At 62.7% G+C, this 56,878-nt stretch carries 57 protein-coding genes and 2 pseudogenes (2 of these 59 only partly in view); 44 read left to right on the top strand and 15 right to left on the bottom strand.

Annotation, left to right across the window (positions count from 1 at the left end; all coding sequences use genetic code 11):
• Nucleotides 1–838, top strand: partial view of a cardiolipin synthase gene (cls, locus tag INT29_RS15555; RefSeq protein WP_101570651.1) — the 3' portion only. Its footprint begins 635 nt before the window's first position; the window shows 838 of its 1,473 coding nt (coding positions 636–1,473); the start codon falls outside the window, past its left edge; its stop codon occupies nt 836–838.
• A gap of 257 nt (nt 839–1,095) precedes the next feature.
• Here the strand turns inward: cls and INT29_RS15550 are convergent, their stop codons facing one another.
• From INT29_RS15550 to INT29_RS15540, 3 genes are read right to left on the bottom strand one after another with little or no spacing between them, the layout of a single operon-like run.
• Nucleotides 1,096–1,917: an HAD-IIA family hydrolase gene (locus INT29_RS15550; RefSeq protein ID WP_101570649.1), complete on the bottom strand. Its 822-nt coding sequence runs from the start codon at nt 1,915–1,917 to the stop codon at nt 1,096–1,098.
• Between the two features lie 46 nt (nt 1,918–1,963).
• Nucleotides 1,964–3,424 carry a purine-cytosine permease family protein gene (locus INT29_RS15545; protein ID WP_193072265.1) on the bottom strand — a complete coding sequence of 487 codons (1,461 nt, stop codon included), beginning with the start codon at nt 3,422–3,424 and terminating at the stop codon, nt 1,964–1,966.
• The gene (locus INT29_RS15540; RefSeq protein ID WP_180958930.1) at nt 3,421–3,588 is read right to left on the bottom strand and encodes a hypothetical protein; all 168 of its coding nucleotides are present in this window, start codon (nt 3,586–3,588) and stop codon (nt 3,421–3,423) included. The genes INT29_RS15545 and INT29_RS15540 overlap by 4 nt, the downstream gene beginning before the upstream one ends.
• 182 nt (nt 3,589–3,770) lie before the next feature.
• On the opposite strand from INT29_RS15540, the gene INT29_RS15535 reads away from it, so the two are divergent.
• The 13 genes from INT29_RS15535 to INT29_RS15475 all read left to right on the top strand — a co-directional run bounded on the left by INT29_RS15535 (nt 3,771) and on the right by INT29_RS15475 (nt 18,688).
• Complete coding sequence (locus INT29_RS15535) at nt 3,771–4,100, top strand: metalloregulator ArsR/SmtB family transcription factor (RefSeq protein ID WP_319020922.1); 330 nt, start codon at nt 3,771–3,773, stop codon at nt 4,098–4,100.
• Nucleotides 4,101–4,123: 23 nt separating this feature from the next.
• A complete protein-coding gene (locus INT29_RS15530; RefSeq protein ID WP_193072264.1) occupies nt 4,124–4,588 on the top strand; it encodes an SRPBCC family protein in 465 nt (154 codons plus the stop codon).
• 136 nt (nt 4,589–4,724) lie between these two features.
• Nucleotides 4,725–5,264 (top strand): MaoC family dehydratase, encoded by a 540-nt coding sequence (locus tag INT29_RS15525; protein ID WP_219618845.1) that lies wholly within the window; start codon nt 4,725–4,727, stop codon nt 5,262–5,264.
• A gap of 8 nt (nt 5,265–5,272) precedes the next feature.
• Entirely contained in the window at nt 5,273–6,076 is an 804-nt protein-coding gene (locus INT29_RS15520; protein WP_101570927.1) for an HpcH/HpaI aldolase/citrate lyase family protein, read from the top strand.
• Between the two features lie 46 nt (nt 6,077–6,122).
• On the top strand, nt 6,123–6,788 hold the full coding sequence (locus INT29_RS15515; RefSeq protein ID WP_193072263.1) for a peptide deformylase: 666 nt from the start codon (nt 6,123–6,125) through the stop codon (nt 6,786–6,788).
• A gap of 106 nt (nt 6,789–6,894) precedes the next feature.
• Complete coding sequence (locus INT29_RS15510; protein WP_145997410.1) at nt 6,895–7,980, top strand: hypothetical protein; 1,086 nt, start codon at nt 6,895–6,897, stop codon at nt 7,978–7,980.
• Nucleotides 7,981–8,036: 56 nt separating this feature from the next.
• Nucleotides 8,037–8,567, top strand: a complete 531-nt coding sequence (msrA, locus tag INT29_RS15505) for a peptide-methionine (S)-S-oxide reductase MsrA (RefSeq protein ID WP_101570638.1) — start codon at nt 8,037–8,039, stop codon at nt 8,565–8,567.
• Nucleotides 8,568–9,443 carry a nitroreductase gene (locus tag INT29_RS20675; RefSeq protein WP_257930088.1) on the top strand — a complete coding sequence of 292 codons (876 nt, stop codon included), beginning with the start codon at nt 8,568–8,570 and terminating at the stop codon, nt 9,441–9,443.
• A gap of 137 nt (nt 9,444–9,580) precedes the next feature.
• Nucleotides 9,581–10,801 (top strand): MFS transporter, encoded by a 1,221-nt coding sequence (locus INT29_RS15495; protein ID WP_101570923.1) that lies wholly within the window; start codon nt 9,581–9,583, stop codon nt 10,799–10,801.
• Nucleotides 10,802–10,939: 138 nt separating this feature from the next.
• The gene (locus tag INT29_RS15490) at nt 10,940–14,647 is read left to right on the top strand and encodes an efflux RND transporter permease subunit (RefSeq protein ID WP_319020921.1); all 3,708 of its coding nucleotides are present in this window, start codon (nt 10,940–10,942) and stop codon (nt 14,645–14,647) included.
• 24 nt (nt 14,648–14,671) lie between these two features.
• Nucleotides 14,672–15,433, top strand: a complete 762-nt coding sequence (locus INT29_RS15485; protein WP_193072262.1) for a CPBP family intramembrane glutamic endopeptidase — start codon at nt 14,672–14,674, stop codon at nt 15,431–15,433.
• Nucleotides 15,434–15,563: 130 nt separating this feature from the next.
• Nucleotides 15,564–18,038 (top strand): PhoX family protein, encoded by a 2,475-nt coding sequence (locus INT29_RS15480; protein ID WP_193072261.1) that lies wholly within the window; start codon nt 15,564–15,566, stop codon nt 18,036–18,038.
• 164 nt (nt 18,039–18,202) lie between these two features.
• The gene (locus tag INT29_RS15475) at nt 18,203–18,688 is read left to right on the top strand and encodes a GNAT family N-acetyltransferase (protein WP_193072260.1); all 486 of its coding nucleotides are present in this window, start codon (nt 18,203–18,205) and stop codon (nt 18,686–18,688) included.
• Between the two features lie 74 nt (nt 18,689–18,762).
• On the opposite strand, the gene INT29_RS15470 is transcribed toward INT29_RS15475, so the two are convergent.
• On the bottom strand, nt 18,763–19,407 hold the full coding sequence (locus tag INT29_RS15470) for a VOC family protein (RefSeq protein ID WP_101570629.1): 645 nt from the start codon (nt 19,405–19,407) through the stop codon (nt 18,763–18,765).
• Nucleotides 19,408–19,682: 275 nt separating this feature from the next.
• Between INT29_RS15470 and INT29_RS20785 the strand changes: the two are divergent.
• The 4 genes and pseudogenes from INT29_RS20785 to INT29_RS15455 form a co-directional block, all read left to right on the top strand.
• Nucleotides 19,683–19,952 (top strand): annotated as a pseudogene (locus INT29_RS20785) (hypothetical protein); the annotation flags it as partial.
• 161 nt (nt 19,953–20,113) lie between these two features.
• Nucleotides 20,114–20,470 (top strand): annotated as a pseudogene (locus INT29_RS20780) (hypothetical protein); the annotation flags it as partial.
• Nucleotides 20,471–20,621: 151 nt separating this feature from the next.
• Nucleotides 20,622–21,002: a hypothetical protein gene (locus INT29_RS20225; protein ID WP_101570625.1), complete on the top strand. Its 381-nt coding sequence runs from the start codon at nt 20,622–20,624 to the stop codon at nt 21,000–21,002.
• A 32-nt stretch (nt 21,003–21,034) separates the two neighbouring features.
• A complete protein-coding gene (locus tag INT29_RS15455) occupies nt 21,035–21,418 on the top strand; it encodes a hypothetical protein (protein WP_145997408.1) in 384 nt (127 codons plus the stop codon).
• A gap of 6 nt (nt 21,419–21,424) precedes the next feature.
• Here INT29_RS15455 and INT29_RS15450 read toward each other — a convergent pair whose 3' ends face one another.
• Nucleotides 21,425–21,910 carry an inorganic diphosphatase gene (locus tag INT29_RS15450; RefSeq protein ID WP_101570621.1) on the bottom strand — a complete coding sequence of 162 codons (486 nt, stop codon included), beginning with the start codon at nt 21,908–21,910 and terminating at the stop codon, nt 21,425–21,427.
• Nucleotides 21,911–22,023: 113 nt separating this feature from the next.
• Between INT29_RS15450 and dacB the strand changes: the two genes are divergently transcribed.
• From dacB to tilS, 3 genes are read left to right on the top strand one after another with little or no spacing between them, the layout of a single operon-like run.
• Entirely contained in the window at nt 22,024–23,490 is a 1,467-nt protein-coding gene (dacB, locus tag INT29_RS15445) for a D-alanyl-D-alanine carboxypeptidase/D-alanyl-D-alanine-endopeptidase (protein ID WP_193072258.1), read from the top strand.
• Entirely contained in the window at nt 23,487–24,503 is a 1,017-nt protein-coding gene (locus INT29_RS15440) for a zinc-dependent metalloprotease (RefSeq protein WP_193072257.1), read from the top strand. The genes dacB and INT29_RS15440 overlap by 4 nt, the downstream gene beginning before the upstream one ends.
• A complete protein-coding gene (gene tilS / locus INT29_RS15435; RefSeq protein WP_319020920.1) occupies nt 24,490–25,515 on the top strand; it encodes a tRNA lysidine(34) synthetase TilS in 1,026 nt (341 codons plus the stop codon). Before INT29_RS15440 ends, tilS begins: the two co-directional genes overlap by 14 nt.
• A 41-nt stretch (nt 25,516–25,556) precedes the next feature.
• On the opposite strand, the gene INT29_RS15430 is transcribed toward tilS, so the two are convergent.
• Nucleotides 25,557–26,807 (bottom strand): amidohydrolase family protein, encoded by a 1,251-nt coding sequence (locus INT29_RS15430; protein ID WP_193072251.1) that lies wholly within the window; start codon nt 26,805–26,807, stop codon nt 25,557–25,559.
• Nucleotides 26,808–26,918: 111 nt separating this feature from the next.
• Here INT29_RS15430 and INT29_RS15425 point away from each other — a divergent pair, with 111 nt between their 5' ends.
• The 15 genes from INT29_RS15425 to INT29_RS15355 all read left to right on the top strand — a co-directional run bounded on the left by INT29_RS15425 (nt 26,919) and on the right by INT29_RS15355 (nt 43,275).
• Nucleotides 26,919–28,223 (top strand): CynX/NimT family MFS transporter, encoded by a 1,305-nt coding sequence (locus INT29_RS15425; protein WP_193072249.1) that lies wholly within the window; start codon nt 26,919–26,921, stop codon nt 28,221–28,223.
• A gap of 47 nt (nt 28,224–28,270) precedes the next feature.
• A complete protein-coding gene (gene hpt / locus INT29_RS15420; RefSeq protein WP_101570611.1) occupies nt 28,271–28,822 on the top strand; it encodes a hypoxanthine phosphoribosyltransferase in 552 nt (183 codons plus the stop codon).
• A gap of 167 nt (nt 28,823–28,989) precedes the next feature.
• Nucleotides 28,990–31,128 carry an ATP-dependent zinc metalloprotease FtsH gene (ftsH, locus tag INT29_RS15415; protein ID WP_193072248.1) on the top strand — a complete coding sequence of 713 codons (2,139 nt, stop codon included), beginning with the start codon at nt 28,990–28,992 and terminating at the stop codon, nt 31,126–31,128.
• A gap of 2 nt (nt 31,129–31,130) precedes the next feature.
• A complete protein-coding gene (gene folE / locus INT29_RS15410; protein WP_101570607.1) occupies nt 31,131–31,754 on the top strand; it encodes a GTP cyclohydrolase I FolE in 624 nt (207 codons plus the stop codon).
• Between the two features lie 9 nt (nt 31,755–31,763).
• Nucleotides 31,764–32,645, top strand: coding sequence for a dihydropteroate synthase (gene folP, locus INT29_RS15405; protein WP_193072247.1), 882 nt, complete (start codon nt 31,764–31,766; stop codon nt 32,643–32,645).
• Nucleotides 32,642–33,535, top strand: coding sequence for a 2-amino-4-hydroxy-6-hydroxymethyldihydropteridine diphosphokinase (gene folK, locus INT29_RS15400; protein WP_193072246.1), 894 nt, complete (start codon nt 32,642–32,644; stop codon nt 33,533–33,535). The genes folP and folK overlap by 4 nt, the downstream gene beginning before the upstream one ends.
• A 28-nt stretch (nt 33,536–33,563) precedes the next feature.
• Nucleotides 33,564–34,025, top strand: coding sequence for a DUF3180 domain-containing protein (locus INT29_RS15395; protein ID WP_101570601.1), 462 nt, complete (start codon nt 33,564–33,566; stop codon nt 34,023–34,025).
• Nucleotides 34,022–34,522 carry a PH domain-containing protein gene (locus INT29_RS15390; RefSeq protein ID WP_101570599.1) on the top strand — a complete coding sequence of 167 codons (501 nt, stop codon included), beginning with the start codon at nt 34,022–34,024 and terminating at the stop codon, nt 34,520–34,522. Before INT29_RS15395 ends, INT29_RS15390 begins: the two co-directional genes overlap by 4 nt.
• Before the next feature lie 2 nt (nt 34,523–34,524).
• Complete coding sequence (locus tag INT29_RS15385; protein WP_193072245.1) at nt 34,525–36,333, top strand: PH domain-containing protein; 1,809 nt, start codon at nt 34,525–34,527, stop codon at nt 36,331–36,333.
• The gene (locus INT29_RS15380; RefSeq protein ID WP_101570595.1) at nt 36,330–37,235 is read left to right on the top strand and encodes a Rossmann-like and DUF2520 domain-containing protein; all 906 of its coding nucleotides are present in this window, start codon (nt 36,330–36,332) and stop codon (nt 37,233–37,235) included. Before INT29_RS15385 ends, INT29_RS15380 begins: the two co-directional genes overlap by 4 nt.
• Nucleotides 37,236–37,301: 66 nt before the next feature.
• Entirely contained in the window at nt 37,302–38,861 is a 1,560-nt protein-coding gene (gene lysS / locus INT29_RS15375; RefSeq protein WP_193072243.1) for a lysine--tRNA ligase, read from the top strand.
• Between the two features lie 4 nt (nt 38,862–38,865).
• A complete protein-coding gene (locus INT29_RS15370; protein ID WP_101570591.1) occupies nt 38,866–39,111 on the top strand; it encodes a hypothetical protein in 246 nt (81 codons plus the stop codon).
• Complete coding sequence (locus INT29_RS15365; protein WP_101570589.1) at nt 39,077–39,415, top strand: histone-like nucleoid-structuring protein Lsr2; 339 nt, start codon at nt 39,077–39,079, stop codon at nt 39,413–39,415. Before INT29_RS15370 ends, INT29_RS15365 begins: the two co-directional genes overlap by 35 nt.
• A 628-nt stretch (nt 39,416–40,043) precedes the next feature.
• Nucleotides 40,044–42,596 carry an ATP-dependent Clp protease ATP-binding subunit gene (locus INT29_RS15360; protein WP_101570587.1) on the top strand — a complete coding sequence of 851 codons (2,553 nt, stop codon included), beginning with the start codon at nt 40,044–40,046 and terminating at the stop codon, nt 42,594–42,596.
• A 94-nt stretch (nt 42,597–42,690) separates the two neighbouring features.
• Nucleotides 42,691–43,275 carry an amino-acid N-acetyltransferase gene (locus tag INT29_RS15355; protein ID WP_193072241.1) on the top strand — a complete coding sequence of 195 codons (585 nt, stop codon included), beginning with the start codon at nt 42,691–42,693 and terminating at the stop codon, nt 43,273–43,275.
• A gap of 21 nt (nt 43,276–43,296) precedes the next feature.
• Here INT29_RS15355 and INT29_RS15350 read toward each other — a convergent pair whose 3' ends face one another.
• Complete coding sequence (locus INT29_RS15350) at nt 43,297–44,331, bottom strand: A/G-specific adenine glycosylase (RefSeq protein WP_101570917.1); 1,035 nt, start codon at nt 44,329–44,331, stop codon at nt 43,297–43,299.
• Between the two features lie 36 nt (nt 44,332–44,367).
• Here INT29_RS15350 and INT29_RS15345 point away from each other — a divergent pair, with 36 nt between their 5' ends.
• The gene (locus INT29_RS15345) at nt 44,368–45,150 is read left to right on the top strand and encodes a hypothetical protein (protein ID WP_226830868.1); all 783 of its coding nucleotides are present in this window, start codon (nt 44,368–44,370) and stop codon (nt 45,148–45,150) included.
• Between the two features lie 21 nt (nt 45,151–45,171).
• On the opposite strand, the gene INT29_RS15340 is transcribed toward INT29_RS15345, so the two are convergent.
• Together INT29_RS15340 and radA are read right to left on the bottom strand one after the other, a co-directional pair.
• Nucleotides 45,172–45,564, bottom strand: a complete 393-nt coding sequence (locus INT29_RS15340) for a VOC family protein (RefSeq protein WP_226830867.1) — start codon at nt 45,562–45,564, stop codon at nt 45,172–45,174.
• A 42-nt stretch (nt 45,565–45,606) separates the two neighbouring features.
• The gene (gene radA, locus INT29_RS15335; protein ID WP_101570581.1) at nt 45,607–46,959 is read right to left on the bottom strand and encodes a DNA repair protein RadA; all 1,353 of its coding nucleotides are present in this window, start codon (nt 46,957–46,959) and stop codon (nt 45,607–45,609) included.
• 185 nt (nt 46,960–47,144) lie between these two features.
• Here radA and INT29_RS15330 point away from each other — a divergent pair, with 185 nt between their 5' ends.
• Nucleotides 47,145–47,918 carry a DUF981 family protein gene (locus INT29_RS15330; protein WP_193072240.1) on the top strand — a complete coding sequence of 258 codons (774 nt, stop codon included), beginning with the start codon at nt 47,145–47,147 and terminating at the stop codon, nt 47,916–47,918.
• 92 nt (nt 47,919–48,010) lie between these two features.
• Here INT29_RS15330 and map read toward each other — a convergent pair whose 3' ends face one another.
• Complete coding sequence (gene map, locus INT29_RS15325; protein WP_193072239.1) at nt 48,011–48,778, bottom strand: type I methionyl aminopeptidase; 768 nt, start codon at nt 48,776–48,778, stop codon at nt 48,011–48,013.
• A 150-nt stretch (nt 48,779–48,928) separates the two neighbouring features.
• Here map and INT29_RS15320 point away from each other — a divergent pair, with 150 nt between their 5' ends.
• Nucleotides 48,929–49,168, top strand: a complete 240-nt coding sequence (locus tag INT29_RS15320) for a hypothetical protein (RefSeq protein ID WP_193072237.1) — start codon at nt 48,929–48,931, stop codon at nt 49,166–49,168.
• Here INT29_RS15320 and INT29_RS15315 read toward each other — a convergent pair whose 3' ends face one another.
• From INT29_RS15315 to INT29_RS15305, 3 genes are all read right to left on the bottom strand, one after another.
• Nucleotides 49,169–49,411, bottom strand: coding sequence for a PLD nuclease N-terminal domain-containing protein (locus tag INT29_RS15315; protein WP_101570573.1), 243 nt, complete (start codon nt 49,409–49,411; stop codon nt 49,169–49,171). It abuts the gene before it with no gap.
• A 32-nt stretch (nt 49,412–49,443) separates the two neighbouring features.
• Nucleotides 49,444–50,982, bottom strand: coding sequence for an aldehyde dehydrogenase family protein (locus tag INT29_RS15310; protein ID WP_193072235.1), 1,539 nt, complete (start codon nt 50,980–50,982; stop codon nt 49,444–49,446).
• A 93-nt stretch (nt 50,983–51,075) separates the two neighbouring features.
• A complete protein-coding gene (locus INT29_RS15305; RefSeq protein ID WP_096162148.1) occupies nt 51,076–52,272 on the bottom strand; it encodes an NAD(P)/FAD-dependent oxidoreductase in 1,197 nt (398 codons plus the stop codon).
• A gap of 182 nt (nt 52,273–52,454) precedes the next feature.
• Between INT29_RS15305 and INT29_RS15300 the strand changes: the two genes are divergently transcribed.
• The 5 genes from INT29_RS15300 (at nt 52,455) to INT29_RS15280 (ending at nt 55,779) form a co-directional block, all read left to right on the top strand.
• Complete coding sequence (locus INT29_RS15300; RefSeq protein ID WP_101570567.1) at nt 52,455–53,345, top strand: LysR family transcriptional regulator; 891 nt, start codon at nt 52,455–52,457, stop codon at nt 53,343–53,345.
• Complete coding sequence (locus INT29_RS15295; RefSeq protein WP_193072226.1) at nt 53,342–53,944, top strand: class I SAM-dependent methyltransferase; 603 nt, start codon at nt 53,342–53,344, stop codon at nt 53,942–53,944. The genes INT29_RS15300 and INT29_RS15295 overlap by 4 nt, the downstream gene beginning before the upstream one ends.
• Nucleotides 53,945–53,958: 14 nt before the next feature.
• Nucleotides 53,959–54,711: a class I SAM-dependent methyltransferase gene (locus tag INT29_RS15290; protein ID WP_193072224.1), complete on the top strand. Its 753-nt coding sequence runs from the start codon at nt 53,959–53,961 to the stop codon at nt 54,709–54,711.
• A gap of 126 nt (nt 54,712–54,837) precedes the next feature.
• Entirely contained in the window at nt 54,838–55,158 is a 321-nt protein-coding gene (locus INT29_RS15285; RefSeq protein ID WP_193072222.1) for a putative quinol monooxygenase, read from the top strand.
• 75 nt (nt 55,159–55,233) lie between these two features.
• Nucleotides 55,234–55,779, top strand: coding sequence for a hypothetical protein (locus INT29_RS15280; RefSeq protein WP_193072220.1), 546 nt, complete (start codon nt 55,234–55,236; stop codon nt 55,777–55,779).
• Here INT29_RS15280 and INT29_RS15275 read toward each other — a convergent pair.
• Nucleotides 55,776–56,609, bottom strand: coding sequence for an energy-coupling factor transporter transmembrane component T family protein (locus INT29_RS15275; RefSeq protein ID WP_096162142.1), 834 nt, complete (start codon nt 56,607–56,609; stop codon nt 55,776–55,778). The two genes, INT29_RS15280 and INT29_RS15275, sit on opposite strands and share 4 nt — an antisense overlap.
• A protein-coding gene (locus tag INT29_RS15270) for an ABC transporter ATP-binding protein (protein WP_193072218.1) crosses the window boundary here: on the bottom strand, nt 56,606–56,878 show its 3' portion. 1,224 nt of this gene lie beyond the right edge of the window; 273 of the gene's 1,497 nt are visible here — the last part of the coding sequence; its start codon lies off the right edge, out of view — the gene reads right to left on this strand; the stop codon is at nt 56,606–56,608. The genes INT29_RS15275 and INT29_RS15270 overlap by 4 nt, the downstream gene beginning before the upstream one ends.

Below are 56,878 nucleotides of genomic sequence, written 5' to 3'. Positions count from 1 at the left end.
GCGCGGGAAGCTGCGCCGCATCGACCTGCGCAATCACCGCAAACTCCTCGTCGTCGACGGGAAGAAGGCGATGATGGGTTCGCAGAACATGATCGACTCCTCGTACCTGAAGAAGGCGAACGTGAGGATCGGTCGAGCCTGGCACGACATCATGGTCGAACTCTCCGGCCCCATCGTCGCCGCGGTCGAGGCTGTATTCTCCACCGACTGGTACACAGAATGCGGAGAGTCTCTGGGGATCAGAGCCTATGATCGCGACGCCTACGAGCCCGGTGTGGGCGGTCAGACGAGTGCCATGCAGCTCGTGCCCTCTGGTCCCGGGTTCACCACCGAACCCAACCTCAAGGTCTTCACCTCGCTGATGTACCTGGCGCAGAAGCGACTGGTGATCGTCAGCCCGTACTTCGTTCCCGACGAGTCCCTTCTGGCCGCCGTTGTCACCGCCGCCGAGCGCGGAGTCAACGTCGAACTCTATGTCAGCGAACAGGCCGACCAATTCATGGTCGACCTCGCCCAGTCCTCCTACTACCGCTCGCTGCTCGAGGTCGGCGTGCGGATCTTCCGCTACCCGAAGCCCCAGGTCCTGCACACGAAGTGCCTCATCGTCGATGACGAGTACGCGGTCATGGGGTCCTCGAACCTGGACATGCGCTCCTTCGGCCTCAACTACGAGATCAGCCTGCTGGCGACCGGTGGAGACCTGGTCGATGACATCGCCGAGGTGGTCGTAGATTACCAGCGCGAAAGCAGCGAGCTCTCCCTCGGAGAATGGGAGCAGCGGCCGCTGATCCGCCGCTACCTGGAGTCCGTGATGCGTCTGACGTCCTCGCTGCAGTGAGGACGTGACTGAGGACGTGACTGAGGGCGGCGGCTGCGGCGGACTGCTGCGGCGCATTGAGCCGAGGCACATTGAGCCGAGGCACACGGCACCGAAAGTCGCTTTCGACGAAACTCGGGTTGAGCGTCGACAATCATATGCGCACATATGTTTCTCGACGCTCAACCCGATCCGTGCCGGAAGTGGCTTGCTCGCGGCCCATGTTTCGACGCTGAGACCGTTATTCGTCCGGTGTTTGGCTAGGCAGGTAGGTTGCTTCAGGCGGACCCGGTGACGTCGGGGCCCATCTCCTCGAGCTGGTCGAGAGGGACGTCGAGGAGGTCATGAACTCCGTTGACGATCTCATTGGGGCGGAAGGGGAAACGGTGTACATCCTCGGCGGTGGAGATTCCCGAGAGGACGAGCACGGTGTGCATGCCTGCCTCCATCCCGGCAATGATGTCGGTATCCATCCGATCGCCGATCATCGCGGTGCTCATCGAGTGGGCGCCGATCTGGTTGAGCGCTGAACGGAACATCATCGGATTCGGCTTGCCCACGACATAGGGGTCACGGTTAGTGGCCTTCGTGATCAGCGCGGCGATGGCGCCGGTTGCTGGGAGGACACCCTCGGGGCTGGGACCGGTGGCATCGGGGTTGGTCACGATGAAGCGTGAACCACCGTCGATGAGGCGGATCGCCTTGGTGATCGCCTCGAATGAATAGGAGTGAGTCTCGCCGACAACGACGAAGTCCGGATCGTTCTCCGTCATGATGAAACCGGCCTCATGGATTGCGGTGGTCAGTCCCGCCTCACCGACGACGTAGGCGGTACCGTGCTCGACTTGGTTGGACAGGAAGTCTGCGGTGGCCATGGCGGAGGTCCAGATCTTCGATTCGGGAACATCGAGGCCGTTCGACCTGAGTCGGGCTGAAAGGTCCCTGGCGGTGTAGATCGAGTTGTTCGTCAGGACCAGGTACGGAATGTCGGCCTGACGCCACTGTGCGAGGAGCTCGGCCGCGCCGGGCAGGGGATTGTTCTCCCTGACCAGAACACCGTCCATGTCGGTCAACCAGCATTCGATCGAGTCGCGATCCATGTCTCTCCTGAAGATAGTCGTTGAGCCGATGCGGCTGCCTCCTAGCCTAGTCGGGTTTGGCAGCCTGAGTCTTGACCCTAAGGAATCCGCCCTTGCCGCGGGGAATGGTCACGGTCTTCGTCAGCACGTAGTAAAGGGTTCCGGAGACGAGCATCGAGGGGATCGAAGCCGTGAGCCACCGGAACGCCTCGGTCGGAATGTAGTCGATCGGGTCGAGCAGCAAGGTATAGACGAGGGCACCAGCGGCCATGGTGGTGAACGCGACGAGATTGAAACCGCCGGTGAAGTGATACGGCGATCCAGGTCGGTTGTCATACATCGCACGGATGTCGAGATGCTGCCTGCGCAGTATGAAGAAGTCGACGAACTGGATCGCGCACAGAGGACCAAGCACAATCGCACCCCAAGAGACGAAGCGACCGTAGTTGTTGTACGTGATGTCGGGGAAGAATACGAGTACCACTGCCGGGACGAGAATGAGTCCGCCGAGGACAGGCCAAGGGAGCCTGCGTCCCACGTTGCCGGTGCCACCGCGAACAGCGACGAGCGCCGCGTAGCCTTGGGCGACGATGGAGTTGATGTTGGCGAAACCGACGAAGATGAGGGCGAGGCCGCCAAGGACGAACCCACCGAGTGGAATCATCCACTGTGTGGGATCGTCGGAGCCCAGTGCAAGGGCCGAGAACGCACCCACGATCGCAGCGATCACCGAGGCGAGGAAGAGCCCGATCATGTTCGGCCAGTAGGCCGCGCGCGAGCTTCTGGTCAGGCGGGCCAAGTTGCCGACGTTGGGCCACCACGCGAGGCCCCCGGCGACGTTGAGCTCGATGGCGAGCATAAACGCCATGTGCTTGTCGAAATCGGCGGCGAGTGGTTCCAAAGAGACGAGTTCTGACCAGCCGATCTGCGTGAAGATCAGGACGAGCATGAGAAGGGTGACCACGACGAGGCCGGGGGAGACGACCTTGTTGACGGTCTCGATCGACTTCGGGCCGCGCATCAGGATAAGCCACGAGATGATCACGGCGAGGAGTCCAAGCAGCTTGACGATCAGGCTGTCGGGGGCGAGATCGGTGCCGAAGAGCTCGTTGCTGACGTTGGCGAACGCATGCCCGCACATGATCGCCAGAACTGCAGCCCAAGCGGCTGCGAGCAGTGCGGAGAGGGCGAGCATGATGGCTCGACCACCTGCGGTGCCGAACGATGATCTGAGCGAGACGAACTGTTCGATGCCATATCGGACTGCAGGGATGCAGGGGGCCAGGGCGACGAAGATGATGCTGATTCCATAGCCGATCACTATGCTGGCAACCGCCTCTTTGGCGCCGACATAGTAGGCAACTGCGCCGCCTTGGAGGAACGCCCAGGTTGCGATGGCAAGTCCGATGTTCGCCGCAGAGAAGTCCCAGAAGCTCCAGATCCGGTCCTTCTTCAGGAGCGGCAGGTCGCTGGTCGAGCTGGCGTCATGCAGTGCTGTGCGCTGGAATCGTTGACGGTCGCTGCTCACAGAAAGCACCAGCCCACCACGACGAGAGATGTGACAGCGAGGACGACGATCGAGATGACGATGTCTCCGGTCGGCAATGGCGCAAGGACACCCTCCTCGCTTCCTGGGTCCTCGTAGAGGTCGAGGCGGCGGTCGAGTTCGGTGCGGAAATCCTCGTCCATCATGAGCTGTGGTCTCCTTTGACCAAGTGAGAAAGAAAGTCGTAGATAGGTGCGGTTGTCAGTGTGCCGCATGACACTATACCGTCCGGACGGTTCTGTTTGGCAGAAAACCCTTGACAGCCGATCACACCGGAGTATTGTAGTATTTACTTAATTAAGGAAGTGCTGAAATTAATCTCAACTCTGTGTTCGGTGCTCTGGCCGACCCGACCAGGCGGGCGATGATCGATCGTCTGAGGGAAGGCGACCTCAGCGCCGGTGAATTGGCCGAACCGTTTCCCATCAGCAGATCGGCAGTGTCGCAGCATCTCAAAGTACTTGAAGACGCTGGACTGATCACTCGGTCCAAAAATGCACAGAGACGGATCGTGCATCTCAACGTCGAGGGTCTGAGCGCGGGTACAGACTGGCTGCTGGCAGCACACATGGATTGGGAGCAGTGCTTCGACACACTCGACCAGGTGCTGGCCGAGACTTCGCCCCCAGGCGAACAGGCTGAGGGCAGACAGCAATGATCGACTCACAGAGGAGAACCATCATGAATGAGAACGAAAATGAGAATGAGAAGCCCGGTTTCACAATAGTCCGCGACTTCGCAGCACCTCGGGACCGTGTCTGGGAGGCCTGGACCAACACCGATGTCATGGCCCGCTGGCTCCATCCGGAAACGCTGGTCACACCGCGCGAATCCGTCAGCGTGGACCTGCGCGTTGGCGGTCTCTACACCTACTCCATGCGCATCGAGGAGACAGGACAGGAGTTCCCGACGGCGGGCAAGTACCTCGTGATTGAGAGACCGCACCGGCTCGACTTCACCTGGGGGAGTCCCGGCGACGTCGACGAGGCACCTCAGATCAGAATCGAGTTTGAGGAAGTCGATGCAGGCACCACCCGGATGACGTTTGCGCTGACCGGCATTCCCAATGACTCGGGTTCCGATGCCAGCGCCTACGACGGCTGGGATTCCGCCTTCAACGTCTTCGAGTCTGAGATCGCAGGCTGAGATCGCAGGCGGACCCAGGATCCAGTGCGGACCCGGGCCCCACAGCAGGGACCCGGGTTGCCTGCTGTCCGACGCCAGGCGTTAAGCTCAAATCACGACAATCGGGCAGAGACGCAGTGACACAGAGGAGTGACGCATGAGTGAGCAGAAGGTCATCGAACAAAGAGGTCTGTGGCTGGATGAGATGGAAGTCGGTGCGATCTACAAGCACGCTCCCGGCCGCACCATCACCGAGGCGGACAACACCTGGTTCACGGCTGTGACGATGAATACTCAGGCCCTTCACCTCGATGCAGCCTTCGCTGCGACCGAGCCCTTTGGTCAGCGCCTGGTCAACTCTATGTTCACCCTCTCCACCCTTATCGGGCTTTCGGTCACGCAGCTGACGCAGGGCACGATCGTCGGCAACCTCGGCTTCTCCGAAGTCGCCTTCCCCGCCCCGCTCTTCCACGGCGACACCCTCTACGCCGAGACGACGATCCTTGACAAACGCGCCTCGAAGTCTCGTCCCGGGCAGGGCATCGTGACCCTCGAGCACCGCGGCTACAACCAGGACGGAACCCTCGTGGCCAAGGCCGTGCGTCAGACCATGATGTTCGACTCCAGCCACGCCGGTGAAGCAAAGAAGGTCCCCGCGCAGCAGGAGGACACCATCCAGAACGAAACCGGAAAGTGAGCACCACGATGGCATTGGATTTCAAACCCGCCTGGCTCTTCGTCCCCGGTGACCGCCCGGACCGCTACACGAAGGCCGCCGAACGCTCCGACATCGTCATCCTCGACATCGAGGACGCGGTCAACGACGGCGACAAAGCCACTGCCCGCGAAGCGATCATCGACTACCCGCTCGATCCCACCCGCACGGTGGTCCGCATCAATGCGCGAGATTCGGAGCACCTCGGCGAGGACATGGCAATGCTGGCCAAGACCGAGTACACGGCCGTCATGCTGCCGAAGTCCGAGCACGCCTCCGACCTCACAATCCTTAGCGACTACCAGGTCATCGCACTGATCGAGACGGCGCTCGGGGCCGTCAACGTCGCCGAGATCGCCGCCGCACCCAATACCTACGCACTCATGTGGGGATCCGAGGACCTCATCGCCGACCTCGGCGGAGGATCCTCGCGCAATGCCGACGGAGGCTACCGTGACGTGGCCAAACACGTACGCAACTCGACCCTGCTGGCCGCTCGCGCGCACGGAAAGTTCGCCCTCGACTCGATCTGGGCGAATATCCCCGACCTCGACGGTCTGGGGGAGGAAGCCGAGGACGCCGTCCAATCCGGGTTCAGCGGAAAGGTCTCCATCCACCCCAACCATGTTCCCGTCGTCCGCGATGCGTTCCGCCCCAGCGAAGAGCAGTTGACCTGGGCGAAGGCCGTGCTTGGTCTCGCGAAGACCGAGAAGGGTGCCTTTGCCTACGAGGGCAAGATGATCGACGCCCCACTGCTCAAGCACGCCGAACTCATCGTCGCCCGAGACGTCTGAGCCCGGTGATGACCGGGACGATGCCCCGTCCGCGAGGAGTTGGTCAGTGAATGATGCCGATGCGCTCATCGCCACCCAGATCCGAGCCGTCCTCGTAGCGGCCGCGGACAATGGCGGCGTGGCTCCGATCGTCGAGGCCGGCGACCCGATCCTGCGCCAGGTGACCCGTCCCTTCGACGGACAGGTCGACGACGCCGAGCTGGACCAACTCGCCGAGGTGATGCGAGCGACCATGCTCGGCGCGCCCGGCGTAGGACTGGCCGGACCACAGGTGGGCATCGGCCTGTCCATGTTCGTCGCCGAAGACCCCGGCAGTCTCAATCCGGAGGTTGCCGCGGTGCGGCAACGGACCCCGATGCCCCTACGCGTGGTCCTCAACGCCGACTACAACCCGGCCACCTCGGAAAACGTCGCCTTCTATGAGGGCTGCCTGTCGATCCCCGGCTACCAGGCCATCGTCGCTCGTCCTCGCGAGATCGAACTGCGAGGTCAGAACCTCGACGGCACTGCCATCGCCGAGGTCGCCTCCGGTTGGTCGGCGCGCATCGTCGCGCACGAGACCGATCACCTCGAAGGAGTCATGTTCCTTGACAAAGCTGAGATGCGTTCCCTTTCGACCAACACCTCGGTGGCGAAATTCTGGAACCAGCCATCGACTCAGAAGGCAGCCAGCGAGCTCGGGTTCGCCCTGCCGAGTTCAATGCTGCTCTGAGGCCGGAGGACTCGCCCTCTGGGACGATTTCCATAATTGCCACAGGAGACCATGTTTCGATTGAGGCATGCGTTTTCCCGATATCCCTCTACGTCATCGTCGTCTCGTGCGTGCTATCGCCGTTGCCGGAACCAGCGGCCTCGCACTGGTGCGCAGGCGCGACTTCGCGCCCGAACACGACCGTGCGGCCCGCTTGGGCAATGCGATCGCCAATGCAGGACTGACCTGGATCGCCGGAACGCGGGCCTTCGCGGGGCCGGACGAGAGTGAGCTCGACCTCGGCGCAGCGTTCGGAGCCGTCGGCTCGGAAGCGGGACAGCCCGCCCGGTACTCGACAGTGGACCCGATGGAGCAGGAGGAGAGGACCCGGACCTTTCGCAACCTCACCACCGCTTTCGCCTCCGGTGCCCTCAGCTGGGCCCTGTGGCACCCGACGCAGGACTTCGTCGATAGGATCGACGCCAAATTTCCTGCCGGTTTCGGGCGCGGACTGGGCGCAGGCGCCAGCGGAGCGTTCGTCGCAGGCGGTGCAGCCCTGCTCGACAAATTCGCCGAGCTCGACCAGGCCGAATACTGGGAGAACGCTCCGGTCGAGATCGAACTGCCGGAGCATATCCGCGGAGCCGTCGATCAGCTGCTCGCACAGCCGCATCCGGTCTCTGCCGAGTCCGCTGAGGCGGTGCGAGCACAGTTCGACTCGGCACGATTTTTCGTGTGGGTGACCTATTCGCGCACACAGCATCCGGGTGATGATCCCATCACCTTGGACCCGCAGCAGCTCTCCGCGCTGCTGGACGTTGAAGACATCACCACGATCGATGTCTACCCCGAGGCATCGGCTCGACTCGTTGTGCCGAAGAATCAGACCTATCCCGTGACCGGCGTCCAGGACGTTGCGGGCATCCACGACGCTGAGGGGGCGGCCCCGCAGGAACTTCGCCTCGAGATAGCCGATGGCCTCCTCAGCCGGATCGATCTCAACGCCGTCGACGAAGACTCACCCGCACGCAGCTCAGACGACCTTCCAGGTTCAGAGAGGCCGGGGATGCTCTATCCTTTGGGACTCGACGGTGACGTGGACGGCTACTTGAGCCGCTATGAGATGGAGGATGAGGAATTCGACGCAATGCCCCTCACTCTTGACCGGTGGCCCGGTCCGAAGCAGCTGCGGTTCATCTCTGAATGCGGTTAGGCTCACTACACGTGCCCGCTCGGGAATAAGCACACGCTGACATCGTTGTACGAGATATGAGTGAACTTCGTACTTTGACCCTGGGCGCCGGCTGCTTCTGGTGCCTCGATGCCGTCTACCAGCGGACGAAGGGCGTGACCTCGGTGATCTCCGGATACACCGGCGGTCACACTCCGAACCCGCACTACCGCGAAGTCTGCTCTGGGGCTTCCGGTCACGCCGAGGCCCTGCAGGTCACCTTCGATGCCGAGATCGTGCCCGAAAGCGTCATCCTGGGGCTCTTCTTCACCGGTCACGACCCGACGAGCCTCAACGCTCAGGGCTATGACGTGGGAACTCAGTACCGTTCAGCCATGTTCTACTCCGATGAGGAGGAGAAGGCGCGCTTCGCCGCCGCCATTGCTGAAGCGCAGGAGATCTTCGACCGCCCGATCGTCACGACGCTCGAACCGCTGGGGATCTTCCACACCGCCGAGGCTGTTCACCAGGACTTCTACACCGAGAACAGCAACAACGGGTACTGCCGTGTCATCATTGATCCGAAGCTGTCCCACGCGCGGGAGGCATTTGCGGAATGGGTGAGCTGAGTGTCGAAACACAAGGATTCGTCTGATCATCGCAGCTCGAAGAAGCACAGCGGCTCGAAGAAGTCAGACAAGAAGCGTCCGAAGGACGGTAGTGCCTGCGAGGTGACGAAGGGTCGCGTACGCGCGCACTTCCTCGACGGCGAGACCGGACCATGGGCGAAGAGGCTCGCTGATCAGGCCTCGGCGGCAGACGACGTAGTTGCAACCTCAGCCTCAGCGCCAAAGGCTGACAGCGCGAATGCGGCAGCCGAGGTTGCAGCAGCATCGCCTCGGCACCAGGGCCCTGACTACACGGTGCCGTCCTCGATCGACATCGTTGCCGACCCGGTCCTGCATGCCATGTCCACGAGGCGGTCGATCTCGAAGGTCGATGGCGAGACACCGAACGACTCCGATCTGCGCGAGATCATCCGCTCGCTCTCTTCTGTCGCCGACCACAAGGGCCTGCGACCCTGGAGATTCATCATCCTCCGCGGCGAAGACAGGCACCGCCTCGGCGCTGCCCTCGACGAAGCTGCCGCTGTGACACGAAAGCCGGGGGAGAGGAACGAGAAGCCGTTGCGGGCCGAACTGCTTCTCGCTCTCGTCTCCTCCCCGAGCGAGAACCCGAAGGTTCCCGAATGGGAGCAGCACGCCACTGCAGCTGGCGCCGGACACTTACTCGAACTCGCACTCTGGCAGGCAGGGTGGGGCGTAATGTGGCGCAGCGGAACCATGACCAACGAACCAGCCGTCCGCAGACTCCACCGGCTGAGTCCCGGTGAATTGCTCATGGGCTGGTTCTACATCGGGGCAGTACCCGAACGCTACCGAGAGCGCATGGCGCACAGCACCAGGCCATTGCCCGACCCCGACCAATTCCTTGAAACCCTGTGACCGACTGAGACGACGTGACTGACAAAGACGATGTGCCCGAACACTCTGACGCTCCAAGCACCGAGGCGCTGAACGGCGAAGCGGCGAACCCCGACGCGCTCGCGGCCGCGAAGGCCGCCACCGCCGAATCGCGGCGACTGCCGAAGGAGATCTACGTACTCGTCGCCGCGGCCTTCATCGTGGCGTTGGGCTACGGCATCATCGCCCCGGTTCTGCCGCAGTTCGCCGCGAGCTTCAACTTCGGCGTCACCGCGGCCACGATCGTCGTCTCCTCCTTCGCCTTCTTCCGGTTCGTGTTCTCACCGACGTCGGGCCGCCTCGTCGACTCCTTCGGGGAACGCCGGATCTACATCTCCGGCCTCCTCATCGTCGCCGCCTCCACAGCGGCCGTGGCGTTCGCTCAGAACTACTGGCAGCTGCTGGTCTTCCGCGGCCTCGGCGGTATCGGTTCGACGATGTTCAGTGTCTCCGCGATGGCGCTGATCATTCGACTCGCACCCATCGACGCGCGGGCGAAGGCCTCGAGTACCTATGCCACCGCCTTCCTCGTCGGTAACATCGCCGGACCCGTCCTGGGTGGGGCGATGGCAGGCTGGGGCATGCGCATACCCTTCATCATCTACGCCGTCGGTCTGCTCATCGCGGCCATCGTCGTGCGCATCTTCCTCGCCTCCACCGCAGAAGCGGGATCTTCGACGAAGCTCGGGCGCGCTCGCCTCGAAGCGGCCAAAGGTGACCCACAGCAGGAGGTCATGACTTTCCGGCAGGCCTGGAGCGACTCCGCCTACCGCAGTGCGCTGCTGTCCGCGTTCGTCCAGGGCTGGTCGGCGATGGGCATCCGTGTGGCCATCTACCCGCTCTTCGCCATCCAGGCGCTCAAAGCCGACACCGCAGTGGCTGGGCTGGCGCTGACGATGTTCGCAATCGGCAACGCCTCGGCCGTGACAGTCGTCGGCAGGTTCGCCGACACCTACGGACGCAAACCCTTCATCCAATGGGGTCTGCTTGTCCTCGGACTGACCACCGCAGCCCTGGCCTTCACTGATGCGATCTGGCTGTTCTTCGTCTTCTCCATCGTCGCCGGCGTCGGATCAGGACTGGCGAACCCTGCCCAGCAGGCAACCGTGGCTGATGTCATCGGACGCGACCGCAAGGGCGGGCGAGTTCTGTCCCGCTACCAGATGGCTCTCGACGGCGGTGCCATCGTCGGTCCGATCATCGCCGGAGCCATCGTCGATCGCTTCGACTACTCGTGGGCGTTCCTGCTCACCGGACTCCTCGGCGTTCTGGCCGCTGCCTTCTGGTTCACCGGTCGTGAAACCAAGCCGCGCACGGGTCGGGAATCTCGCGAAGTGTAGGCCGCGAAGAACACCGTGGAGCGCCTGCTCAGGGTCCACTCATGTGTTGCTGACAACTTAACTCACTAGTATGGGGCACCGAAGCATTTTTTCTGCAGGCGATCCCTGCGTTTGCACCGCCGAAAAGAAAGTCCCCACGTGAGTTTTCTGACCCGCCTGAGCCTGCGAAACCGCGCACTCATCGCGCTCATCTCCGTCGTCGCCATCATCTTCGGAGTCATCGGAGCCGGTTCCCTCAAACAAGAGCTGTTCCCCTCTCTTGAGAACCCTCAGGCGACGGTCACCGCCTCCTATGAAGGTGCGACGCCTGAAGCCGTCGAGCAGGAGGTCACCGATCCGCTCGAAGGTGCGCTGACAGCGTTGCCGGAAGTCGAGGACATGACGTCGACGTCCTCGGCCGGCAGTTCGTCGATCACCGTGAGCACGAAGTATGGAGAGGACTCCGATGATGTCGTGAAGTCCCTCCAGCGTGCGGTCTCCCAGGTTGAGTCCACTCTGCCCGATGGGGTCGAGCCCACGGTCAACACCATGGGCACCGACGACATCCCGGTGCTGGCACTGTCTGTGACCTCGGACGCCGACGAGGACAAACTCGCGGCCAACCTCGATGACATCGCCGAACCCGAACTGAAGAAGATCGATGGCGTCTCACAGGTCATGATCTCCGGTGCGAAGACAAAACAGGTCGAGATCAGCATCCGCCAGGACGACCTCGAGGACGAGGGCGCGAGCCTCGACGAGATCGCCGGCATCCTCCAGTCCAACGGCGTTCCCACCTCGGCCGGCGAGCTCAAGGGCGACAGCGGAACTGCCCCGGTCGAGGTCGGCACCCGGATCCGCTCGGTCGACGCGATCAAGGACCTTGTCGTCACCGGCAAGGACGGCCCGATCAAGGTCTCCGACGTCGCCGACGTGAAGATCAAGAACGCTCCCGTCGATTCGATCTCCCGCACGAACGGCAAGCCTTCGCTGTCGGTGTCGATCATGAAGGAATCCGACGCGAACACCGTCGACGTCTCGCAGGAGGTTGCCGACAAACTGCCCGGGCTCGAGAAGTCCATGGGCGATGACACGAAGTTCGTCTCGGCCTTCGACCAGGCTCCATTCATCGAGCAGTCCATCCACGACCTGCTCAACGAAGGCGGACTCGGACTGATCTTCGCCGTCCTCGTCATCCTCGTCTTCCTGTTGTCAGTGCGAGCCACGATCATCACTGCGATCTCGATTCCGCTCTCCCTCCTCATCGCTATGGTCGGGCTGTGGATGGGCGGCGAGACCCTGAACATGCTGACTCTGGGTGCGCTGACGATCTCCATCGGCCGCGTCGTCGATGACTCGATCGTCGTGATCGAAGCGATCCGACGACGGCATTCCTCAGGTGGTGAGAAGTTCTCCAACATTCTGGCAGCGGTATCCGAGGTCTCTGGTGCTGTCACGGCCTCGACCCTGACCACTGTCGCGGTCTTCCTGCCCTTGGCATTCGTCAGCGGCCAGACGGGGGAGATGTTCCGTCCCTTCGCACTGACGGCCACCATCGCTCTGCTCTCGAGCCTGTTCGTGGCACTGACCATCGTGCCCGTGCTCGCCTACTGGTTCCTGCGTCAGCGGGAGGCGAAGGTCAAGCTCACGAAGGCGGAGAAGAAGGAGATCCGTCGCAACCGCAAGGGCATGCTCTCGGACTGGCGCAAAGAGACCAAGACCGCCAAGAAGGAGTCGAAGAAGCACAACATCCTCTCCACCGGCCGTCACGACGAGTCCGGCGCCGCGATGGCGGGAGCAGGGACTGCCGACTCACACGAGGGCACTCGCACCGCAACCGCAGGTGCCGCCTCGGCGGGCGCTGCCTCCACCGGCCCACGCTACGGCGAGGTCGAGGAGGAAGCCGGAGAGGTCGACGAGCTGGCGGGCATGCACTCGCCGGTCACGCGACTGCAGAAGACCTACATGCCGGTCATCGGATTCTCGACCAAGCACCCTGTCATCATGATCCTCGCCGCGGTCCTCATCCTCGTGGGCACCGGAGCAATGGTCCCGCAGCTGAAGACTGAGCTCTTCGGAGACACCGGCCAGGACAGTCTGCAGGTCGCCCAGACCTTCGACCCGGGCACCGATCTCGACGAGGCGTCGAAGCAGGCCGAACCGGTCGAGAAGATCCTCGAAGACAACAAGGACGTCGAGTCCTACCAGCTCTCCGTCGGTGGAACGACCTTCGGCTTCACCGATGACTCGTCCATCACCGGCACCTACATCGTCAACTCGAAGTCCGGAGTTTCGGCGCAGTCGATCTCTGACAAGCTGCAGAAGGACTTCGACGATCTCAAGGACGTCGGCCAGGTCGAAGTGCAGAGCCAGAGCTCAATGCCCGGCGCCCAGACCATCGACGTCACACTGTCGGGATCCGATGCCAAAGAACTCGACGACGCCACAAAAGCCGTCACGGACAAACTCGAAGGAGTCTCCGGTGCCCAGTCGGTGACCAGCGACCTAGAAGCGGTTCAGCCGGTCATCGAAGTCAAGGTCGATCACAAGAAGGCCGCGAAGGAGAACCTCACCGAGGCCACGATCGGGCAGTACGTCCAACGGGCGATGCACGGACAGAACATCGGCGAAGTCGTCATCGACAACGTTTCGCACTCGGTTTTGCTCTTCGACCGCAACGCGGACACCGTGGACAAGCTCAAGGATCTCAAGATTCCCGGAAAGCCCAAGGAGACGGCTCCACCCGCAGGCGACGCCGGTGCTGCAGGAGCCGCTGATGCAGGCGACGCGGCTGGCGGCGACGCTGGTGGTGCAGCCGGTGGCGCAGGCGGCGATGCTGGTGGCGCAGGCGGCAATGCTGGTGCAGCCGGTGACCCGGGTGCGCAGGCCGGTGCTCCGGCACCGACGTCGAAGCCGCGCTTCATCAAGCTCGAAGATGTCGCCGAGGTCAAGGAAGTCAAGACCGCTCCGACGATCCGACACACGGATTCGCAGCGTTCGACCACTGTCTCGGTCACGCCCGAGGGCGATGACCTGGGAACTGTTTCAACTGATGTGCAGAGCGCACTCAAGAATGTCGACCTGCCCGACTCCGTATCCGTTGACACCGGCGGTGCCACACAGGAGCAGAACGAAGCGTTCTCCCAGCTGGGCTTGGCCATGCTCGCTGCGATCCTCATCGTGTTCATCATCATGGTCGCCACGTTCAAGTCGCTGCTGCAGCCGTTGATCCTGCTGGTCTCGATCCCGTTCGCGGCCACCGGTTCCATCGCGCTGTCGCTTCTGACCGATACTCCGCTGGGCCTGACGTCGATGATCGGTCTGCTGATGCTCATCGGCATCGTGGTCACAAACGCGATCGTGCTCATCGACCTGATCAACCACTTCAGAGCTCGAGGGGTCGAACTGCGAGCGGCCATCGTCCACGGTGCCCGGTTGCGCTATCGACCGATCCTCATGACCGCCTCGGCGACGATCTTCGCGCTCGTGCCGATGGCCCTGGGGCTGACCGGCGGGGGAGTGTTCATCTCGAAGCCGCTGGCGATCGTGGTCATCGGCGGTTTGGTCAGCTCGACCTTGTTGACGCTGATCCTCGTGCCCGTCCTCTACCTCCTGCTCGAAGGGGCGAAGGAACGCCGGGCTGAGAAGAAGTACGTGAAGAACATGGCCCGTGGCCAGGTCCTCGATGTCGCCGAGGCGAGAGCCACACAAGGTCCGGATGCGACGGACCGTGCCGCCTCAGCAACACCCACCGCCGAGGCGGGTTCGGTGGCCACAGCCGAACGAACCGAGCGCGACGAGTCGACGCAGACGGTTGGTGACTCCGCGGTGGAGGACCCGGACGGGGACGACGCACCGAAGCACTGACCTGCTCCGGTTACAGTAGGATCCATGAGAAACGAGCTCGAACCGCAGGAGAAGAAGCGCCTGTGGTTCGAGCTCGGCCTCGTTGCAGCACTCTCGTTGGGACAATCAGCTGTCTATGCGATCGTGCGTCTGTCCGACATCACCACCCGCGGTCCGATCAGTGAAGCCCAGGCGAAGCTCAACACTTCGATGTCGCCGCGGCCCGGATTCGATCTCATCTACCAGATCCTCGGCATCGGGTTCACTCTTGTGCCCGTGCTCCTGGCCCTGTATCTACTCACTCGCGACACCGATGCCCCGCCCCTGAGTACACGCCTGGGCGTGAGAGGCCAGAGCGGGAAGGACCTCGGTCGCGGAACTCTCTTCTTCCTCATCATCGGCATCGGCACCCTGGGTGTCTACGCGGGCGGCAGGGCACTGGGGATCACGGCCGAGATCCAGCCGGCCAACCTCGGCGATCATTGGTGGACCATTCCCGTGCTCATCCTGGCCGCGGCGAAGAACGGCATCCTCGAAGAGGTCATCATCTTCGGCTTCGGTGCAGAGCGCCTCCAGCGTTTGGGTTACGGCATATGGTCGATCATCATCAGCCTGGCCATCTTCCGTGCCAGCTATCACCTGTACCAGGGCATCGGGCCGTTCATCGGCAACGTCGCCATGGGCATAATCTTCGGGTGGTACTTCATGCGTCGAGGCAGGCTGGTGCCCCTGGTGTGGGCACACTTCATCATCGATGCCGTGGGCTTCCTGGCCCCGGGAATCCTCACCCTCATCGACATCGGCTGAACTGGTTCATGTGCAGTTCACCGAACGGTAGTTCTGGGTCCAACTGACCCTGAAAGTCTCGACTTGGTGAGCCCGACTCCGTTTTGTGAGGCGGGGCCGAGAGACTCGATCCGAGGAGACAAGCGAACCGATGGCACCCCTACGTGAACTTCTGCCCATGGCCGGACACGTCCGTGGCAAGCGCAGCCCCGTCACATGTGCACTCAAATGTGACAACGCGTGCACGAAGGCGATCTGCAACACCTCGTCCAACAGCTACTTCCGCGACATCGTCGGGGCACAGCTGTCTCGCCGGGCAGTGCTGGGGGCGTCGGCGGCAGGTGCACTGGCCATCGCAGTCACGACCGCACCGAGCCCGACCACGCGTGCGGCAGCGGCCGCCGCAGGCACGGGGGGCAGCCTCGACTTCACCGCGATCGACCCGGTCCAGCACGAGGTCGATAAGTTCATCGTCCCCGAGGGGTACTCCTGGCATCCCGTCGTGCGCTGGGGTGACCCTCTGTTCCCGGACGCCCCGCAGTTCGATCCCGAGAACCAGAGCGTCGAGTCACAGCGCCGTCAGTTCGGCTATAACAACGATTTCCTCCAGATCCAGGTCGACGAGGGCGGAGACGGCAACCGGGCTCTCCTGTTCTCGAACCAGGAGTACACGAATGACGCGATTATGTACCCGGACAGCATGGACAAGGCCACCCAGCGTGCCATCAGCCGCGACGCACACGGGCTGACGGTTGCCGAACTGGTCAGGACCAACGAGAAGACCCCGTGGAGGGTCGACGTCAACGGTGCAAACAACCGTCGCTTCCTCATCAACACCGAATACGAGTTCACCGGTCCGGCAGCCGGGTCCGATCTGCTCCGGACCAGGGATTATCCCAAGGGCGACAAGGCTCAGGGAACCCTGGGCAACTGCTCTGGCGGACTGACTCCGTGGGGCACGTTGGTCTCCGGCGAGGAGAACTTCAATTCCTACTTCAAGGCACAGGGCACCTCGGCGGCGGACAAACGCTACGGCCTGAGCAACGAAGCCTCCGCGAACGGCTGGGAAGAAGACCTGCAGCGCTTCGACACGAACAACTCCGGCTACGCCAACGAAGCGAACCGATTCGGCTGGATCGTCGAGGTTGACCCACGTGATCCGGACTCGACCCCGCGCAAGCACACCAACCTGGGGCGTCTCAAGCATGAGGGCGCCAACATCACGATCGCGGACTCGGGCCAGGCCGTCGCCTACATGGGCGATGACGAGAAGTTCGACTACCTCTACAAGTTCGTGTCCAAGGGCAAGTACGTCGAGGGCGACCTGTCCCACAACATGACCCTACTGACCGAGGGCGACCTGTTCGTCGCGAAGTTCACGGGCAACTCCCCGAAGAACGAGATCGACGGCAGCGGCGATGTGCCGGCCGACGGTGAGTTCGACGGCAGCGGGCAGTGGCTGCCGCTGATCAAGAACGGCAGATCACAGGTCTCGGGCATGGCCATCGACGAGGTGCTGGTCAACACCCGGCTGGCGGCCGACAAGGTCGGTCCGACGAAGATGGACCGCTGCGAAGACGTCGAGCCCAACCCGGTCAATGGGAAGATCTATGTCGCGTGTACGAACAACTCCGACCGTGGTGTGGACGGCAAGGCCGCAGCCGACGAGGCGAACCCGCGCACCGAGAACCGAGACGGACACATCGTCGAACTGACCGAACGCGGCGGCGACCACACCGGCACCGAGTTCGACTGGACCCTGCTGCTGGTCTGCGGTGACCCGAAACAGGGTGACACGACCTACTTCTCAGGCTTCCCCGAAGACCAGGTCTCGCCGATCTCCTGCCCCGACAACGTCACCTTCGACTCCGCCGGGAACCTGTGGATCTCCACAGATGGTGCACCAGACGGCATCGGCTACTGCGATGGTCTGTTCAAGGTCACCATCGACGGTGAGCAGCGGGGCCGCGTCGAGCAGTTCCTCTCCGTCCCACGCGAAGCCGAGGTCTGCGGGCCACTCGTCCACGACTCATACAACTCGGCGTTCGTGGCCGTCCAGCACCCCGGTGAGGACGGCGAATGGTCAGATCAGCACTCACGGTTCCCCGACTACGTTGATGAGTCAGATGTCGAGAAAGGTGTTGCGGCAGTTCCGCGCCCGACAGTAGTGCAGGTGATCAAGGGCAGCGGCGAAGAGCCCACTGAGGCTCCGACAGAGGAGCCGAAGGACACCGACGCCGAAGGCAACGAGGACGGTTCGGCCGACAGCGGCGACGGAAGCTCCTCATCCGAAAGTTCGAAGTCCGGCTCGCACGATGGCGCACAGGACGCTGCCGCGGCGGCCGGAGCGGCGGGTGCAAGTGACGCCGGTTCAAACGGCGGCTCAGGATCAGGAGGTTCGGGAACTGGCGGTTCAGGCGCGAACGGCGGATCCGGCTCCGGAGGCTCGGGTTCCGCTGGTGGCGGTGACCTGCCGCGCACAGGCAACGACAGTACCCTGCCATTACTCGGCGGAGGTGCGGGCCTGCTCGCCGCAGGCAGCGCGATGGCCGCTGCCGCGCACATGCGCAAGAAGAAGGCTGGCGAGAGCGTTGAAGACCTTCCCGAGGAGTCGGCGGTGGTCTGATCCGACGGGGCCCACCTGAAAAGTAGTCTCCACGACAAGCTCGGGGCGGTCGAAATGCTTCTCGACAAAGTGTCTGTGCGGCGTGCTCAGCACTCCGTCGTCCCACGTAGTCACGGCACAAGTCTATTCTTGCCCGCGCCGAACGGGCATGTTTAGCTGACAGGATGACTGAGACCCTCGCACTCCGTCCATTGCGTGTCGGCGACGCCGCCGAAATGGCGGTCGTTCTCTCTCATCCTGACCTCTACCGGTACACGGGAGGCGAGCCACCCAGCGAAGCTGACCTCAATCGGCTCTATGGCATCCAGACGCGCGGTGGGCCTGCCGACCAGTCCGAGGTGTGGCTCAACGACATCGTCATCGTGGGGGACGCGCAGCGAGCTGTCGGATTCGTCCAGGCGACGCTTCCGGCCGATCAGCGATCGGCGGAGATCTCCTGGGTGATCGGGCGCCCGTGGCAGCGGCTCGGGTACGCAAGTCGAGCCGCGGCTCTTCTCGCTGAGGGTCTTCGCAGGCGTGGAGTCGGCCAACTCTTCGCGCACATACATCCAGATCATGAGGCATCACAGAAGATCGCCCGACACATCGGAATGAAAGCATCCGACGTGGTCGTCGACGGAGAGACCCGGTGGGTCGGGTTCTTCGGATGATTTGAGGGCAGCACACCGAATCGGTGTGCTGCCCTCAATGCTCGCGGCTGTCAACCAGTATGGTCTGCAGCCACTCAGATGGTGACGAGGCCGTTCTTAGCGGTTTCGAAGCTGATCGACATGATGCCGGGGGTGCCGTGTGGTGACGACCAGTCGATGTGGATCTCCGGGATCGGCTTGGGATCCTGGGTTCCCAACCAGTCGCGGAGTCGGTCACGATCCCCGGCAATCTGAAGGGTGTCGATGGCGACGTCGCCATTGGTCTTGTAGGACGAAGGATGCTGAGACGAGTCGGCAGACCACTTGATGAAGAACGGAAGCTGAGGATCGGCGATGAGCCCCTTGATTCCGATCTGCAGCCACTTGAGTTCCAGACCTGATTCCGGGGTGCGGTTTCCGTCGACGGCCTTGCGTTCGAGACGGGTCTCCACTCCGGCGAGGTCATCGACCGAGACGCACCAGCCCATCCAGCCGCCTCCGAGCTCGGAGCGAGCTCGGACTGCTTGGCCGAAGGGTGTTGACAGCGCGGCCGGGTGCTCCAAGGCTTCGACGACTTCGAGATAATGACCATTCGCGAGAGGGAAGATCAGGTTTCTGGTACCGAATCGAGGATGCACACCACCGTCGTAGGGAACCACACCGAGCTTCTCCGAGATTCTCTCGGCAGTCGCTTTGTACCCGTCTGGTTCGCTGGCGAAGGACACATGATCGAGTTTCATACCTCGACAATCGCATAACCTGGCTCACACTTCTTATTAGGCTCACCTAAACTTTCGGTTCTGCTCGCGGGCGATTTAGGACAGGGGGTTCATCCAGGCGAGTGTGCAAACATCTCTTTCATGCGCACCGCAGCAGTGTCAGCACCCGGCACCCCGGCGTGTTCGTCCGGTGGCTGCCGCGCCTGCTAGTCCTGATCGCGGTGCTCATGCCCCTCCAGATCCTCATTCCCTCCGACAGGTGAGTCGGCACGGGACTGTCCTTCCTGTGGGCCTGGGTGGTCCCGGCGAACCCCGTGGACTTCGTGTCCTCGGTCGTTCTCGTCATCCTCGCCGGTGCCCTGAGCATTCGAAAAAGAGCCGCTTGGTGGGTTCTCCTCCTGCTGCTGGTGTTCACTCTCGCAGCCACTGGAGCGGTGGCTGTGGTGCTGGCGCTCGTCAAACCCTCGTTGCTGACGTGGGATCTGGTCACCAGCATGATCGTTCCGGCCCTTGTCCTCATCTGTCTGCTCGTCCATCGCCGTCGCTACACTGCCAAGACCCAGCCGTGGGGCTTCTTCAAAGCGCTCGCAGTTGTGGTCAGCGAAGTGCTTCTCACAGTCCTTGTAGTCTTGGCGGTCCAATTCCTCGCCGGGGTCTCTCCCTGTCCCAAGCGCGGCAGATCATCGCCGAACTCTTCGGATTCCGGGACTGCACGGACTCGAGTTGGATGCTCTCGCTGTTCGGCTTCGGGTCGGTTACCAGCATCATCCTCGCCTTCTGGACGATGCTGCGCTCCCAACGCTTCGCCGAGCACATCGACCTCGATGAGGAGCGTGCGATCCGCCAGTCTCTGGCAGATCATTCCAATGACTCTCTCGGCTACTTCAGCACCCGCCGTGACCGTTCGGCCCTATTCGCCGGCGACTTCAGCCTCGCTGACCTTCCCGAAGTCCAGCGCGCCGTCGCCAAACTCACGAGGCTCGGCTACACCCTGCGAATCCGTCAGCAGTCTGAGACTCCTGCCGATGAGTTGGCCAGTCTGGCTGCGTTTGCCGATGAGTGGCGCGATGGGGAGACCGAGCGAGGTTTCTCCATGGCGCTCGGTCGCATGGGCGATTCTGCCGATGCCCGCACTCTGCATGTCGAGGCGCTGTTCCCGGTCCACGACGCGAAGCATCCGCCGCCATCCCGGCGCCGAGAACGGGGCACCGAATTCATGATCGCCGGGCTCATGCGTGAAGCTGGTGGCCTCGGAATCGCTGAACTTCGCCGTCTTCCGCACCGCCTTCGAACAGGGCAAGGAACTCGGCGAAGAGGAAGAGATCACGACGCAGACACTGATCGAGTCCATGCAAAACTTCGGCAGGCGCACTGGTGTCGACGTTCGTCCCAGCATGGGTTGGGGCACGCTGCTGCAGGCGATCTACGAGGAGGTCGCGGAATCGTCCACGGTCGCCCCCACCTTCTACACGGACTTCCCCGAGACCTCACCCCTGACCCGACAGCCGACAGCAGAGGAACGATCCGCTTCTGACAGAGAAGTGGGACCTCATCGTCTTCGGATCAGAACTGGCCACGGCCTGCTCCGAGCTCGTCGATCCCGTCTTCCAACGTGAAAGGCTCCTGGCTGCACTCTCTGGATACGTTCTTGTCTGCAGATGAGATCCGCGAATTCATGGCACATGTGTCCCGCCGGGGCATGCTGCGCCAAGTCAGCTCCGCCGATGGGCTCGCTCTCGGAGTCTTCGAAGACCAGTACGCGAACATCGAAACCTTGAAGGCAGCCTGCGCGGAATGGCTGAGCTACCGCAGCCAGGCGGCGGAACTGACGGCGCTGAGAGCCCGCACGGTTCCGGTTCAGACTCCCACCTCGGCGCTCTTCGCCTCCGCTCTTCCGAACCGGAGACGACTGTCGATCCTGGACCGCGGATTCTCATCCTTGGGCGTCACTCAGATCGAAGACACACGGCATCTGATGATGATCGACCGCCCGGAGGCGATCATCCGGGCGGTCGAGAAATGCAGTGTGTGACGTTACTCAGTGGGAGTCTTTGAAGCGCTTTATCGAAGCCTCGACTTCGGCTTCGGCCTCGGCGCGGCCGACCCAGCTGGAGCCCTTGACGTACTTGCCCGGCTCAAGGTCCTTGTAACGGGTGAAGAAGTGCTCGATCGAGTCCAGGGTGAACTGGTCGACGTCGCCGATGTCCTGGTAGCTCTCCCAGCGAGGATCGCCGGCCGTGACGCCGAGGACCTTGTCGTCGCCGCCAGCCTCGTCTTCCATCTTGAACATGCCGATGGGGCGCACATCGATGAGGACGCCGGGGAAGAGCGGTTCGGGCAGCAGCACGAGAACGTCGAGCGGGTCCCCGTCGTTGCCCAGGGTGTCTTCGAAGAAGCCGTAGTCTGCGGGGTACTGCATCGAGGTGTAGAGGTAGCGGTCGAGCTTGACTCGACCGGTCTCATGGTCGACCTCGTATTTATTGCGTGATCCGCGCGGGATCTCGATTGTGGCCAAGAGTTCCATAGTGCTCCTTCAAGCTAGGGTTGCATCACTAGAATAGAGCTTACAAGTCCTCACGAACGAACAACCACAACGGTTACGGTGAGGACGACTGCGATGAGGATGAGAGCCAGCGTTTGAACCAGAGTCCTGAGGCGAAGAGGCGCAAGCCCTCGAAGAAGGCTGTCGCGGGCATCACCGCAGGCAGCCTCGCACTGGTGCTGGCCGGAGTCGCGGCCGTCGACGCCTACGATGTCTTTCCCGAGCTCCCGGGGATCCTGACCACGGAGCCCGCCATCGAGGTCCAATCCGTCCCCGCACCGAAGGCTCAGGGGCAGGAAGTGCCCGCCCCCGCCTCGGCGCTGGAAGACTCTGCACCCGTGCCGACCAAGGTCGCCGACAAGGTGGACAAGGTTCTCTCCGACGCCAAGGTCAAGGGGTTCGGGATCGAAGTCCGTGACGGGCTCAGCGATGACATCCTCTACGCGAAGAACGAGAACAAACCTCGCACACCGGCCTCGGTGACGAAGGTGCTCACCGCCTCGGCGGCGCTGCTGACGATCGGCGGCGAGAAGCGTCTGAGTACGACTACGAACTTCGACCCATCCACGTCGACGGTGACCCTGGTCGGTGGCGGCGACGCCCTGCTGGGCGCGGGGGAGTCCCAGCCAGGTGCCGTGAACGGCCACGCCGGCCTGACGACGCTGGCGCAGCAGACAGCGGAATCACTGAAGAACGAGAACGTCGCCGAGGTGGCCCTGGACTTGGACACGTCCCGGTACTCGGGCGAGGACTTCAGCCCCGGATGGGAACGTGCCGATATCGCCAAGGGCGTCATCACCCCGATCCAGCCGCTGATGATCGACACCGGTTACGTCGGCAGCACTGACAAGGAATGGCGCGGTCGCAGCGAACACCCGGCCAAGGACGCCTTCGCCGTCTTCTCCAAGGAGCTCAAGGCGGCCGGCATCACGGTCACCGACACCCCGAAGCCCGCCGCGAAGTCAGACGAGGACGCTAAATCTGACGAGGACGCGAAGTCCAGCGAGTTGGCGAGCGTGGAGTCGGCCACGATCTCCGAGATCGTGGAATACGCCCTCGTGCACAGTGACAACGTCGTCGCCGAGGTCCTCGGCAATGAGGTCGCCATCGCCTCGGATCAGCCGGGCAGTCTGGAAGCCGGGCCGAAGGCCGTCTTGGAGGCGCTCTCCGACTCCGTAGACCTGGGCAAGACTCACCTCGAAGACACCTCGGGCCTGTCCTATGACAACCAGATCAGCCCGCACGACCTGACGACCATTCTGCAGGCATCGGTCGTCGCTGACGACTCGCTCTCCAGCCTCATCAGCTACATGCCCGTGGGCGGACTCACCGGTACGCTCACGGACAGATTCACCAAAGATAAGAACGCAGCCGGCACGGTGCACGCGAAGACGGGGACGCTGTCGACTGTGACCTCACTGGCCGGCGGGGTGCTCGACGCCGATGGACGCTATCTCGTCTTCACCCTGCAGATCGACGACGTGGACAAGGACAAGATATTGGAAGCCAGGAAGACCGTGGACGACATCGTGGGAGCACTGGCGAATTGCGGCTGCCTATGATCATCGATGAGAAATTCGCCGCCCGCACAGCCAGGGAACTCGTTCCCGCAGCGCGAGTACCCGACACCGATGAACTCGACGCCCTGGTCGCCGGGCTCAAGGACAATGCTCTGACGGCGCAGGAATTGGTCGTCGACTCGTTCCTCCTCGACCCGGCCCACGCCGACGATGTGCGCACCCGCCTGGGCGCCGGCTCCGTACTCGTGCTCGATCAGATCGGCTGGATCAAAGCCAACGCCCAATCACTCAACGGCATGGTCGACGTGGACTCCCTGCCCGCACCTGTCGGGCCGGGTGCGGCGAAGGCGGCCGCCGTGGAACTGGCAGGCGTGCTCTCGCTGCTGTCCACACGAGTCCTGGGCCAATTCGATCCCTTCGCCGTGGCCTCGGGGCGCCTGATGTTCGTCGCACCCGCCGTCCTGCTGGCCGAAGAAGCCATGAACGTGTCCCCGCGCGACTTCCGCATGTGGGTGGCCCTGCATGAGGCGACGCACCAGGTCCAGTTCGCCACCGCCCCCTGGATGCGCGAGCACATGCGCTCTCTCCTGTCCCAGGTCGTCGCGACCCCGCTCAAGGCGCCTGGCATCAGAGGCCTCGCCGACGCCTTCTCCACGGTGGGCCAGATTGTCAAGGGCGATGCGAGCATGGTCGACCTGATCAGGGACGAAGGTATGCGCAGCGCACTCGACGAGGCCACGGCCATCCTCAGCCTGCTCGAGGGCCACGCGGACGTGGTCATGGATGAAGTCGGCATCGAAGTCATCCCGAGCGTAAGGAAGCTGCGCCGCAAGTTCGAAGCCCGCCGGGACGCTGGCCAGGGCGGGTTCCTGTCGAACCTGCTGGGCATGAATCTCAAACTCGCCCAATACCGCGACGGCGCCGCATTCGTCCGCGCCATCCGCAAGGAAGTCGGCCAGACCGGTTTCTCCGCCATCTATGCCAGCTCGGAGAACCTGCCGAGGAGCCAGGAGATCCACACCCCGAGCCTGTGGCTGGACCGTGTCCACGGCTGAGGCGACCCCACCTCGGCGACCGAGCCTTGACCCGGCCAGCGGGACGATCCGCAACTGTGTTCGTGCGGCGTTGGCCCAGGTGGGGGAGCAGCAGCCGGACGTCATCGTCGCGGTCTCCGGGGGAGCGGACTCAATGGCGCTGCTGCACGCCTGCGCCTTCCTGCACCGACGAGGGGAGCTGGAAGCACGTGCCGTGACTGTTGATCACAGCTTGCAGTCCACTTCCGCCGAGGTGGCCCGCCGGGTCGTCTCCATCGCGGAATCCTGGGGTGTGCCCGCCGAAATCTCCACTGTCACCGTCAATGCTGGTGAGGAGGGACTTGAAGCCGCCGCCCGCGATGCCCGCTACGGCGCACTCGAAACCGCGAGAGTGGCTCACGGCGCAGATTGGGTGCTGACCGCCCACACCCGAAGCGACCAGGCGGAGACGGTGCTGCTGGGCCTGATGCGTGGTTCGGGCACGAGATCCCTGGCCGGAATGGCTCTGCAGACAGGGCAGGTGATCCGCCCCCTCCTCGACGTTGACCGGACCACGACCGTCGCCTCCTGTCGGGCTCAGGGCATCGAGGTCTGGAACGACCCGATGAACACCGACGACTCCTTCGCCAGGGTGCGAGCCCGCACCCTGCTGGCGACCTTGGAGACCGAACTGGGCCAACCCCTCACCGCGAACCTCTCACGCACCGCCGAATTGTGCCGTGCCGATGCCGACTGCCTCGATGATTGGGCTGAGACTCCCGTCGCCACTGTGCGTGGACGCGCCGAGGTGCCGTTGACAGAACTGGCGGGACTGGAAGATGCGATCCTCTCCCGAGTCGTGCGCGAATGGTTGATCTCCCTGGATGTGCCGGCACAGAGTTTCGGGGCCGCCCGCGTCAGCGAACTGTGCGCCCTGATCCGCGAACCGGGGACTACGGGTCGCGCACACGCTCGTCTGTCACTGCCCGGCGACACCGAAGTCATCATCACTGCGCAGTCGCTGCGCTTCCGACGCGACGCAAAGACCAGCTGACTTCGGCACCCGGTCGGTCGATTCAGCGCCGGTCAGTGGGCTCAGCGTCCGCTGTCGACCAGGTGACCGGCGGAGGCCACGAGCTCTCCGTTCTTGAAGACATCACGATCGGCAGGACAGTCCATGATCGCCGAGGTGACCGTATCGGCGGCGAGCAACATGAAATCCGCCGGTGCACCGATGCCGAGACCGAAACGAGCATCATCGACCAGAGCGGTTGCGTCCGGTCGCGCGCCAGCCATCACCTGCGCCCCACCGCGGGAGGCGATGTCCAGGCAGGTCTCGATGTCCTCATCGCGGCGAAGCCCATTCGTGAACGCCAGCTGCCAGGTCCGGCGCAGCAGGTCACCGTCGCCGTAGGGACTCCAATAGTCGCGCTGACCGTCTTCGCCGAGGCCCAGCGCCACCCGATTCTCACGCAGGCCCCGCTGCGGCAGGACACCGTTCTGTGGTGCCACGGTCGTCAGTGAGATGCCCGCCTCGGCGAGGAGCTCGACGATCCGTTCGACCTCCGGCGTAGGATTCGAGCTCAGGGCGAAGGCATGGGAGATCGTCACCTGCCCCTGCAGGCCGAGAGCCTTCGTGCGGTGAGCGATCTCTTCGACCGTGAACACACCTGCACTTCCGCGCTCATGGAGATGGATGTCGATGCCCTTCCCGTGCTTCTCTGCAAGACCGAAGACGACATTGAGATGCGCGACCGGATCACGGTCGTATTGGAGCGGATCAAGTCCGCCGACCAAGTCAGCACCCTCGTTCAACGCCGCATCGAGCAGGTCTCGCACACCCTTTTCGTGCACGATGCCGGCTTGCGGGAAGGCCACGATCTGAGAGTCGAGGACCGTGGAACGATCGGCCAGAGCATCCCGGACGCCGAGGAAGCGCTCCAGGCCGCAGTCGGCGTCGATCTGGGTGTGCGAGCGGATGCGGGTGCCTCCCGAGGAGACGATCTTTGCGATCACGTAGTCCGCCTGGTCACGGACGCTGCGCTCGCCTGACCGCCAGTTCTCCCGATCGTTCATGATGAAGCCGTGCAGTGTTCCGTCTGCCGTGTGGGGACGGAATGTCTGGCCCATGCGATTCGAATCGAGGTGGGCATGAACGTCGCCGAGGCTGGGCAGCAGTGCTCGTCCTGCCCCCTCGATGACGTCGCCCTCAGCGTCGGTGCGGTTAATCGCCTCCGCCGATGCACTCGGCGTGAAGGAGACGAAGCGACCGTTCTCGATCTCGACATCAACCGCCCCCGCATCGGCGGTACGGGGAAAGAGGCGAACATTTCTCAGAGTGGTCATCATCATCCTTCATCGTCGACAGGGCGCCTGGACCTCAAATGGTATACCGTGATGCGGCTCGGAAAGGGGGGCCATGGTCCGAGCCTGTACATCGTCTGAAAAGATGACCCAATGACCCCTCAGCCTGAACACGGCCATCGTACTGGTCGAGGACTCGATGTGCTGGCGCTTGCGTGCCTCATCCTCATCGCCTGCTCGCTGCGACCGGCCGCATCGTCGCTGGGCCCCGTCCTCTCCGAAGTCCAGGGTGCATTCACCTTGGTCGAATGGCAGACGGGCCTGCTCACAGCACTTCCCGGACTGATCTTCGCGATCTGCGGGTTCATCGCCGTCCCCGTGCTCAAGAAGATCGGGCTCTTCAACTCACTGCTGATGACCTGCGTGCTGATCACCGCGGGTGTCGGTGCCCGGGTGCTCGTCGACGGCTGGGTCGCCTTCGCCGGACTGACCGTCGTGGCCCTGGCCGGAATGTCGATCGGAAACGTCATTCTGCCGGTCTACGTCAAGGCACGCTTCCCGTATCGAGCCAACCTCGGCGCTACGGCCTTCACAGTGTCCCTGGGGATGGGCTCGATGTTCCCCGCGTTCCTCACCGCACCCGTCGCCAGTCACTTCGACAACTGGCGCGTGGGACTGGGCATGTGGGCGCTCGTGCCGGCATGTGCACTGGTCACCTGGATCATCCTCAAGCTCGCCCGATCCGTACCCAACTTGGATCAGTCCGAGCAGGACACGCACGAGGTGGCCCCACCTCGGCGACACATCTTCACCTCGGCCAAGGCCAGGTACATGGCGATGTTCTTCGGTCTGCAGTCGGTCAACGCCTACGTCCAGTTCGGGTGGCTGCCGCAGATCTACCGTGATGCGGGACTCGACCCGGTTCTCGCCGGAATCATGCTCACGGTCGTCACCTTCGGCGGAATCCCCGGCGGCTTCCTCGCCCCGCAGATCATCATGCGCAACATCCTGCCGCGCTTCTTCCTCGTCAGCTTCTCCGTCAGTGCCGTGGGCGGCTACCTCGGGCTGCTCCTCATGCCCACAACTGTGCCGGTGCTGTGGGCCATCCTCCTGGGCTACGGCGGTTTCGCCTTCCCGGCTGCGCTCGCCCTCATCACGGGCCGCACGCACGCCGTGTCGATCACCGCCCGAACCTCCGCATTCGTGCAGTCCAGCGGCTATGTGCTGGCCGCGATCGGACCCTTGGCAGTCGGGGGACTCCTCGGACTCAGCGGCGGCTGGTCGGTTCCGTTGTGGTTCATGATCGGTGTGGCAGTGCTCATGGGCGTGACCGGATACCTGGCCGCAGCCCCGGGCACGGTCGACGATGATCTGGCCACATCGGACCGCCATGGTGGTAAGACAGTCCTCCACAGCGGCACGACAGACCTCCGTGGTGGCACGCCAGGGCAGAAGTGAATCATAATGGAGACACACCCCACCCCAAGCGAGGAGAAACGACTTCAGTGGACATCAACGATCTCGGCAATGACATCGAAAAAGTACTCGTCTCGGAAGAACAGATAGCCGCACGACTCGTTGAACTGGCGACCGCCATCGATGAAGACTACAAGGGCAAGGATATTCTGCTCGTCGGTGTCCTCAAGGGCGCTGTCATGGTCATGGCAGATCTGGCTCGCGCGCTCCATTCGCCGGTCACCATGGACTGGATGGCCGTCTCCTCCTACGGTTCGGGCACCAAATCCTCCGGTGTCGTGCGCATCCTCAAGGACCTCGACACGGACCTCTCTGATCGTCACGTGCTCATCGTCGAGGACATCATCGACTCCGGTCTGACCCTGTCCTGGCTGGTCCAGAACCTGCGTTCGCGTGGAGCGGCGACCGTTGAGATCTGCACGATGCTGCGCAAGCCCGAGGCGGTCAAGGTCGACATCGACGTCAAGTACATCGGCTTCGACGTTCCCAACGAATTCGTCATCGGCTACGGACTCGACTACGCGGAGAAATACCGCAACGTTCCGTTCGTCGCCACCCTGGCTCAGCACGTCTACAGCTGAGCATTGCGCAAGAGCGTTCCGCGCATTGACTGAGTGCTTGTGGCACCGGGGAACAAAACCGGGTGCATTCGAGCTATGTCACTGCGAGGTATTAGGCTGTGGGGGATGTTCCCAGGCAGCCTCGGTAGCCTGAACAGGTTGCCCACATCTTTTTCCTGAGAGGACTTATGGCCGAGTCGAATAAGCGTCGCCCACTGCTCAATAAGGCGACGAAAGGCCCTTTGGTCTGGATCGTGTTGGCACTCCTCGTAGTGTCCATCGGAGCTCTGCTCTTCAGTCGAGTCGGATTCAGCCAGATTGACACCGAGCAAGGTCTCAAACTGCTCCAAGACGACAAGGTCGAACAGGCCAAGATCGTCGACAAGGACCAGCGCGTCGATCTGACCTTGAAAGACGACCTCAAGATCGAGGACAAGGACTTCGGCAAGAAGGTTCAGTTCTTCTACGTGGAGCAGCGTGGAGAACAGATCGTCAAGGCCGTGGATTCGGCCGAGCCCAGCAAGGGATACACCGACGAGGTGCCCAAGCAGAGCTGGCTGATGTCCCTGCTGGGGACCCTCATCCCATTCGTGATCATCTTCGTCGTCTTCTGGTTCCTCATCTCGCAGATGTCGGGCGGGAAGATGATGAACTTCGGCAAATCGAAGGCGAAACTGGTCAACAAGGAAAATCCTGACATCACGTTCAAGGACGTCGCCGGAGTCGATGAGGCTCTCGAGGAACTCGAAGAGATCAAGGAGTTCCTGGCCGAACCCGAGAAGTTCAAGGCCGTGGGAGCCAAGATCCCCAAGGGCGTCCTCCTCTACGGTCAGCCCGGTACCGGCAAGACCCTGCTGGCGAAGGCCGTAGCCGGTGAGGCTGGCGTTCCCTTCTACTCGATCTCCGGCTCGGACTTCGTTGAGATGTACGTCGGTGTCGGCGCCTCCCGTGTGCGTGACCTGTTCGAACAGGCCAAAACGAACGCACCCTGCATCATCTTCATCGATGAGATCGACGCCGTCGGACGCCAGCGCGGAGCAGGCATGGGCGGTGGCCATGATGAGCGCGAACAGACGCTCAACCAGCTGCTCGTCGAAATGGATGGCTTCGATGTGAAGACCAACGTCATCCTGATCGCCGCTACGAACCGTCCCGACGTGCTCGACCCGGCACTGCTGCGCCCCGGTCGCTTCGACCGTCAGATCCCCGTCGAGGCCCCAGACATGAAGGGCCGTCAGCACATCCTCGAAGTCCACTCCGAGGGCAAGCCCCTGGCCGAGGACGTCGATCTGGCGCAGATCGCCAAACGCACCCCGGGATTCTCGGGTGCCGACCTGGCCAACGTCCTCAACGAGGCAGCACTGCTGACCGCGCGTGAGAACTCGAAGGTCATCGACAACCACATCCTCGACGAGGCGATCGACCGAGTCATCGCCGGACCGCAGAAGCGGACCCGCCTGATGAACGACAAGGAACGCCTCATCACCGCCTACCACGAGGGCGGACACGCCCTTGTTGCCGCAGCGATGAACCAGACCGACCCGGTCACCAAGGTCACCATCCTGCCCCGCGGCCGAGCCCTGGGCTACACCATGGTCCTGCCGAGTGAGGACAAATACTCCACCACCCGCAACGAACTGCTCGACCAGCTCGCCTACGCCATGGGCGGTCGTGTGGCCGAGGAAGTCGTCTTCCACGACCCCACGACGGGTGCCAGCAACGACATCGAAAAGGCGACGAACATCGCCCGGAAGATGGTCACCCAGTACGGCATGAGCGACAAACTGGGCATGGTCAAGATCGGCGACGATCAGGGCGAGCCATTCGCCGGGCGCGGCTACGGCGGCGGAGACGAGTACGGCGATGCGACGCTGTCCTCGATCGACCGTGAGGTCCGAGAGATCATCGACGCCGCCCATGCAGACGCCTACTGGGCGCTCACGCACAACCGCGACGTCCTCGACGACCTCGCCTACCAGCTGCTTGAGCGGGAGACTCTCGATCAGGCGGCACTGGCAGAGATCTTCATTCCCATCGTCAAGCGCCCCACCCGCGATGTGTGGCTGGCCAACGATGAACGTCCGGTTTCCGAACGTGGCCCGATCGTCCCGCCTGCTCCCTTGAGCGGGGATCGCAACGGTCAGGGCAACGGCAGCTCTGAGGCCGACACCACGGACGTCCCGGGCGCCGGACCCACGGGGGTGAACGGACCTCATGTTCCCCATAACCCAACGGGACCGATCAATCCCAATGATCCGACCGGCTCAACAGGACCAACCGGCCCGACCGGACCACACAATTCCGAAGGCAGCGGAGAGAACGGCTAGTGATGTCAGAGCTCGAAGAGGTGACGGAGGTCCTCGGTGAGGCACCTGCCGGCACCGGCAACAAGGTCGATCAGCCTCGGATCGCCGCAGCTGTGCGTGAGATCCTCATCGCCGTCGGCGAGGACCCTGATCGCGAAGGGCTGCTGGAGACCCCGGCCAGGGTCGCCCGCGCCTACGAAGAGATCTTCGCCGGACTCCACCGCGATCCGGCCGACGTCCTCGGTGTGACCTTCGACATCAGCCACGAGGAAATGGTCCTCGTTCGCGACATCGACCTGTATTCGACGTGCGAACACCACCTGGTGCCGTTCCACGGAGTAGCACACATCGGCTACATCCCCAGCAAGAACGGCAAGGTCACAGGGCTGTCCAAACTGGCACGGCTCGTCGAGATATATGCTCGCCGCCCTCAGGTCCAGGAACGACTGACGACTCAGATTGCCGATGCCATCGTCGAGCATCTCGAACCTCAGGGCGCGATCGTCGTCGTTGAGGCCGAACATCTGTGCATGACCATGCGGGGAGTCCGGAAACCCGGTGCCTCCACCGTCACCTCGGCGGTGCGCGGGCAGCTGCGCGAAACAGCATCCCGGGCAGAAGCCATGAGTCTGATCCTCCGGAGATAGAGGTCTCACATGCCCACACCGGAACGCACGAAGATCATGGGCGTACTCAACGTCACGCCCGACTCCTTCTCCGACGGCGGTCGCTACTTCGACCACGACGCCGCCATCGCCCACGGTTTCGAACTGCTGGACTCCGGCACCGACATCATCGATGTCGGTGGGGAGTCCACACGGCCCGGATCGGTCCGCGTCGATGAGGCAGAGGAACTGCGCCGCGTCGTCCCGGTGATCCGTGAACTGGCCGCTGCGGGAGCTGTGATCAGCGTCGACACCATGCGAGCCAAGGTCGCCGAGGCGTCACTGAACGTCGGTGCTCACATCATCAACGACGTCTCTGCCGGACTCTCGGACCCCACGATGCTGGCCGTCGCCGCCGAGACCGGAGCCCCGGTCGTGCTCATGCACTGGCGAGGTTACCTCGACCGTGCTTCGGCATCCTTCCACTACGACGATGTCGTGACCGAGGTGATCACCGAGCTGAAGACGAGAATCGACGAGGCGATCACCGTCGGTGTGAAGCCCGACAACATCATCCTCGACCCGGGCCTGGGTTTCTCGAAGAACGCCGAACACAACTGGCAGATCCTCGGCGCCCTCGACGAATTCGCGAATCTGAATCACCGGCTCCTGGTCGCTGCCAGCCGCAAGCGCTTCATCTCCACACTGCTCTCACCTGAAGACTCGAAGCTCGCCGAGGAGTCGGCGAAGGACCAGGCCACAGCCGCGATCTCTGCACTGTCGGCCAGAGCAGGAGCGTGGGCGGTGCGCGTCCACGAACCCACCACCTCGGCGATCGCGGTCAAGGTCATCGACGCCGTGAACTCACATGCCACGGCACCCGCACCGACTGCCTCTGTACCGAATTCCGCCGCCGGCGAGGACAAACTATGAGCGCCCACCCGGATCTGATCGAACTGCGCGGGTTGACCGTGCGCGGCAACCACGGGGTTTTTGACTTCGAGAAACGTGAGGGTCAAGACTTCGTCATCGACGTCATCCTGCGCACCTCCGTGTCTCGGGCCGCGGTCACGGACGATATCGCCGACACCGTCCACTACGGCGAACTCGCCGAGGACGTGGCACATATCGTCGAAGACAACACCTTCGACCTGATCGAGACCTTGGCCGCCCGGATCGCCGAGCACTGCCTGTATCTGGCTGAACACGTCGAGGTCGTCGTCCACAAACCCGGTGCCCCCATCGAACGGTCCTTCAATGACGTCAGCGTCACCGTCGTCCGCTCCCGCGAGGCTGCCGTCGATACCCAGCCGGCCGAGACCGAGGCGTACCTCAACCTCGGGGCCAACCTCGGTGAGGCGGCGGACACACTCGACCAGGCCGTTGACGCCCTCGACAGGCACCCCAGAATCACTGTGCGCAGACGATCATCGCTGTACCGCACCGCGCCTTGGGGCGGAGTCGAACAGAACGACTTCCTCAATCTGGGCCTCATCGTGACCACCAGCCTGCGCGCCCGCGAACTGCTGGCTGTGGCGCAGGGAATCGAAGTCGCCTGCGGACGGACCCGGGAACAGCGCTGGGGGCCACGCACCCTCGACATCGACCTGATCAGCTTCGGGACCAACGGTGAGGAACTCGTCCTCGACACGGAGACGCTGACCCTGCCCCATCCGCGTGCGCACGAACGCGCATTCGTCCTCGCACCCTGGGCCGAGCTTGCTGAAGATGCAACAATACTCACGCCCACCGGTCCACGGTCTATCACTACGGTCCTCAGCGAGCTGGACGACCAGGAAATCACGCGAGTCCCGGCCCCATAGGTGCCTGAGGTTTGAGAGACTTGGAGCTATGCAGCGAACATCATCGGGGACTCTCGTCATCTGGGCCGTCATCGGCGCCGTGCTGGCGCCCTTAGTCGATGTGCTGCTTGAAAGCCAGGGCTTCTCACTGCCGGGGCTGCCCTGGTTCGCGATCATCGGGATGCTCGTGCTCGCTGCGGTGCTGCTGGTCCTGGGTTGGCCCATCAAGAAGTGGAATGATGGCGACCGGACCAAGGAGATCGACCCTCTCCAAGCGGCACGTGTGGCCGTGATGGCCAAGGCCAGCGCTCTGACCGGAGCCGGGCTGGCAGGCTGGTATATGGGAAACGCGGCCTACTATTTCCTGTCCGCACCAGGCATCCGCAATGACTTGGCGGCAGGTATGCTTTTCGCTATGATCGCAGCCGCAGCGTTGATGATCGTCGGCCTGATCGTCGAAGGCTTCTGCACGCTGCCCCCTCAGGACCCACCAGGAGCCGAAGCAGCATGAGCCGAAACTTCAACTACCTGTCCGGAACCGACGCCGACTTCAACAGAGTCAGCCCCAAATACGGCCTCAAAGAGACAATCGCGACCCTGACGATCTTCGTCCCGATGATCATCGTGGCACTCGTCTTCGCCATCATCTTCACCTCCGAGGTCCCGTGGCTACACGCGATCTGGGTCGGCCTGGTGGCGCTCACGATCTTCCTCGTCGTCATCATCATCCGTCAGGCCAAAGCCATCGGGTATGCCGAGAGGGCCGATGACCTGCTTATCCGGCGCGGAATCATGTTCCAGAAGGCCACGGTCGTCCCGTACGGACGTCTGCAGTTCGTCGACGTCGACGCGGGTCCCATCGATCGCATCTTCGGTCTTGCCACCGTGAAACTGCACACCGCCTCGGCAGCCACAGACGCCACCATCCCTGGCCTGCCCCGCGCCGAAGCTGACCGCCTGCGCGATAGCCTCGCAGGCCTGGGCCAGGCCAATTTGGCAGGACTGTGAGCATGGGGGAGGACGAAGCGAACGACCAACCTCGAATGCCCACCAGCGACCCAGCAGCCGACCACACAAACGATGATGTCGGGGCTCCCGAAGTGTGGCACCGCGTACACCCGCTGACGCCGATCCTCGAGAGCCTCGGCGTGCTCGTGGGTATCTTCATCGCCGCTGCCTACGGGCTGCAGAACTTCGCGCAGACCGCTATCGAAGACCTGGCCAGGGGCGATGGCGTCGACCTGGGATTCGCCGGATGGCTGCGCACCCACCCCCTCATCATCTTCGGCGTCGTGGGAGGAATAGTCTTCATCCTCCTCATCACCGCTCTCTTCAGCTGGTTGGCGTGGAGAGTCATGGGGTATCGGATCGATTCCGAAGCCATCTACTATCGGCGTGGTCTGCTGTCGAAGAAGTTGCGCAAAGCCCGGCTGGACCGCGTGCAGTCCATCGACTTGCAGCAGAAGCTGCTGCCCCGCGTCCTGGGAATGGCAGAACTCGTCTTCGACGTCGCCGGCGGCACCGATTCCAACATCTCTTTGAAGTACCTGTCGAAGAAGCGTGCCGAGGGACTGCGCGACGAACTTCTCGCCGATGTCCGCGCGAAGAAGCAGGGTGGCCAGCAGGGTGAGCAGACCCCGACCGGGGCAGTCCCCGCCGAGACGGTCGCCGGTTCACCCGCCGACACCATCACCGACCCCGCCGAGGCTGTGCCAGGAGCTCCCAGTGAGTCCGAGGCAGCCATCGATCGCTCCGTGCCCGAACGAAGCGATGACAGCATCGGTGTGCGCCTGAGCAAACGCCTCGGCGCCCTCGCCGACGACGCCTCACACGAGGCTGAGTCGAGCATCAACGAACTCTTGGCTCCATACAACGTCTCCGCCGATGTCAGTGATGAAGGCGAGATCATCCGTGTGCCCGTGCACCGTGTCGTCGTCTCTTCACTGTTGAAATCCGAGACGATCATCTCGGTCTTGGTCGTCTTCTTTGTCATCGTCACAGCCATCGTGCTCCTCGCAATGGGGCTGACCGAGGCCTTCATTCCGATGCTCGTCGCCACCATCCCCGGCCTGGTCGGGGCCTTCTCCGCCTTCCGGAAGAACCTCGACAACGCGAACTTCGTGGTCAAACTCGGGGAGAGCGGACTGGCCGTCAACCACGGACTCGTCTCCACCTCCCGCAAGGTGATCCCGCTCGACCGGCTGCAGGCCGTCTGCCTTCATCAGCCGCTGCTGTGGCGGTGGGCCGGCTGGTGGAAGGTCGAATACAACATCGCCAGCGCCGGAGGCTCGGGCGAATCGAACGTCCTCCTTCCGGTCGGCGACATCGACCAGGCTCTGCTCATGGTCGGCCTCGCACTCCCAGATCCGCAGATGCCAGAAGACCTCAGCGCAGCAACCCTGGTGCGCTCGGCAATGTACGACCGCAAGTCCGAAGACCCGCGGGCCGGTGAGGCAGAAGGCCTCTTCCACGGCCAGCCCCGGTCTTCGAAGCTCATCGACCCAATGGTGTGGAAGCGGCGAGCCTACGCCGTGACCGGATCTCTGCTCGTGCTTCGGATGGGTGTCCTGGACCGTCGTGTCGACTTTGTACCCCATGTGCGAGTGCAGTCGATGAGTTATCACCAAGGTCCACTCATGCGTGCCCTTGGTCTGGGCACGGTCGCCGTGCACTCCACGGCCGGGCCCATCAACCCCCGGGTCACCCATCAGAGTGTCGACGATGCGAAGCTGTTCTTCAGCGAGCACTCCGAACGCACGCGGCTCGCGCGGCAGCACTACGACGAGGAAGCTCGCAGAGCCAAGGAAGGCAGGCCATGAGCCACCCAGGATTGAGCCAGGACGAGGCACCTCGCCTGGGTATCGGAATCATCGGTTGTGGAAAGGTCGGCGCGACCATCGGCGCAGCTTGGCGCGAAGCCGGTCACGCCATCATCGGTGTCAGCGCCACCTCGGCGCAGAGCCTGCAGCGGGCCGAGGAGATGCTGCCAGGAGTACCGGTGCTGGCCCCGGACGATGTCGCAGACCGTGCGGAGCTTCTGCTTCTGGCCGTCCCCGACGATGAGATCGAATCCTTCGTCAAAGGCTTGGCGAAGGTGTCACGAATCCATTCGGGCCAGATCCTCGTCCACTGCTCGGGCCGGTATGGAACAGATGTCCTCGAGGCCGGGATCAGCCTCGGCGCGCTGCCGATCGCCCTGCATCCATCACTGTCCTTCACCGGAACCTCAGTCGATCTGCCACGGCTGCGGCAGTCGACGGTCGCCGTCACCGCGCCGGCGCCGATACGTCCGGTGGGCCAGGCACTCGTCGTCGAGCTGGGTGCCGAACCGATCGACGTGGCCGAAGCGGACCGTCCCCTCTACCACGCGGCCATCACCCACGCCTCGAATCACTCGATCACGATCCTCAGCGAAGCCATGGAGATGCTCGCCGAGGCGGGTGTGAGTGAGCCTTCACGTGTACTCAGCGCCCTCGTCGACGCGAGCGTGACGAACACACTGCAGAACGGACCGAAGGCGCTGACCGGACCCATCAGCCGCGGAGATGTGGGCACGGTCTCCGCACATCTGGCTGCACTCAGTGAGTTCAGTCTCAACGTCTCCAGTCCCGCAGCACGCAACAGCTACATTGCCCTGGCCAGATCCACCACAGCTAAGGCTCTGAGCCTGGGACGGATCACGCAGTCGCAGGCACAGGAGATCTTGTCCCGTCTTGATTGACTACGGGTGTCATTGATCGCCGGTCCGAATTCCCCCTGGGGCCGCGCTCACGGTAGCCTGGAGGGTATGGCAGATACCGAGTCGAACACGCCCGAAAACGCAGACCTTTCACCCGAGCATCTTGATCCCGAACAGATCAGGATTCGAAAGGAAAAGCGCCAGCGGCTCTTGGACTCCGATACCGATGCCTATCCGGTCGGAGTCCCGCGCACGCACACCCTCGCAGAAGTTCATGCCGCGCATGACGGACTGGAGGCCGGTGACGAGACCGAGGACGTCGTCGGCGTCGTCGGTCGTGTCGTTTTCGTGCGCACCACCGGCAAGCTCTGCTTCGTGACCCTGCAGTCGGGAGACGGAACACGACTCCAGGGCATGCTGTCCCTGCGTGAAGTGGGGGAGGAGCGACTCGGTGAGTTCAAGACCGATGTCGATCTGGGAGACTTCCTGTTCGTCCACGGCAAGGTCATCAAATCCAAACGCGGAGAGCTCTCCGTGCTCGCCGATTCCTGGTCGATGGCCAGCAAGGCACTGCGCCCGCTGCCAGGCCTGCATACCGAGCTGGCCGAGGATACTCGGGTGCGCCAGCGCTATCTCGACCTGATCACCCGCGAAGAAGCGCGGAAGACCATGCTGACTCGAGCAGAGGTCATGTCGTCCCTGCGACGCACGTTCGCAGGGCAGGAGTTCGTCGAGATCGAGACTCCGATGCTCCAGTTCATGCACGGTGGTGCCTCGGCCCGTCCGTTCAAAACACATATGAACGCCTACGACATCGACATGTTCCTGCGCATCGCGCCAGAGCTCTTCCTCAAGCGGGCGATCGTCGGCGGTATCGAGAATGTCTTCGAGATCAACCGCAACTTCCGCAATGAGGGTGCCGACTCCACCCACTCGCCGGAGTTCGCGATGCTTGAGGCCTACCAGTCCTACGGCGACTATCACTCAATTGCTGACCTGACGAAGACGCTGGTCCAGAATGCGGCCCAGGAGGCCACCGGATCTCTCGTTGTCACACTCGAAGACGGCGAGGACTACGACTTCGGCGGCGACTGGCCCGTCGTCAGCATGTATGAGACCTTGACCGAGGAATCCGGAGTCGAAGTAACCCCGGAGACCGGGCTCGATGTTCTCGACAAGATCGCTGCAGACAACGACGTCGACCTGGGTGGAGTATTCCGCTCGCACGGCAAATACGTCGAGGAGCTGTGGGAGCACTTCTACCAAGACAAGCTGTGGGTTCCGACCTTCGTCACCGATTTCCCCGTCGACACTTCACCCTTGGTCCGTGAACACCGCACCAAGAAGGGTGTTGTAGAGAAGTGGGACCTCTATGTTCGCGGTTTCGAATTGGCCACTGGCTATTCCGAGCTCGTTGATCCAGTTGTCCAGCGTGAACGCTTCGAGTCGCAGGCAGCTGACGCGGCCAAGGGCGATGATGAAGCGATGGGGCTTGACGAAGAATTCCTAACCGCGATGGAACACGGAATGCCGCCGACGGGCGGCATGGGAATGGGGCTTGATCGCCTGCTCATGGCTTTGACCGGCCTAGGAATTCGAGAAACGATTCTCTTCCCATTCACGAAGCCAATTGCCACTGGCAATTCGGAAATGCCTGAGGAAGGTTGAGCACATGATGGATCTGATGAAGGCTCTATTGCCGTCGATCTGCGTCGCTTTGCTGTTCTGGTACGTGATGAGGAATATCTTGCGAGCAGATCGGACTGAACGTGAACAGATCGATAAATTCTATGCAGAGCAAGAGATTAGCGAATTAGGCGATAATCATGAATCAGATGTTAAGATGACTGCGGCAAATACTTCTGATTATGAAAAGAGTGAACATGGCAAGGGAGATGCGACTCGTTCTCACGGATGATTTCGATGGCTCGGAGGCGTCAGAGACTGTTCGCTTCAGCCTCGACCAAGGTACCTACGAACTTGAACTGTCGACAGAGAATGCCGAAAAGCTCCGTGAAACATTCGCCCCGTTCATCGCCAAGGCTCGTCGGGTAGCCAATCCGGGTGGCCGTGGACGTCGTGCAGGATCAGGTTCGACTGCCGGTCCGAAGCGCGACACAGCCAAGATCCGCGAATGGGCACAGGCAAACGGCTACCAGCTGGGCGATCGCGGGCGGATCCCGCTTGAGATCGTTCAGGCATACGAAGCCGCAGACAGCTGATTTCACTGGAATCAACCACAGTCGATAACTGAAGCGGTATAGGGAATCGGTTGATTGCAGTCGATTCCATAATTGTTTCCTGAAGGGCCAACGGTTCAACCGTTGGCCCTTCAGTGTTCCCGGTAAAGAGTTTCGCCAGGAAGAGATCCGGAACCTGTGCTGGAATAAGCTCCCTGCGAAAGACGTTCTACTCACCGAATTCCGAGCGGCGATGTCGAATACGAAGTGTGACATCAGCCCAATTCTCACCTGATCGCAGACAGCGGGATATGACCGTTTACTCAATTCCAGTTGACGGTGATCCAGGGGATATCTCGACATCCCGGTGAACGCCCAGCCGAGCAGTGTCGAACCGATTCATCTCAGCGACGCGGCATTACCAGATCGACGTGGCATTAGCGCAATGAGCGCGGAGACCATGATGGTGTCTTTCGTAAGGGAACTGACGCTCGTCTGAGGGTGGGCGGCGCAGGTAACGGACTGCGGTGTTCGCTGCGGGAGGATGCAGAAAGGGCGAACACCGAATTTCGCCCACAGCCAAACGGGTTCGGCTGATGGCGAAACGTGCAATAGATCGTGGCCAATGGTCGTTAGGCTCTAAAGAATAACAAGACCGAGGAGGGTGAATATGTTCGAGCGGTTCACTGACCGAGCACGCCGAGTGGTAGTGCTTGCCCAGGAAGAAGCAAAACTACTCAAACATAACTACATCGGAACCGAGCACATCCTGCTTGGCCTGATCCACGAGGGTGAAGGCCTGGCAGCCAAGGCACTCGAGGGAATGGATATCTCCCTCGAGCAGGTGCGCGACCAAGTCCAAGAGATCATCGGACAGGGACAGCAGGCCCCGAGCGGGCACATCCCGTTCACTCCGCGGGCGAAGAAGGTCCTTGAGCTCAGCCTCCGTGAGGCTCTGCAGCTGGGACACAGCTACATCGGAACCGAGCACATCCTGCTCGGTCTGATCCGTGAGGGTGAGGGCGTCGCCGCACAGGTGCTCGTCAAACTGGGCGCCGACCTGGGACGCGTCCGTCAGGAAGTCATCAAGCTTCTGTCGGGCTACCAGGGCAAGGATCCAGTCTCCGCAGGCGGACGCGAAGAGGGCACCCCCTCCGGTTCGCTGGTCCTCGACCAGTTCGGAACGAACCTGACGGCAGCTGCACGCGAAGGCAATCTCGATCCGGTCATCGGCCGGCACGAGCAGATGCAGCGCGTGATGCAGATCCTGTCTCGCCGAACCAAGAACAACCCTGTCCTCATCGGTGAACCCGGTGTCGGCAAGACCGCAGTGGTCGAAGGACTTGCGTTGGCCATCGTCAACGGAGAGGTCCCGGAGATCCTCGAAGGCAAGCAGCTCTACACCTTGGACCTCGGTTCACTGGTGGCCGGCTCTCGCTACCGCGGTGACTTTGAGGAACGCCTGAAGAAGGTCCTCAAGGAGATCCGCACACGCGGGGACATCATCCTCTTCATCGATGAGATCCACACCCTGGTGGGTGCGGGTGCCGCCGAAGGCGCCATCGATGCGGCTTCGATCCTCAAGCCCATGCTGGCCCGAGGCGAACTGCAGACGATCGGTGCGACGACTCTTGATGAGTACCGCAAGCACATCGAGAAGGATGCTGCCCTCGAACGTCGGTTCCAGCCGATTCAGGTTCCCGAACCGTCGCTGGCCCATTCGATCGAGATCCTCAAGGGGCTGCGCGATAAGTACGAAGCGCACCACAAGGTCACGATCACGGAAGGCGCACTCTCCGCCGCCGTGAACATGTCCGACCGCTATGTCAACGACAGGTACCTGCCGGACAAGGCGATCGACCTCATCGACGAAGCAGGTGCCAAGCTGCGCATCTCGCGTCTGTCGGTGCCGCAGGAGATCCGCGACCTGGAGGAGAAGATCCTCGAGGCTCGTCATCGCAAGGAAGCCGCCATCGACGCTCAAGACTTTGAGCTGGCAGCATCTGAGCGTGACTCCGAGATGAAACTGCAGCAGGACAAGGACGAGCAGACCGAAGCCTGGCGCAAGAGCGGCAAGGACACTTCTGCCGTCGTAGACGCTGATCTGATCGCCGAGGTTCTGGCAGCAGCGACCGGTATTCCTATCTTCAAGCTCACCGAGGAAGAATCCTCGCGTCTGCTGCGGATGGAAGACGAACTGCACAAGCGGATCATCGGGCAGGACGACGCAGTCAAGTCGATCTCCCGTGCCATCCGCCGCACACGTGCAGGTCTGAAGGACCCGAAGCGTCCGTCCGGTTCGTTCATCTTCGCTGGCCCCACGGGCGTCGGCAAGACCGAGTTGGCGAAGGCTCTCTCGGAGTTCCTGTTCGGTGATGAGGATTCCCTCATCAGCCTGGACATGTCGGAGTACTCGGAGAAGCACACTGTGTCCCGACTCTTCGGTTCGCCTCCAGGCTATGTGGGCTACGAAGAGGGCGGTCAGCTGACGGAGAAGGTCCGTCGCAAACCGTTCTCGGTGGTCCTCTTCGACGAGGTCGAGAAGGCTCACTCGGATATCTTCAACTCGCTGTTGCAGATTCTCGAGGACGGCCGTCTGACCGATTCGCAAGGTCGTGAGGTGGACTTCAAGAACACCATCATCATCATGACCACCAACCTGGGTACGCGAGACATCTCGAGTGGTCTGCAGCTGGGCTTCCAGGTTGAGGGCAGTACGAACAACAACTACGAGCGCATGAAGCAGAAGGTCAACGAAGAGCTCAAGCAGCACTTCCGGCCTGAGTTCCTCAACCGCGTCGATGACACGATCGTCTTCCCGCAGCTGAACAAGGAAGAGATTCTGCAGATCGTCGATCAGTTCCTGGCTCGTCTGGACGCCCGTCTGGCCGATCAGGGAATGAAGGTCGAGGTCAGCGAAGCGGCCAAGAGCCTGCTGGCCGACCGTGGCTACGATCCGGTCTTGGGTGCTCGTCCGCTGCGTCGGACGATCCAGCTCGAGATCGAAGACCACCTGTCCGAGAAGATCCTGTTCAAGGAGATCGGCAGCGGTCAGACCATCAAGGTCGACGTCAAGGGAGAAGGCAAGGAAGCGGAATTCACGTTTGAAGGCGTGGAGACTGAGAGCATTGCTGTCAGCGGTCCGGATGATTCCGGTTCCGGTGGAGAGCTCGCCGGCGCCGGTTCGTCCGGTGGCAGCGGATCGGGAAGTTCCACTTCCTGATCTCCTCCTAGTGCGCTGAAATGGCCCGGGGACACAGCACAGGCTGCGTCCCCGGGCTTTTTCATGCCCGGCGCCGATGGTGTTGAATGAAGGTATGAGCTCAGCGCCAGTCGACTTCGACCATCAGCAGGTCTCCTCAGACCACCATTTCAACCATTCCCTGCCCGGCGGTCTCTATCTGCGCCGGGCGCGGACGAGCGACGTCAAGGGGATTGAGGCGCTGGTCGCGCCGCTGGCAGAACAGCGCATTCTGCTGGCCAAGGACACCGTCACCTATTTCGAGACCCTGCAGGAATTCTGGCTGGTGGTGGACCCTCAGCCAGACGGGACTGAAATTCTGGCTGGTTGCGCGGCATTGCACATCATCTGGACTGACCTGGCCGAGGCACGCACGGTGGCCACCTCACCAGACTATCGGGGGCGTGGGGTGGGCAAGGCCCTCATCCGACAGCTCCTGGCAGATGCAGTGGCAATCGGCGTCGACCGCGTCTTCTGCCTGACCTTCGAAACCGGATTCTTCGGTTCGCTCGGATTCGAACCGATCAAGGGCATTCCCGTCTCGCCAGAGGTCTACATCGAGCTTCTGCACTCCGCCGACGAAGGCGTTGCCGAGTTTCTGGACCTGGCCCGCGTCAAACCCAATACGCTGGGCAACGCCCGCCTGATCAAATTCCTCTGAGGTCCCCTATGGGCAGCGACATCACTGGGGGAGGCTGAGGCGCTCCTGGTGCTGGGCAGCGAGTCCATCGACGACGAGCGCGTTGATGATGCGTTTGATCCGCTCTGAATCAGCAGTGAGGTCGCGCATCGTCTGCAGAGATGCTGATGTCTTGAGCCCGATCGTGTCGAACAGATCCGGATCGATGGTAGTCGTTGGCGCCGTGAAAAGGTCGATGGCCACAGAATCGTTGAAGTCGGCGCCGGCCTCGGTGTGCGCGGACTTGAGGACGTCCATGACGGCGCCGCGCAACTGACGGTCCGTGCCCGCCCACTTCTGCGTCTTCGGTTTATTCGCCGAGGCGGGTCTTCCCGCCTTCAGCCAGGCACAGATGTCATTGAGCGGGCAGGCCTGGCATTGGGGATTTTTGGCAGTGCACACCAGCGCCCCGAATTCCATGACCCCCGCGTTCCACTTCACGTGGACCGTTTCGGGCACGAATCGGCTGGCCCACTGCGTCTCTGCACGGCCCGGTGAAGCTGAGGGCCGATCTCGGCCTGCGAAGAGGCGAATGAGAACACGACGCACATTGGTGTCGAGCACGGTGGTGCGCTCACCGTGGGCGAAGGAGGCCACCGCTGCTGCAGTATACGAACCGATGCCAGGGAGTCGTTCGAGCTCCTCGGCGGTCTGTGGCACCTGCCCATCGAGCTCCTCGGCGATCACCCGCGCGGCCTCCTGCAGACGCAGGGCTCTGCGCGGGTAGCCGAGTCGGTCCCAACGCTGAAGCACCTCCGCGGTGGGGGCCTGCGCCAGGTCGGTGGGGGTGGGCCACTTCTGCATCCATTCTCGCCAGCGGGGCTCAACTCGGGCGACGGGAGTCTGCTGGGACATGATCTCGCTGACGAGGATGGCCCACGCACTGGTGTCTGCGTCTCGCCAAGGAAGGGGCCGAGCGGCAGACTCGAACCACGTGATAATCGTCTCGCGAACACGGGCGATGTCCGTGTCTGCAACCGTGGGGAATGGAGAATCAGGAGGCGAAGATCTCGATTCGGCAGAGGCTCGGTGTGTCATTTGGATGCTCATACGCTTCGGCCTAGGCTCAAAGCGATGACTCCTTCCAATCGTGGTTCGCAGCCGAAGAACGGTGCCAGGCAGCCCCGCCAGTCTAACGGGAAGCTGCCAGCACACGTGTACCGTCGGCGACGCTACATGCTGTTGTTGGCCAGTCTCGTGGTGATCGCTCTGCTGGTGCTCGGAGTCGTCGGAATCGTCAAAGGACTGGGCGGAGGCGGCAACGAGAAGCCTGCAGTCGAGGACACTCCGTCGGCAAGCCCGACCTCGGCAGCTCCGGTCCCGGATAAGAAGGCCGCGAGCGGGAAATGTCCAGTGGACAAGGTCGGGCTCAAAGCCAAGGTCGACAAGAAGAGCTTCAAAGAAGAGGCCAAGCCGAAATTCAAGATGGTGATCGAGAACAAACACACCGCTACCTGCCTCATCGATGTCGGCACGAAGGAACAGGAGTTCCTGGTCAAGAAGAACGGCGATGTGGTGTGGTCCTCGAAGTTCTGTGCTGCCGATAAGGACGAGAACGCTGAGGTTTCGACCGAGTTCGCGCCCGAGTCGGAGAAGTCTGCCCAGTTCGAATGGAACCGCGTCCAGGTCGACAAGAACTGCAACCGGACGAACAAAGAATTCGGTGCGGGAGACTACGAGCTCGTGGTCAAACTCGGCGATGAGAAGAGCAAACCGGCGAAGTTCGAACTGGAGAAGGACGCGGCCACCAAGGCCAAAGAGAAGAAAGAAGCCGAGGACAAGAAGGCAAAGGATGAGAAGTCCGATGCGCCTACCGAGAAGTCCGAGGCCCCTGCCGAGAAGGCAGCTGACGGCTGAAGGCCAGCGGACGGCTGAGGATCAGGCTCCGCGGTAGGACCCCACGCCCCAGGAGTTGCCGTCATGGTCGCGGAAGTCGAATTCCCGACCGCCATGAGGCTGCGTGGCCACCGGGCGGACAATCGCGTGTCCCAAGTCGATGATCTCCTCGTAGAGGCGGTCGACTTCTCGTTCGGTGTCGACGACGACGTAGATGGAACTGCCTCCGACGCTGTCCAGGGCCGATCCGTCATTGCGGACTGAGCCGAACATGATTCCGCCCGTCTCGCCCAACGCGTACTCGGCATGGACGATGATCTCGGGATCAGCCTCGTCCCTGACGGTGAGCCGCTCCGTGAACCCGAGCGCGACCAGCAGAGCGGTCGTGGCGGCCGCATCTGTGGTCCTCATTGCGGGAAAAACTGTCGTGGTCATGCTTCCAGGATGCGCCATTTTCGTGCAGAAGTCCCGAAAATGTCACCGATTGCTTCCCAGAAGGATTTCGACAGCCTCCGAAACGTGCTCACATTCTTTGACTCGCATCCCCTGCGGAGTGGCGACGTTGCGCAATGCGCCGTGAGCAACGATCGCATGGGTGATGCCCAGACGCGAGGCCTCGTTGAGCCTCTGGCCGAGATTGGGGACATTGCGTATCTCTCCCGAGAGGCTGATCTCACCGATCGCAACGAATTTTGCGGCCAGCGGCTTACCGATCGCGGCCGAAGCCAGTGACAGGCAGATCGCCAGATCGCTGGCAGGTTCTGCCAACTTCGCACCACCGACAGTGGCGGTGAAGACATCAGACTTGGCCAGACTGATGGGCCCGATCTTCTGACTGAGCACGGCAAGCATCATGGCCACCCGGGAGGAGTCAACCCCGGAGACGGACCTGCGGGACTGCCCGCCGGCGGATTCGGTGATAAGGGACTGAACTTCGACGAGGAGAGGACGTTTGCCCTCCTGCGTCACCGTCAGACAGGTCCCTGGAGGATTGCTGCCGCTGCGGGAGAGGAAGAGACCAGAAGGATCTTCGAGGCTCTTGATGCCGTTCTCCTCCATGTCGAAACAGCCGACATCGTCGGTGGGGCCGAAACGGTTCTTCACAGCTCGCAGCAAGCGCAGGCGGGAATGCCGTTCTCCTTCGAAGTTGCACACTACGTCGACGAGGTGTTCGAGGAGCCGGGGGCCGGCGATTGTGCCGTCCTTCGTGATGTGGCCGACGAGCACGGTCGGCAGCGACCGGGCCTTCGCTTCGCGAATGAGAGCTGCCGCGACTTCTCTGACCTGAGTGACGCCACCGGGCACACCGTCGATCTCGGAGGATGCAAGAGTCTGGATGGAGTCGACGACGAGCATGTCGGGCGACTCTGCCTCGATCATTCCCAGGACCGCGCCCAAGTCTGTCTCCGCGGCCAGCAGCAGGGTGTCTTCGAGTGCGTTGATGCGTTCGGCACGCAGACGCACCTGACCAGCTGATTCTTCGCCCGTGACATAGAGGACCTTGGACCCGAATTTGGCGACGCGTGCCGCCACATCAAGCAGAAGCGTCGATTTGCCGACGCCTGGCTCACCGGAGAGGAGGACGACGGCGCCGGGGACGATGCCACCGCCGAGGACACGGTCGAATTCGCTGACGTAGGTGGTTTTGGCCTGAGCCAGAGTGGAGTCGATCTGGTTGATCGACTTTGCCCCACTGGACTTCTTGACCTTCGTCTTAACCGAGGTCTTCCCAGCACCCTTCTCCTCGAGCGTTCCCCAGGCTTGGCATTCCGGGCAGCGCCCCAGCCATTTGACGGTCGAATAGCCGCATTCCGTGCAGGTGAAAGACATAGGACAATTCTGACACGGTGCACTGACACGGCCGATGCACAGGCACCGAGGTGATCCCACCACACGTGAGGACGAGCCAGCTGTTCAGCGTGCTCACTAGGAATTCTCGGCAGATTCGCATGGTTATGCCTGGTGACAAACGAATAGTGACGAGCGAGGCCAGAGTGCCTCAAGAAGGAGGCCCCATGGGTTCGGCTTTGACCGGCGAACAGTCGCCGGGAATGATCGACTGGGCAGCGATGCCCACCTACAACACCATCATGTCCGTAGCGGTCGGCGCAGGGTTGCTGGCAGTCGTGCTGCTTTTCGTGGACCTGCGGAAGGCAAGCGGAGGCGACGAGACATCCGAACGACGGAGGTCGCTGAGCACCGACGGCTGGGCCATCATATTCGGTGTCCTAGGAGTGTTGCTGACTGCGACCGGACTGCACATGACATTGTCCTGGCCTCTGGCAGCGGGCGGTTTCGCCTTCGACAACATCATCTTCGGCGAGACGAGCCTGGCCTTCGGCGTCATAATGCTCGGTGCCGCCATCTATCTTTGGAAGCGCGGGGCAGAACTCAAAGCAGATCCCGCGCCACTGAGGCTGGCAGCGCGCACGGCCCGTCCGCTGTCCATCTTCATTGCTGCATTGGGACTGGCATTGTTTGCCATCGCGATCGCCGGAGTCACCTACCAGTTGTTCGCCGCCCCACCACAGGAGCCGATCTCGGGTGCCTTCGCTGACTACCCGATGATCGAGGCGACCTTCATGTCGCTGCTCTTCGCACTTGTCGGTGTCGGAGCAGTCGTGTTCCCGTTCGCCGTGAACACTGTTCTGCGGGCTCCCGCTGGCGCCAAATCCGGGTGCGCAGTCAAGACCGTCGGAATCATGTTCACGATCACCGGCGTCTTCTTCGTGCTCTTCGGTGCCATGAACTACTTCACCCACATCGGACTCGTCGTCAACACGATGTGACCGAGGCGAAGACCGTAGAACCGGTCATGCAATAGAAATCGGGCTCCCAACGAACGCTGTCGTGGGGAGCCCGACTTGTGCCCAGGTCGATATCAGTCGAGGGCGGTGAGGATCCTGGGTCCGTCCTCGGTGATGGCGATCGTGTTCTCTGAATGCGCGCCGTTCGAGCCGTCGGCCAAACGCAGCGTCCAACCGTCCTTGTCGACGGAGAGCTGCTTCGAGGTGAATGACCACCAGGGTTCGATCGCGAGTGTCAGACCAGGCTTGAGTACCAGCCCGCGACCGCCCTTGCCTCGGTTGGCCACGTGCGGATCTTCGTGCATCGTGTGTCCCAGGCCGTGTCCGCCGAAGTCGAGGTTGACGGGAATGCGCTGTTCATCGGCGATATCGCCGATGGCCTTCGAAATGTCGCCGAGGCGGTTGCCCGGCTGCGCGGCCGAAATGCCGGCTTCCAGCCCGGCCCAGGTGGAGTCGATGAGGCGCTGATCCTCGTCGCTGCCGTTGCCGACGACGACGGAGCGCGCTGCATCGGCGACCCAGCCGTCGATGGACACGGCGAAGTCCAGAGTGAGCAGGTCGCCGTCCTTCATCACGTAGTCGTGGGGTTTGCCGTGGAGGACACCATCGTTGACGGAAAGGCAGATGACGTTCCGGAAGGGGCCTTCGCCGAAGGAAGGGGCATAGTCCCAATAGCAGGACTTGGCACCGGCCTCTTCGATGAGCTTTCGTGCGCGCTTCTCCAGATGCATGATGTTCATGCCCGGTTCCGCGAGCTCAGACAATTCGGCCAGTGTCTTCGCGACGAATCGGCCGGTGACCGCCATCTTGTCGATCTCGGCGGGTGTCTTCAGCTCAATCACAGGTGTTCTCCTTCAGTATTCACGGGCTCAATCGCAACTTTAGTCGGTCTGGCCCCTTCCGTCTCGGTCACCCTGGGCTTCCGTGAGCAAACAGACAGTCGCGAGCGGGAATCATTGCAAGGAATCTTGCTGGCAGGTAGGTTCGTCGCCATGAGAGATATCGTCTTCGCTGTCATCCTCGGCAATGCCTTCGGGATGTCCTTGATGTCCGGAGCGCAGGCCTTCGATGAGGGCTCTGACTCGTGGATACTTCAGCTGATCGTCTTCCCACTCGTCGCTGCAATTGGAATCATGTTGCTGCTGCTCCAGCACAGAAAGAAGCGGGTGTCGGCCGAAAGCCGACACCCGAATTCTCATGACACTGGTCAAGAGCCAGAACAGCCTCGCTGACTACTGCGCCAGCTCCTCGGACCGCTCGCGCTGCGCCACATATCTGCGGCGATAGTCGAGCCAGACCAGCGACCCGAGGATCGGTATGGCGATGATGAACACCGCCCACGCCAACTTGGTGGGACCATCGACCGTCGACCGAGCCAGCGACACCAATGACCAGACAGTCAAACAGACTATGGCGAGGAAGAGCGCGGTCCAGGCAACATCGTACCAAGCGGGCAGCAGAGGGTTCTCAGACATGTCAGCAGACTATCGCATCTGACAAGTGACCTTCACAGGAACTCCACTCCCTGGGCCAGCGGCAGCTCACCGGAGTAGTTGACCGTGTTCGTGGCCTGCCGCATATAGGCCTTCCACGAATCGGTGCCGGACTCGCGGCCGCCCCCGGTCTCCTTCTCACCGCCGAAGGCCCCGCCGATCTCCGCACCGGAGGTGCCGATGTTGACGTTGGCGATCCCGCAGTCGGAGCGGGTCAGGAACTTCTCCGACTCGGCCAGCTCGGAGGTGAAGATCGCCGAGGACAGTCCCTGCGGCACCCCGTTGTGGATCTCGAGTGCCTCGTCGAGGTCGGAATAGGTGACGACGTAGAGGATGGGTGCGAAGGTCTCCGACTCCATCACCGAGGTCTGAGCGGGCATCCGCACGACAGCCGGCTCCACGTAGTGAGCGTCCGGTCGGTCATCATCGAGGACGCGTCCACCGCCGCAGAGCACGGTGCCGCCTTCCGACTCGGCCTGCTTCAGGGCCGCCTGCATCGCGTCGTAGGACCCCTCGTTGATGAGTGGTCCCACCAGCACACCGTCATCGGTGGGGGATCCGATGCTCAAGGTCTTGTAGGCGGCGACGATCTTGTCCACGAAGTCATCGGCAATCGACTCGTGGACGATGAGGCGGCGCAGGGTAGTGCACCGCTGACCGGCCGTGCCGGCGGCCGCGAACACGACACCGCGCAGGGCCAGATCGATGTCCGCGCTCGGAGCCACGATCGCACCATTGTTGCCGCCGAGTTCCAACAGCACTCGACCGAAGCGCTCGGCCACGACCGGACCGACCTCACGCCCCATGCGCACCGAGCCGGTGGCCGAGACCAGGGCCACACGCTCGTCGCGGACCATGGCATCACCGATGTCCCTACCACCGACCAGGACAGGGACAAGTCCCTCCGGAGCCCCCACCTCGGCGGCGGCACGGGCCAGCAGGGATTGGGCGCCGAGGGCGGCGAGCACAGCATTCTCCGAAGGCTTCCACACCACTGCGTCACCGGCGACCAGAGCCAGTGCAGTGTTCCAGGAATACACGGCGACGGGGAAGTTGAAGGCGGAGATGACTCCGACGACACCGAGCGGATGCCAGGTCTCCATAAGCCTGTGACCGGGACGTTCGCTGGGCATCGTCTTGCCCCACAGCTGCCGGGACTGGCCCAGGGCGAACTCGCAGATGTCGATCATCTCCTGCACCTCACCGGCGGCCTCGGACGGGGTCTTGCCCGCCTCGACGGTGATGATCTTCGCAAGATCCTCCTTATGCTCGCCCAGCAGCTGTCCCCAGCGCTGCACCAGCTGACCGCGCACGGGCGCGGGAACGTCACGCCAGGTGGAGAATGCCTCGGCGGCCGCGGCGATCTTCTCCGACGCGGACTCCTTGGTGTCCGCTGCCAGGGTGCCCAGGCTCTGTCCGGTGATGGGGGAGCGGGCAGGCAGGCTCGCCGCGGCATTGGTGCCGCCGCTGAGCGTGGAGGCGTCGACCCCGCAGGCCTTGAGGCCGGATGTGAGCAGGTCGGTGATGGTTTGGTCGGTGGGCAATGCGGTCATTGCTGTCCTTTCGCTGGTGCTCGTGATGAGCGGGAATCTGATGTTGGGAATGAGTCAGGGGCGATGGGAGTGGGGGGGGGGGGGGAGGGGGCGTCAGACGATATTGAGCTCCTTGCGCAGACCCGAGGTGGCAAAGCGCCGTTTGTCCAGCCCGGAGACGTCGACGAAGGGCTGGTGCCCCGTCATGAGATCGGCGACGACCTCTCCGACCGCCGGGCCCATGAGGAACCCGTGTCCGGAGAACCCGCAGGCGTAGAAGAAGCCGGAGAGCTCCTCGGCCTCCCCGATGAGGGCATTGTGATCGGGGGTCATCTCATAGAGTCCAGCCCAGCCGCGTTTGGCCTCGACATCGCCGAGGCCCGGTGCCCGAGTCTCGATGAGCTCGGCCAGCGTGGGCAGCCAGTCCGGGCTGCGCTTGTCGTCGAACTCCCACACATCCGCCTCGTCCGGGCATCCGAAGAGCAGGCCAGGGCCTTCCGGATGGACGTAGAAGCTCGTGGAGAAGTCGATTGTGAAGGGCATCCGCGCCAGGTCGATGCCCAGGGCAGCCTCATCCACGGGTTCGCTGACCATGATCTCCCGGCGCAGGGGCCGCACCGGCAGATCCACACCAGCGGCCTCTCCGATGAGCCCGGACCAGGCGCCGGCGGCACAGACTGCCTGTGCGCATTCGATTCTGCCCTTGCTCGTGATCACCGCGGTGACCCTGCGCTCGCCACTCGTAGCACCACCGGTGGACTCAAACCCGGTCACCTCGCAGTTCTTCAGCACCTGCACGCCCAGATCCCGTGCGGCGTTGATGTACCCGGACACCACGGCCTCCGGCGTGCAGTGACCATCATCGGGATTGAAGGCACCGGCGACCAGCCCGTCGGTATCGATGTACGGGGCCAGCTCGGTCACCTCGGCGACGCTGAGCATCTGGGAATCCAATCCCATGCGCTGCTGCAGGCCGACGTTGGCGGCGAAGGCCGCGGCGTCCGCGGCTGAATCGAGGAGGAACAGGTACCCGTTGCTGACCAGGTCGATGTCGATGCCGAACTCGGCTTCGAAGTTGCGCAGCACTCCGAGGCTGCGCGTGGCCAAAGCGATGTTGACCTCATCGGAGAACTGGCAGCGGACCCCGCCGGCGGCCTTCGATGTCGAACCCGAACCGGGAGTGTCCCGCTCGACGAGAACGATGTCGTCGACGCCATTCTTGGCTAGGTGATAGGCGATGGATGCTCCCATGACTCCGGCGCCGATGATGACCACCTCGGCGCTGCCCGGGGCTGCTGATGTGCTCTCCAACTTCCACCTCTTTCTTCTCCTGCCGCGATGACCGTCCTTGGCCCTCGCCGCAGTGGGGAATGCCGACATCGATGTCGGCAGATTGCGGCTCACTGCCCATTGTGGTTCCCGCCATGTTTAAGGACAAGAGTGAGTTCATGAAAACTGTTTTTAGATAATCTTAAAAGAGCTAGGATGTGGCCATGGCTTGGACTTTGGGACAGCTGCGCACCTTCGTCACCGTGGTCGAACTCGGGTCGATGACTAGGGCAGCAGAGCAGTTGGGCTACAGCATCGGTGCGGTCTCCCAGCACATGAGTGCTCTGCGCCGAGCCGTCGGTTCCGAACTCTTCCTCCGCCGAGGCAGGGGAATGGTCCTGGCCGAGGCCGGTCGAACGCTGCTCCCGCGCGCCCGAAGCATCCTCGCTGCCCAGAAGCAGGCCGAGATGGCGATGCTGGGCAGGGACTTCCGCAGCGAAGCCATCGTGACTCTCGGAGTCTTCGGATCGGCATCGACGAGAGCACTGCCGTCGATCGTCAGAGCACTCGGCGAGCTCCACCCGCACATCGAAGTCCGAGCCCGCGAGATCAACGTCGAGACCATGTCCTCAGCGGTCATCGACGGGGCCATCGACCTAGGGATCGGCATCAACTATCCGGCCGTGCCCCTGCCGCCCATGCGCGGCCTGAGCTGGACGACCGTGGCCAGTGAGGACTTCGGCATCGTCGTACCAGCCGGCTCAACTCCACCCGCCGGCGAAGAGTTGGCCGAGGCCGATTGGATCCTGCCCCCGGCCGAAGCGCTCTTCGGCCGAGCGATGCGACTGGCCACCGCGGCGATGGGCATTGCCGCGAAGGAGACCCACATCGTCACCGACACCGCGGTCGCGCTCGCGCTGGCCGGCACGGGTCTCGGGCTGACGCTGGCCACACCGATCATGATGTCCTTGGGCGGGTCCGATGTGGATCTTCATCCCATCGCCGAGGCGGGCGGCAGGGAGATCATCGTCCTGACCTCCCCGGCCCCGGCAGACCCGGTTGCCGCAGTCGCCGAGGTGGTGGCCGAGGTCTTTCGTCCTAGGATGGGGCCATGAGCTTCGATCATCAGTGGAACCGTATCCGTGAGACCAATCCCGATCACTCCGCGAACTATGCGCAGCGGTGGCGCACTCTCGCCGCTGCCGGTCACGACATCGGGGGAGAGTCGAGGTTCGTCAATGCGATGGCACCGCGTGGTGCGCGCATCCTCGACGCCGGCTGCGGAACCGGTCGTGCAGGGGGCCTGCTCTTAGGCGAAGGGCACAGCGTCTACGGAGTCGACCTCGACGAGTTCCTCATCGCAGTCGCCGAAGAGGACTTCCCGAGCGGTGAATGGCACACCGGCGACTTAGCCGAATTCGACTTCGCAGATGCGGGCATCAACGATATCGACGTGGCGTTCTGCGCCGGCAACGTCCTGTCCTTCCTCGATCCCGCCTCACATCGCCAGACCCTGTCGAACATCAGATCGACGCTGAAGTCCGGTGGACGCTTCGTCGCAGGATTCGGTGCCGGCCGCGGCTACGACTTCGCAGACTTCATCGACGATGTGAAGTCGACCGGGATGCTCGTCAACCTCAAGCTGTCCACCTGGGAACTCCACCCCTATGAACCCGACAGCGATTTCCTCGTCCTCATCGCCGAACGCGTGTGAACTCGGGCTCTCAAATGAGCAATCGCGCCTATGAAGAAGAGCTGCTCGCCGCCATCTACGACGACGACAATCCGGATGGACCCGACCACGACTACTTCCGCGAACTCGCACTGGAGCTGTCGGCGACTCGCATCACAGATCTGGGGTGCGGCACAGGAATCCTGACCGCGACAGTGACCGAGCCGGGGCGCACCGTCGTCGGAATTGACCCTGCCGCGGCAATGCTTGAACGTGCCGCGGCGCGCCCCGGAGGCGACACGGTGGAATGGCGTCTTGGAACGTCTGCACTGATTGAGCCCGATTCCAGCGACCTCATCGTGATGAGCGGAAATGTCGCGATGCACATCCTCGGCGATGCCTGGACTGCCACCCTGCGCGATATCAGTCGAGGACTGCGCAGAGGTGGTGTCCTGGCCTTCGAAGCTCGCAACCCGCTGGCTCAGGCGTGGAGAAATTGGAACAGGCCAGCCCAGATTCGGGAGACCGCAGCCGGGTCGCTGCGAGAGAAAACGACCACCTCGGAGCCGGACGACGAGGGCATCATCACCATGGACAGTGTCAACGAATTCCGCGATGCCGACCAGGTGATCAGCGTCAGCCAGCGACTGCAGTTTCGAACCTTCGAGATTCTTCGTGACGACCTGAGCGCGGCTGGTATGAGAGTGCGCGACAGCTGGCAGAACTGGGATCGCACACCGTTCACCGGGTCCGCCGATGAGCCGCTGATGATCATTGAAGCTGTGAACGCCGACGATCTGCACACCTGAGAACTTCCCGTGCGGCTCTGGGGGTGCTCCACGGTGACTCTTGGAGCGTGGGCCGAAACATGATTGGCTGGTGGCGTCGGTTCGACACGGTCCGACGGAGTTCGCACGAATACAGGAGCGGTCAGCATGATTTTCATCGTTGTGAAGTACGACGTGAAGCCCGAAAGCGTCGAGAAGTTCCCCGAGGCCGTGCGTGCCTTCACCGAGGCAGTGCGACAGGAGCCCGGCAACCTGTGGTTCGAATGGTCGAAGAGCCTGGAGAAGGACAACGAGTTCGTGCTCATCGAAGCATTCACCGACGAAGGGGCAGAGCCTCACGTCAAGAGCGATCATTTCGCCGCCGGCCTCGCGGCCATGCGCCCGCATCTGGCGTCGACGCCGAAGATCATCTCCCGCAAGATCGACGGCGAAGGCTGGGACGAGATGGGTGAACTGCAGATCGACTGACCTGGCCCACCCGCAGCCAGCCTGCAAACGCGTCGACCCTGTTGCTTTCATGGCGCGGTTGCTTAGACTTCACTCATGGCGACCAAAGCGATGAATGTGGCGGCAATCGAGCAGGCCCTCGGTGAGCCCTGGGCGGAGACCAGAGCCCGGCTCGAAGCGGCCGGAGGGGCGTCGGCGAGTCACAAGGAACTCGCCGACGCCCTCTACCCGCAGTTCGATGGAGTCGTAGAGAAACACGGCTGGTGGGTTCAGGGCGCGGTCGTCGCCTTTGAACAGGAGATCGGCAGGCGAGTGCCCGGCCAGCGGGCCGACGGCACCTTCGACGTCGCGGTCTCTCGCACCGTGACCGGTCAGCGTGATGACGTCATCACCCGATTCGCCTTCCTCATCGATGAGGGAACATTGGCAGGCCTGGCCCTCGACGGTGAGGCCCGGACTTCGAAGACGCCGAAGCGCTCCTTCTGGCGGGCGGACCTCGAGGACGGGACCAAGTTCGAGGCAGCGGCCGAACGGAAAGACGAGAACAGAACACTCCTCGTCCTCACCGTCTCCAAACTCCCCAGCGCCGAGAGGCTCGAGGAATGGCGGTCAGACCTGAAGGGTCTTCTCTCCCAGATCTAGTTCCCGCCGACGATCGGGTTCCAGGTTCCGAGCATGTGGGCAGCCACGATGGCAAGAGCACAGACTGCCAGAGACACCACCACCGCCAGACGGTCATCGGAGCCGAAGGTCGACGCTCGACGCCAGGTCCGCCCAGGACGGCCGAACGCACGGCCCTCCATCGCCATCGCCAAGGTGGTGCCGCGACGAATCGACTGCACCAGCAGCACGAAGATGCCGGCGAACAGACTGCGCGTGCGCCGGACGATCGAACCGCCGGCAATGCCCCTGGCCCGTCTGGCCATCGCCAGGGTCTGCCATTCGCTGACGAGCAGACCGAGCAGTCTGCTGGCTGCCAGCACCGAGACGACAACCACCTCGGGCAGACGCAGCCGCTGGACTAGCGCATCCGCTAAGTCACGGGGATCGATGGTCGAGGCGAGCACGATCAGTGGAATCGCCAGAGCCAGGGCGCGCAGGAAGATCGCTGTGGCAGCCTCCAACGAGCCAGTTGTCATCAGGATCGGACCGACGTCGATGACCACCTCACCAGTCTTCTCCGCCAAGATCGCCGTACCCCACGCGGCCAACAGCGCACCGAGAGGCAGGAACCACAGTCGTTTGAGAGCAGCCCGCAGATCGAGCCCCGTCGCCGGCAGCGCAAACAGGCAGAATCCGAGGACGACTCCCGCCGAGACCACATCGATGCTCAGCAGAGTCCCGACCATGAGGATGAGCGCCACAGCGATCTTCGTCAGCGGATTGCACCTGACCAGCGCCGTCCTGCGCACAAGCGGAATGAGCTGACCCGGATCATGAACTGCGACTGGTGACGGTGTTGGTGCACTCAATTCTCTCGCCCCTCCTGGGTGTCTCCAGCTCCGGATGTCTGCTTCTTGCGCTGAGCACCGCCGAGGACGACGCGTCTGGCCCCGATCGCTTCGAGGAAGGCATGATCGTGACTGATGGCGACCACCGTTGATCCGCGTGCGAGGACATCGAGGAACTGCCCGACCAGCCCTGCCCAGGTCAGGGCGTCCTGACCGAAGGTCGGCTCGTCGACGATGAGCAGCTGCGGGCGGGGAGCCATCATCGCCGCCACCGACAGTCGCCGCTTCTC

Origin of the sequence: Brevibacterium sp. FME37, from assembly GCF_014897485.1 — a bacterium.
GTDB lineage: Bacteria > Actinomycetota > Actinomycetes > Actinomycetales > Brevibacteriaceae > Brevibacterium.
The sequence above is the reverse complement of the archived record's forward strand: the minus strand, read 5'-3'. Positions and strand labels throughout refer to the sequence as shown.

Excerpts from the sequence above, each read along its gene's own strand:
- INT29_RS15330 (WP_193072240.1), top strand. The coding sequence starts at position 47,145 with ATGGGTTCGGCTTTGACCGGCGAACAGTCGCCGGGAATGATCGACTGG.
- radA (WP_101570581.1), bottom strand. The coding sequence starts at position 46,959 with ATGTCTTTCACCTGCACGGAATGCGGCTATTCGACCGTCAAATGGCTG.
- msrA (WP_101570638.1), top strand. The coding sequence starts at position 8,037 with ATGAGTGAACTTCGTACTTTGACCCTGGGCGCCGGCTGCTTCTGGTGC.
- INT29_RS15350 (WP_101570917.1), bottom strand. The coding sequence starts at position 44,331 with ATGACACACCGAGCCTCTGCCGAATCGAGATCTTCGCCTCCTGATTCT.
- INT29_RS15475 (WP_193072260.1), top strand. The coding sequence starts at position 18,203 with ATGACTGAGACCCTCGCACTCCGTCCATTGCGTGTCGGCGACGCCGCC.
- INT29_RS15385 (WP_193072245.1), top strand. The coding sequence starts at position 34,525 with ATGGGGGAGGACGAAGCGAACGACCAACCTCGAATGCCCACCAGCGAC.
- INT29_RS15480 (WP_193072261.1), top strand. The coding sequence starts at position 15,564 with ATGGCACCCCTACGTGAACTTCTGCCCATGGCCGGACACGTCCGTGGC.
- INT29_RS15440 (WP_193072257.1), top strand. The coding sequence starts at position 23,487 with ATGATCATCGATGAGAAATTCGCCGCCCGCACAGCCAGGGAACTCGTT.
- INT29_RS15525 (WP_219618845.1), top strand. The coding sequence starts at position 4,725 with ATGAGTGAGCAGAAGGTCATCGAACAAAGAGGTCTGTGGCTGGATGAG.
- INT29_RS15470 (WP_101570629.1), bottom strand. The coding sequence starts at position 19,407 with ATGAAACTCGATCATGTGTCCTTCGCCAGCGAACCAGACGGGTACAAA.
- ftsH (WP_193072248.1), top strand. The coding sequence starts at position 28,990 with ATGGCCGAGTCGAATAAGCGTCGCCCACTGCTCAATAAGGCGACGAAA.
- INT29_RS15485 (WP_193072262.1), top strand. The coding sequence starts at position 14,672 with ATGAGAAACGAGCTCGAACCGCAGGAGAAGAAGCGCCTGTGGTTCGAG.
- INT29_RS15345 (WP_226830868.1), top strand. The coding sequence starts at position 44,368 with ATGACTCCTTCCAATCGTGGTTCGCAGCCGAAGAACGGTGCCAGGCAG.
- INT29_RS15320 (WP_193072237.1), top strand. The coding sequence starts at position 48,929 with ATGAGAGATATCGTCTTCGCTGTCATCCTCGGCAATGCCTTCGGGATG.
- folE (WP_101570607.1), top strand. The coding sequence starts at position 31,131 with ATGTCAGAGCTCGAAGAGGTGACGGAGGTCCTCGGTGAGGCACCTGCC.
- INT29_RS15315 (WP_101570573.1), bottom strand. The coding sequence starts at position 49,411 with ATGTCTGAGAACCCTCTGCTGCCCGCTTGGTACGATGTTGCCTGGACC.
- INT29_RS15290 (WP_193072224.1), top strand. The coding sequence starts at position 53,959 with ATGAGCAATCGCGCCTATGAAGAAGAGCTGCTCGCCGCCATCTACGAC.
- INT29_RS15520 (WP_101570927.1), top strand. The coding sequence starts at position 5,273 with ATGGCATTGGATTTCAAACCCGCCTGGCTCTTCGTCCCCGGTGACCGC.
- folP (WP_193072247.1), top strand. The coding sequence starts at position 31,764 with ATGCCCACACCGGAACGCACGAAGATCATGGGCGTACTCAACGTCACG.
- INT29_RS15530 (WP_193072264.1), top strand. The coding sequence starts at position 4,124 with ATGAATGAGAACGAAAATGAGAATGAGAAGCCCGGTTTCACAATAGTC.
- lysS (WP_193072243.1), top strand. The coding sequence starts at position 37,302 with ATGGCAGATACCGAGTCGAACACGCCCGAAAACGCAGACCTTTCACCC.
- INT29_RS15450 (WP_101570621.1), bottom strand. The coding sequence starts at position 21,910 with ATGGAACTCTTGGCCACAATCGAGATCCCGCGCGGATCACGCAATAAA.
- INT29_RS15430 (WP_193072251.1), bottom strand. The coding sequence starts at position 26,807 with ATGACCACTCTGAGAAATGTTCGCCTCTTTCCCCGTACCGCCGATGCG.
- INT29_RS15550 (WP_101570649.1), bottom strand. The coding sequence starts at position 1,917 with ATGGATCGCGACTCGATCGAATGCTGGTTGACCGACATGGACGGTGTT.
- INT29_RS15365 (WP_101570589.1), top strand. The coding sequence starts at position 39,077 with ATGGCAAGGGAGATGCGACTCGTTCTCACGGATGATTTCGATGGCTCG.
- INT29_RS15380 (WP_101570595.1), top strand. The coding sequence starts at position 36,330 with ATGAGCCACCCAGGATTGAGCCAGGACGAGGCACCTCGCCTGGGTATC.
- INT29_RS15390 (WP_101570599.1), top strand. The coding sequence starts at position 34,022 with ATGAGCCGAAACTTCAACTACCTGTCCGGAACCGACGCCGACTTCAAC.
- folK (WP_193072246.1), top strand. The coding sequence starts at position 32,642 with ATGAGCGCCCACCCGGATCTGATCGAACTGCGCGGGTTGACCGTGCGC.
- INT29_RS15395 (WP_101570601.1), top strand. The coding sequence starts at position 33,564 with ATGCAGCGAACATCATCGGGGACTCTCGTCATCTGGGCCGTCATCGGC.
- INT29_RS15310 (WP_193072235.1), bottom strand. The coding sequence starts at position 50,982 with ATGACCGCATTGCCCACCGACCAAACCATCACCGACCTGCTCACATCC.
- INT29_RS15300 (WP_101570567.1), top strand. The coding sequence starts at position 52,455 with ATGGCTTGGACTTTGGGACAGCTGCGCACCTTCGTCACCGTGGTCGAA.
- INT29_RS15280 (WP_193072220.1), top strand. The coding sequence starts at position 55,234 with ATGGCGACCAAAGCGATGAATGTGGCGGCAATCGAGCAGGCCCTCGGT.
- INT29_RS15540 (WP_180958930.1), bottom strand. The coding sequence starts at position 3,588 with ATGATGGACGAGGATTTCCGCACCGAACTCGACCGCCGCCTCGACCTC.
- INT29_RS15340 (WP_226830867.1), bottom strand. The coding sequence starts at position 45,564 with ATGACCACGACAGTTTTTCCCGCAATGAGGACCACAGATGCGGCCGCC.
- INT29_RS15295 (WP_193072226.1), top strand. The coding sequence starts at position 53,342 with ATGAGCTTCGATCATCAGTGGAACCGTATCCGTGAGACCAATCCCGAT.
- INT29_RS15360 (WP_101570587.1), top strand. The coding sequence starts at position 40,044 with ATGTTCGAGCGGTTCACTGACCGAGCACGCCGAGTGGTAGTGCTTGCC.
- INT29_RS15285 (WP_193072222.1), top strand. The coding sequence starts at position 54,838 with ATGATTTTCATCGTTGTGAAGTACGACGTGAAGCCCGAAAGCGTCGAG.
- INT29_RS15355 (WP_193072241.1), top strand. The coding sequence starts at position 42,691 with ATGAGCTCAGCGCCAGTCGACTTCGACCATCAGCAGGTCTCCTCAGAC.
- INT29_RS15370 (WP_101570591.1), top strand. The coding sequence starts at position 38,866 with ATGATGGATCTGATGAAGGCTCTATTGCCGTCGATCTGCGTCGCTTTG.
- INT29_RS15425 (WP_193072249.1), top strand. The coding sequence starts at position 26,919 with ATGACCCCTCAGCCTGAACACGGCCATCGTACTGGTCGAGGACTCGAT.